Below are 56,900 nucleotides of genomic sequence, written 5' to 3'. Positions count from 1 at the left end.
ACAAAACCTGCCGCGCGCGTGGGCAGGACAGCCCATTGCTCTGGCGCGTTCAACCGCGATCCATGAATCGCAGAGCCTGTTCTTTGAAATGCAGCTGGGGCGCAGTGAGGCCTTCCTCAAACATCTCCTCCCTGCGGTGCATGCCCGTTTTGGCAGCCAGGCGGCGTTCAGCGAAGAGAACTTTATTGCCTGGAACCAGCGCGTGAAGCCTGGTTATATCCGCGTCGATGCGGACGAAGTAAGCTATCCGGCACACGTGGTGCTGCGCTATGAGATTGAACGTGCGCTGATCAACGGCGAGATCGAGGTGGACGATATTCCCGCCCTGTGGGATGAGAAAATGCAGGCCTGGCTCGGGTTATCCACCAAAGACAACTACCGCAACGGCTGCATGCAGGATATCCACTGGACCGACGGCGGTTTTGGTTACTTCCCGTCGTATACGCTGGGGGCCATGTATGCCGCGCAGCTGTTCCATGCTGCGAAAACGGCGCTTCCGGGTCTGCAGGCATCGATCGCTGAAGGTGATTTTTCGGCGCTGTTTGACTGGCTGCGCCAGAACATCTGGCAGCACGGCAGCCGCTTCAGCACGTCGCAATTAATCACCCAGGCAACGGGGGAAGATCTGAATATCCGTTACTTCCGCGAACATCTGACCTCACGTTACTTGTAATCTGTTTGGCAGGGGTGAGGGACCTCCAGTAAATTTTTTAAGCAGAAGCGATACACATTTTCGAAGCGTAATGATTGCCCCGCAGCGATGCCCTGGTCCGGCTGTAAATCGCTGAGGCGTTTGCCTTCCGGCCGGGGCGAGGCGCATGGATGCGCCGAGAGGGCGGGCTTTACAGGGACGTTACCTCCGCCCGTCCCCGATAAGCCGGAAGGAATAAGCCGAAGGTACCGCGCAGCGGCGATTTACCGCCGGGAGCCCGGGTTGCCAGGGCGGCGGCGATTGAGCCGCCATGGCACGTTCACAGGTTATGCCCCTACAGAGTAGCAAGGAACATAAAGTGAACGGAATGACCTCCACAGCCGTATGTCCCCCCTCACCCCAGCCCTCTCCCTCAAGGGAGAGGGAGTCGTTCGTGCAGAACCCCGGCAATGTACATATGGTTACACACCGATACCAATCACTCACGGAAACCTCGAATTTACAGGGATATAGTTATTTCAACGGCCCCGCAGTGGGGTTAAATGAAAAACCAAATTCGAGGGTATGAGAATGAATAAAGTATTAGCTCTGGTTGTTGCCGCTGCTATGGGTCTGTCTTCTGCTGCATTTGCTGCTGACACTACCGCAACTGCTGCACCGGCTGCCGCACCTGCTGCAACCACCACCGCTGCCCCAGCAAAAGCGGTTCACCATAAGAAACATCACAAAGCTGCAGCGAAAAAAGAAGCCGCTGCACCTGCAACCGCAGCACCAACCGAGCAGAAAGCTCAGGCTGCCAAAAAGCACCACCACAAAAAAGCCGCTAAACCGGCTGTAGAGCAGAAAGCACAGGCTGCTAAAAAGCATCACCACAAAAAAGCCGCTAAACCGGCTGTAGAGCAGAAAGCTCAGGCTGCTAAAAAGCATCACAAAAAAGCAGTAAAACACGAAGCTGCTAAACCAGCTGCACAGCCAGCTGCGTAAGAGTACAAGCTAAACCGTGCCCTTCGGGGCACGTTGGTAAACCGGCGCCGAACCGGAACAGGTTCCGCGCCGTTTTTTTTATCCGGAGGGCGTATGCTGCGACGCTATCGGTTTGAGCTGATTCTGATCCTGCTTATTTTATGCGCGCTCATCGCCAGCCATTTTTATCTTTCCTGATTGTAGCACGCTGATTTTACTCCCACTTAAGCGCTGTCCCGTCTATAGTATTTTCATAGGGTTCACTTTTAATAATCATAATTACCCCCACCAGAGTGTGATATGCGTAAATCTGTTGTGTTGTTACTGGGAACGTTTGGTCTTTTTTCTGGATTTTCACATGCGGATGATGGCGGTGATGACACCATTAGCGCGAAAGAGCTAAAGACGCTTTTTTTCGGTCATGACGATCGCACGCGCGTCGCCGATCCCACTCAGGCTCCCTGGGATGCTATAGGTCAACTGGAAACCGCCAGCGGTAACTTATGTACTGCGACGTTGATCACCCCGCAGCTTGCCCTGACGGCAGGCCACTGTCTGTTAACCCCACCAAACGGCAAGCCGGATAAAGCGGTTGCCCTGCGGTTTGTGTCGCAAAAAGGGACCTGGCGCTATGAAATCCACGGCATTGAAGGTCGGGTTGATCCCTCTCTTGGCAAACGCCTGAAACCGGATGGTGACGGCTGGATCGTGCCGCCGGGGGCTGCCTCATGGGACTTTGGCCTGATCGTTTTACGCTACCCGCCTTCAGGCATTACGCCACTGCCGTTATTTGAGGGCGACAAAGCCGCACTCACCGCCGCGCTGAAAGCCGCCGACCGGAAGGTGACGCAATCGGGCTATCCTGTCGATCATCTGGATACGCTTTATACGCATACCGACTGTATTGTGACGGGCTGGGCGCAAACCAGCGTACTCTCCCATCAGTGCGATACGTTACCGGGCGATAGCGGCTCACCGCTGATGCTGAAAACAGATAACGGCTGGCAGCTGATCGGTGTGCAGAGCTCTGCCCCGGCGGCGAAAGACCGCTGGCGCGCCGATAACCGGGCCTTGTCCGTGACCGGTTTTCGCGACAAGCTGGAAGCGCTGGCGCAGCAGTAAATCAGCAGCGTCTGACCTTACGTAACGCTCTGATTGACTCAATCGGCATCGGCTGGCTGAACCAAAAACCCTGCAGTTGATCGCAGCCAGCCAGCCGCAGCAGTTTCATTTGCTTCTCGGTTTCCACCCCTTCTGCCACCACCGCCATGCCCAGCGCATTGGCGATCCGCACCGTGCCGCTCACCAGCGCGGCCGCCTGTTCATCGTGGTCCACCAGCCCGGCCAGGGATTTATCGATCTTGATAGTGTCGAAGTTAAAACGCCGCAAATAGCCAATGCTGGAATAACCGGTACCAAAATCATCCAGCGCCACCGCGGTGCCCAGCGCTTTAAGATTGGCTATCGCCATGCGGGCGCGCTCCGGGTTTTCCAGCACATAGGACTCCGTGACCTCCAGCTGCAGTCGGTTAGCAGGGAAATGAGTGGTCTCCAGCACGCTGGCCACTTTGTCTTCGAAGGCGGGATCGCGGAATTGCGCGGGAGAAATGTTAACGGAAAGCGTTAAGTCACCGTACGGCTGGAGATCCTGACAGGCGCGCTGCAACACAAACTGGCCCAGCTTGTAAATCAGACCGCTGGTCTCCGCAATGGCGATGAAGGTATCCGGGCCCAGCGGCCCGTCCGGGCGACGTGGCCAGCGGACCAGCGCTTCGACGCTGCTCATTTTCTGGCTGCGGGCGTCAATAATCGGCTGATACCAGACCTCAAACTCATCGCGCTCCAGACCGTTACGGATCTGATTTTCAATCGCCAGCTTGCGCTCCCGGGCACTGTTCAGCTCGGCGTCGTAGTGGGTGATACGCCCTTTCCCGCTCATTTTGGCATGGTACATGGCAATATCGGCGCGGCGAAACAGCTCGGAGCTGGTACATTCAATCAGGGTTCCGCTGGCGATACCGATACTGGCCCCGATATGGATGGTGCGTTCCCCCAGTTGAACCGGGGTGGTGAGAAAATCCAGCACCGAAACGGCAAAGGCGGTGGCCTGTGTTTCTGCCTCATCACCGCCGATGGTCATGGCAAACTCATCCCCGCCCATACGCGCCAGCATTCCCCCTGGCGGCACGCGTTCACTCAGCGTTTTCGCAATCGCCACGATGAGATCGTCTCCCACGCTGTGTCCGTAGATATCATTCACGTCTTTAAAACCATCCAGATCGATAAACACCACGCTTTTGACGTCGATATCCCCGCGTAGACTCACCCGATCCAGCGCTTCGATGAGCGCTCGTCGGTTCGGCAGATGGCTTAGCCAGTCCGTTCTCGCCACCAGACGCGCCTGGCTTTCTCCTCGCGCAAGCTTGTACAGCCCCACGCTGCTCACCAGAATAAAGAGCAGGATCAGGGCCGATGCCAGCACAACAATCTGCGTGATATCAGAGGATGCCGCCCGGGCGGCCTGCGCCCCCGGAAGCCGTGCCTGCCAGTTAAGATAGCCCAGCAGCTCCCCTGCCGAACTGCGCAGCGGCATACTCATTTCGTTAATTTTTTCCGGCGTAAAGTGCAGGTTATCGATCTGAAAGGTCGCCCCCAGGTCGGCTAAGATTCTGGCGTTCAGATGACGGGTGATCACCAGATAGCGGCGCGTTTCGTCGGTCACCTGTAATCTTCCGACCATCGGGCGAATCAGCCCAATGCCCACAAAGGCGACGCCGCTGCGTGTTTTGCTGATCCCGGCATAGATATTTTTATCGCTTGATAAGGCGCGCGCGTGCTGAGCAATCAGGGCTTTCAGCCCCTTACCGAAAAAATCGAGATTCGTCTCCTGAAAAGGCTGACTTTGAAACGATCCCCAGATGACATTGAAATGCTCATCAAGCACGAAGGTGCCATCATAGAGGTTGTTGATTTTAAAGCCCGCGCCCCAGGTGTTATACAGCCAGTCGGTATCGAGCGTGGGACGGTAGACCTCCCGCACCGCATCGTCCCAGACGGCGTTATCCAGCACCAGCGAGGAGACGCGGTTAACCGATGTCTGAATGGCCCCCTGCACGGAAAGCGCCGTGCGGTGTTCATCAATTTCATTGGTTTTGGTGCTGATAAGATGCAGGGAAAGATAGAGGAGTGCGACGACGGAGATGATTAAGCCGATGCCCGCCATAAAGACCATGGCAAACAACGTTCTCGCGGTGGGAATATTGCGCCAGCTTAATGTGCGATACATCAGCCATCCTCTTTAAGGTTTTGCTTTTCTAAGCGTAATACAGGCAGCGAATTTCGCTGCCTGTAAAGGATGGCTTTATGAACGTCAGGCAAGTTTTATCATAATCATACCTGCAAGTAGCAAGATGAGTCCCATCCAGCCCTTGTTATTTAAACGCTGACCGAAAAGCACCCAGCCTGCAGCCAGCGTCGCGGCGATACCAAAACCGCCCCACAACGCATAGGCGACCGAAAGATCGATTCCTTTTACCGCCTGGGACAGCGCGCTGAACGCCCCCAGAACCGCGGCAATCGACATCAGGCCGTAGAATTTACGGCGAAAACCATCGGAGAATTTCAGCAGAACGTTCGCCAGAATTTCCAGCACGATGGCGAACCCCAGCCAGGCCGCATGAACCCACTCAAACTGTTGCATGGTTCTGCTCCTTCTGCACTTTAGACGGCTTACGGGTACCTGATTTAATCAGCACAATACCCGCGACCAGCGTCGTTAACCCGGCGACCTTCATTGTTGTTAATGTTTCGTCAAATATCAGCACGCTGAACAGCGTAATCAACAAAATACCGATCCCTTCCCACAGGGCATACGCGACGCCCAGCGCAATTTTTTTCACCGCGAACGAGAGGAAAATATACGAAAGCGAAATCATCACCAGCATCAAAATAAAACCGGTGTTGCCATCGCTGACGCTAGCCCACTTCATCGACAGCGTGCCGGTAATTTCAGCGATAATAGCCAGGGCTAATAAAATCCAGTAAAACATGTTTTTCTCCTGCTTGAGAATATAATCCATCGTGGCCCGCTGCGTGCAGCAAACCCAAAAATACGAATTGAAATCAGTCAGCTAAGCGCTTAGCGCCAGCTCAGGCAGAAGAAATGACTATAGTGCGGTGCGCCAGTGTTGCTCACCAGAAAGCAGGCAGAAAGAGGTGGAGTATACAGCAGTATTGTTTGAAGAGTACGTCCTGAACATATTGTCCATAAAATTACAATTATCCGCGTTGTTGCTTCTCGTCTTTGCGGATGAAAATTGTCCTCGGTAGTTAAACACACCGAATTTGTACCATAAGCCAGGATTTTACTCAAAGCCTTTGCAATTCTTTACCCACTCCGTTTGATTTTGGTTAGTTTATTGCAATGCCTTTCACCTTTATTATAAATATAAAGAAAATTTCGGAGTCACCATGGCTAAACCCATCATTACCCTGAACGGGTTAAAAATTGTCATCATGCTGGGCATGCTGGTGATCATATTGACAGGCGTGCGCTTTGCCGCCGACATTATTGTGCCCTTTATTCTGGCCCTGTTTATTGCGGTGATCCTCAACCCGCTGGTTCAGCGCATGACGCGGCTACGCATTCCACGCGTGCTGGCTATCACGCTGCTTATCAGCATCATTATTGTGGCGATGGTCTTGCTGGTGGCGTATCTGGGGACCTCGCTCAATGAACTGGCGCGAACGCTGCCGAAATACCGCTCTTCGCTGGCAATACCGCTGCTGCAGCTGGAGCCCTGGCTGCAACGCGCGGGTATCGAAGTCTCGGTTGAAGAACTGCTGAAATATATCGACCCCAATGCGGCGATGACGATCGTCACCAGCCTGCTGGCTCAGCTTTCCAATGCCATGACCTCCATTTTCCTGCTGTTTTTAACGGTGGTGTTTATGCTGCTGGAGGTGCCGCAGCTTCCTGCAAAGCTGCAGCAGATAATGGTCCGTCCGGTCGAAGGAATGGGGGCGATTCAACGCGCGCTGGACAGCGTCTCCCGCTATCTGGTGCTGAAAACGGCCATTAGCCTGGTGACAGGCGTTGTCGTCTGGGTGATGCTTCTGGCGCTGGACGTCCGCTTTGCATTCGTCTGGGGGTTACTGGCGTTTGCGCTTAACTACATTCCCAACATCGGCTCCGTGCTGGCGGCGATCCCCCCTATTCTTCAGGTGCTGGTTTTCAGCGGGCTTTATGACGCGCTGATCCTGCTGGCCGGATACCTGGTCATCAATCTGGTGTTCGGTAACATACTGGAACCCCGCATGATGGGCCGGGGCCTGGGACTGTCCACGCTGGTGGTCTTTTTGTCCCTGATATTCTGGGGCTGGCTGCTCGGGCCCGTTGGGATGCTGCTCTCCGTTCCGCTCACCATCATCGTCAAGATTGGTCTGGAGCAGACGGCGGGCGGGCAAAGTATCGCCGTGCTGCTGAGCGATATGAGCCATCACTAGCCGTCATTCCGCCATCGACAGGAGGGGCTTGCGGGTCCTTCCACCTTCACGATAAGCGCTGAGCGCCCTTCGCCACTCCGCCAGCGGGTACACCGTAACGTCGCTGTACTCACTGTCGGGCAACCTCAGCCAGATGCGATCGAACTCCGCGCGCCACGCCTCAACGCTGAGCGCATCCAGACCGTTTCGGATATGGAACCACGCCACGCGCGGCGCAGGCCGCCGCTGTGTGAAGGTTTGCCCGGAGAGCAGCCCGTAGCAGACAAACATGCCCTGCTCGGGCATCACGCTGAGGATCGTTTCCGCAAGCGGCCCGCCGGTGGCATCGTAGACGATATCGCTACGGGCGGCGACGGTGCCGATTCTGTTTGCGTCATGCTGTGCGACAGGCGTGATGCCCATCGCCTCCAGCCGTTCAGCATGCACGGCAGAGCGGTGAATGCCATACACCGCTTCCGCCCCCGCCTGACGCGCCCACTGCCCCAGCAGAATGGCGCAATCCGATCCGGCAGCCGTGAGCAAGACCCGCTTTCCACGCGGCGGGTAGCGGATCAGCATCATCTGCGCCGCCAGCGGGTTAATATAGGCCCGCGCGGCCAGATGTGCGTCGACGGTGTCCGGAACGGGTATCGCATACTCTGCCGGGCAATCCACATAGCGCTGCCAGGTGCCCTGACCGCGCAGCGGCAGGACGCGCTGCCCCACCAGATGCTTAAACGAGGCGGGCGCCTCGGTGACAACACCGACACCTTCATACCCCGCGACCGCCGGTAACGGGGTTCTGTGACGATAGGCACCGGTGATGGGGATAAGATCGGACGCGTTGACCGGAGAAAACAGCATCCGCACGCGGAGCTGTCCCGGCGCAAGCGCGCCCGGCGGCGCGGTTTCAGGTTGCAGAACAGATTCTGGATCGCCAAACCGGCGATACCAGAGGGCCAGATTTTCCATTACGATCTCAAGGCTGATAGCGGAACTACTCGCGCCAGCCCATCGCCGGTGCGACATGTTTGAGAATAGACTCAATCACGTGCGCATTATAATCCACACCCAGCTGGTTCGGCACGGTCAGTAAGAGCGTGTCCGCCTCGGCAATCGCCTCGTCCTTTTTCAGCTGTTCAACCAGCTTGTCCGGCTCCGCGGCATAGCTGCGCCCGAAGATGGCGCGCGTTTTCTCATCAAGATAACCCACGCTATCGCTGTCGTTGCGGCTGGCCCCGAAATACATCCGGTCACGGTCGTCCATCAGCGCAAAAATACTGCGGCTGACCGACACCCGCGGCTCGCGCGTGTGCCCTGCCTCTTTCCAGGCCTGACGGTACGCGCGGATCTGTTTTGCCTGCTGAATATGGAACGGCTCACCGGTTTCATCGTCCTTCAGGGTTGAGCTTTGCAGGTTCATTCCCAGCTTTGCGGCCCATACGGCCGTCGCATTTGAACCGGCGCCCCACCAGATACGCTCGCGCAGCCCTTCAGAATACGGCTCCAGGCGCAGCAGCCCCGGAGGATTCGGGAACATTGGCTGCGGGTTCGGTTTGGCAAACCCTTCCCCGCGCAGCACCTCAAGCAGCACCTCGGTATGACGACGCGCCATATCCGACTCGTTTTCCCCTTCCTGCGGGACATAGCCGAAATGACGCCAGCCATCGATGACCTGCTCCGGCGAGCCACGGCTGATGCCAAGCTGCAGGCGACCGCCGGAAATCAGATCCGCCGCGCCCGCATCTTCGGCCATGTACATCGGATTTTCATAGCGCATATCGATCACGCCGGTACCGATTTCGATGGTCTTCGTTTTTGCGCCAATGGCGGCCAGCAGAGGGAACGGCGAGCTAAGCTGTCGGGCAAAGTGGTGCACGCGGAAATACGCGCCGTCTGCACCCAGCTCTTCAGCCGCCACGGCTAAATCGATGGACTGCAGCAGCGTGTCTGCCGCCGAGCGCGTGCCGGACTGCGGTGAAGGCGTCCAGTGGCCAAAGGATAAAAACCCGATCTTTTTCATAACCATGTGTCCTGATAATGCGTTGCGTTCTGTCCACTTTACGCATTACCCGGTAAGAATAAATGCCGTTTATTTAACGGAATGATTCAAATAAATTGACAGAATTGAGCAGGGCGTCATTACGCGCCATAATGGGATATAATATCCCCCACTTTTTTCATGGCAGGTAAAACCGGCAATGGCTCTGATCCCTAAAAACTACGCGCGGCTGGAAAGCGGCTATCGCGAAAAAGCATTAAAAATCTATCCATGGGTGTGTGGACGCTGCTCGCGCGAGTTTGTCTATTCCAATCTGCGTGAACTCACGGTTCACCATATCGATCACGACCATACCAATAACCCGGAAGATGGCAGCAACTGGGAGCTGTTGTGCCTGTTTTGCCACGATCACGAGCATTCGAAATACACCGAAGCGGATCAGTACGGCACCACCGTGGTCGCCGGGGAAGACGCGCAAAAAGACGTGGGCGTCGCCACGTTTAACCCGTTTGCCGATTTAAAGGCGATGATGGATAAGAAGAAGTAATCCTCTTCCCCTCACTCACATCGTGCTCTGCGAATTTAAAATGTCCAGGTGAAAGCGGCGGTTGCAGACCCCTCATTGCGCCGCATCACGATCGGGCTGTCATTCGCACGATCGCTAAGCCAGGTATAGTCCGCGCTCAGGACCGTCCCCCAGTGAGCATCGAACTGATGGCTCCAGGTCAGGCTGGTGTCGACGCCATAAAATCCACCCGGCGCTGAATAGCGGCGATATCCGGTGCGGCGGCTCTGCTGCTCGCTGACCCCATACCACGTATTCAGATAACGGCTGTCGCCAAACAGGGCCGCAGACTGCAAGGCGACCGTGTCCTGGTTATTTTGTACCGGGATCAGCGTAATGGAGGCCTGATAGCTTGCCCCCTGACTGTCGGTTAACGGCAGCGTCGTTTTGCCTTCCATGCTCAACCATGGCGCGGCCTGCCAGCCGACGGCAAGGCCGGTATTCAGGGTGGCATTAATGTCCCCCATCCCTTTCAGGTTGTTTGCACCCTCACGCCAGCCAGAATTTTTATCAGCCCTTCCGGGGTCGTAGCCCAGCGTATGTTCGAAATACCAACCGCTGTCGTTTTGCAGGTCATATCCCACCCCTTTTTGTGCATCAACAAAGAAAGCGCCTTTGCGTCCCTGCAGCACAGGAACCACCTGCCACACCTGCTTGTCTGAGCCTGAGTAACGCGGGGCATATTGCCCTCCCAGCCCGACGGTTAAGGAATCGGACGCGGTGCCATCATCCGCCTGCGCGGTGGATGCCACGACCATCAGAAGCGGGACGGACATATACAGGACTTTTTTTATCGCTATCATACTGCTCTCCTTACAGACGCTGGCGTCTCCTGAGACAGGGACAGCCATACAATGTTGGCGCAGTATGATTTGGCTGAATCAATGAATCGTCGGGATAGTGTTAAGAAATGGTCAAGGTGAACGGATGTTATCCAGAAGAGTGCTGATTATTGAAGATGACGCCGACGCGGCTGGCGTGCTCGAAGCCTATTTACGGCGTGAAAATTACGACGTGACCATTACCGGGGACGGTCTTTCCGGCCTGGATATGGCGCAGCGGTGGAAGCCCGACCTCATCCTGCTGGATGTAATGCTGCCGGGACTTAACGGCACCGAGGTGCTGGCGGGCCTGCGTCGTAAAAGCGATGTGCCGGTGATCATGGTCACGGCCATGGGGGATACTCCCGATCGCATTGGCGCCCTGCGTTACGGTGCCGATGATTACGTTGTGAAGCCTTATCATCCGGGCGAAGTGGTGGCGCGGGTGCAGGCGGTGCTGCGGCGCAGCAGTAAAAAAGAGACAGAGGAAAAGATCCTTCGCTGGCAAACGCTGGCGGTGGATGTCGCCGCCATTGTGGCGTGCGTGGACAACGGCGACGACGCGCCTGTGATGCTCGATCTTACGCCAACGGAATTCTCGCTTCTGGCAACGCTGCTGCGCTCGCCTGCGCACCCGTTCTCCCGCCAGTATTTACTGGAACACTGTTTGCCGGAAAGCGAGGCGCTGGAGCGCGTGGTGGACACCCATATTTATAACCTGCGTAAAAAACTCGAAGCGGTGGGTATTTCCGGCGTGCTGATCAACGTGCGCGGCGTGGGTTACAGGTTCAGACAGCCATGATAAAAAACCGACACGCCTCTCTGTGGCGCTGGATTTGCGCACGCATTTTAGCGCTGGCCATCGGCAGCGTGATCGTCATTGCCACCTGCATGTGGCTGCGCTATGCGGTCCAGAACTACTGGATCATGGGCAGGATGCCGCCAGCGGTCCGGCAGGAGTTTCTTACGCTCAGCCAGAACCCGCAGGCCAATCCGGCCCGCTTCCACTCGATTGTGGACACCTGGTGGGGCCTGAGCTATTCCACGCCGTCCATCGCCTCAGCCGACTGGGTCACGGTGGCCCTGCTGGTGCTGGTGATGATCCCGTTTATTGTGGTGATGGGGCTCAAACACGCCCGCCCGCTGGCACTGCAGTTCAGCCGACTTCGCGATGCGGCAAAGGATGTCGCCGAAGGTCAGTTTGGCCGTCAGGCAGAGCTGATCAAAGATGCACCGGCAGAAATGGTCAGCTTTGCGACCGACTTTAACTCTATGACGGGACAACTTGCCCGCTATGAGAAAGAGCTCCGCGCCTCGCACGTCGCGATGGCGCATGAGCTGCGCTCGCCCCTGACGGCCGCCATCGGGCGTCTGCAGGGCATGTTAGACGGCGTGTTTGATGCCAGCCCGGCGCAGCTGGGCATGGTGATGAAACAGCTCCAGCACCTCAACCGCCTCACCGATGAACTCCACCTTCTCTCTTTGGCAGACGCGGGTAACCTTGTGCTGGAGGACCAGCCGTTCTGTCTGGATGAGCTGATTCAGGAGCGGGCTGCCTGGATCATGCCCCAGGCGGATGCGCATCATTTCAGGATAACGCTGCGTAACCCGCACACCAGCCCCTTCCGGGGCGATGCGTTCCGTATGGGGCAGGTCGTTACCATCCTCATGGAAAATGCGCTACGTTACAGACGCGAAGGCGGTCACCTTGAGGTGGCACTGCATTACGCCAGCGGGCATTACATCCTCGAATTCACCGATGACGGGCCGGGCGTGTCGCCCCAGTTCTTACCGGAAATGTTTAAACGCTTTAGCCGCGAGGAGCAGTCCCGCGCGCGGCATTCCGGCGGCAGCGGCCTTGGTTTGTCCATCGCCCGGGCGATTTGCCAGGCGCATGGGGGTGAGATTAGCGCATCATTACCGGAAACCGGCGGCCTCGCGGTGCGCATTTTGTTGCCCTGGTATCCCTCCGATAATGAAAATCTCCACTCTTGATAAAGCCTTGACAGAACATCGAATCTTTCTCGACGTAGCGCGCATTTAATAACGCCATTCCCTTTATGGAGCGGCGTTATGTCAGACGAATTTTTTCTCTCCCTCCGCCACTGCCTGCATCATTTGTACGGCGTGGCGCGTACCCTTTCCTGGCTGCATTTTCTTCCCCTGGCCCTGCTTGCGCTGGCGATTTTTCCGCTGACCGGCTGCGGTGATAAACACGAAAATAAGCCCAACCCTGTGCGAACGGTACGCTACGTCGTCGTTGGCACCGCCCACTCCCTTCCCACGCTGGAAAGAACCGGTGAGATCCATGCCCACGATGAAACGACCCTGAGCTTTCGTACCGGGGGGCGGATACTGACGCGTAGCGTCGATATTGGTGACAGTGTCACCGCCGGACAGCTGCTGGCCACGCTTGACAATACGACCGGGCAAAACCAGCTCGACGGCGCTGAGGCCGATTATGAAGGCGCCAAAGCCTCAGCGCAGGTCGCCGCGCTTAACGTCAGTCGCATGCAAAAGCTCATGCCAACGGGTGCGATAGCCCGCACGCAGCTCGACAGCGCCCGTGCGGACTGGCTTGTCGCCCGCGCGCGCTTAAAAAGCAGCGAGGCCGCGTGGCGAAATGCCCGCGAAAGCCTCGGCTGGACGCGCCTGAACGCGCCACAAGCGGGCGTCATTACGGCCGTGAACGCCTCTGCGGGACAGGTGGTCAGCGACGGTCAGTCCGTGCTGACGCTGGCAACCGGGGAAGTCCGCGACGTGGTGTTTGATATTGCCGCGCCCGATACGATCCCGCCTCTGGATAAGGCGGTTTTGCAGGTTTCCCTGCTCAGCGCCCCGTCGGTACAGGCGTCTGCCCTACTGCGGGATATCACCCCGCAGGCCGATCCTCAGACCCGCACCTGGCGCGCCAGGGCCACCCTGCAAAACCCGCCGGCGGCCATGGCGCTGGGTGCCAGCGTTACCGTCACGTTGCCATCGTCAGCCCCGCACGGGTACACCCTTCCCGCGTCCGCGCTGACCCGAGCCGGCGACAAACCGGCGGTTTTTGTGATTACCCCGCAGTCGCGGGCGCAACTGCGCGTGGTGGTGCCCGCCAGCTATACGGCCACCTCCGTCATGATTGCCTCCGGCCTTGAGCCCGGCGACAGGGTGATTACAGCGGGCGTGAGCACATTACGATCCGGCGAGCCGGTGATTGCCGAAGAGATTCAGCCATGAACACAGGATCGGAAACCAAATTTAACCTCTCCGCCTGGGCGCTGAAGAACCAGCAGATGGTCAGCTTTTTCATGCTGCTGGTGATTGCGATGGGCGTGTTCTGCTATGAAAAGCTGCCGCGTAACGAAGATCCGGCATTCACCATTAAAACGGCCGTCGTCTCCGCGCAGTGGCCGGGAGCATCCGTGGCGGATACCACCCGCCTGCTGACCGATACGCTTGAAAAAAAGCTGCAGGAAACGCCCTGGCTGGACTATCTCGAAAGTGAAACCCGGGCCGGACGCACCGTTATCCACGTCAACCTCCGTGACGATACGCCCCCGCAAAGCGTGCCGGACATCTGGTATCAGGTTCGCAAAAAAATGCAGGACATCGCGCCGTCCCTGCCTGAAGGGGTGCAGGGTCCTGCCGTGGATGACGAGTTTGACGACACGTTCGGCACAATTTACGCCTTTATTCCCGAGGGTTTCACCCTGCGGGAGGTGCGGGTTCGCGCAGAGACAATACGGCGCGAGCTGATGTCCCTGCCGGATATGGGTAAAACCACCCTGCTGGGCGAACAGCAGGAGCAGTGGGTTCTCGCCTTTTCTCCGGCGCGCCTGGCCGGTATGGGGCTGGATATTCAGGCGGTCGCCGACGCCCTCCGGGCGCAAAACGCCGTTGTCCCGGCAGGAACGATGCGTACCGGGCAGGAGAACATGGCGATAAAGGTCAGCGGGGCGCTCACGACCGAAGAGAGTTTACGCGCCGTCACGCTGCACGTTAACAATCGCTATATTCCGCTGACCGACATTGCCACCGTCACCCGGGAAAACGCCGAGCCACCGGCCCCGGCCTACCGGGTGAACGGCAAACCGGCTATCGGGCTGGCGGTCTCGATGGCGCCGACAGGCAACATGCTGCGTTTCGGTGCTGCGCTGAATGCAAAAATGGCGACCCTCAGCGCCGGGCTGCCGCACGGTATCGAGATGGTGAAAGTCGCCGATCAGTCAGCGGTGGTGAGTGATGCGGTAAGCGGGTTTATCCGGGTGCTTATCGAAGCTGTTGTTATCGTGCTGGCGGTCTCATTTGTCTCGCTGGGTTTACGGGCCGGACTGGTGGTGGCGACGGCCATCCCGCTGGTGCTCGCCATGACGTTTGCCGGCATGATGCTCGCAGGCATCGGCCTTCAGCGTATCTCGCTCGGGGCGCTGATCATTGCCCTGGGCCTGCTGGTGGATGACGCCATGATCGCCGTCGAAACGATGGTCTCCCGGCTGGAAGCCGGGGATTCCCGTCGGCATGCGGCCACCCATGCATTCAAAACGACGGCCTTCCCGATGCTCACCGGTACCCTGGTGATGATTGCCGGCTTTATTCCCGTTGGTTTTGCGGCCTCCAGCGCCGGTGAATACTGCTTTTCCCTGTTTGCGGTGGTGCTCATCGCCCTGCTCTGTTCCTGGGCTGTCGCGATCCTGTTTTCGCCGTTGACGGGGACGTGGCTGCTGCCGGAAAAAGTCAGACATCACGCGGCGGGCCCCGGAAAGATCGCGCGCGGGTACGGACGGCTTTTACGCCTGGCACTGCGTCACCGGGTCGCTACCGTGCTGCTCGCCCTTTCCGCGCTGGGGCTGTCAGCGTACGGCACGACGTTTATGCAGGGCGAGTTTTTCCCTGCCTCCGACAGGCCTGAACTGCTGGTCAGCCTGACGCTTCCGGCCAACGCCTCGCAGCCGGAAACCCTCAGAGAGGTGGAAAGGCTGGAAAAAGCGCTGGCCGACAACGGCAATATCGATCGCTTTTCGACCTACGTTGGCTCAGGCGCCATCCGTTTTTACCTGCCGATGGACGTGCTGCTGGAAAATGAGAATATCGCCCAGATGGTTGTGGTGGCTAAAGACCTTGAGGCGCGGGATCGTCTGCATGCGCAGCTCAACAGGATCCTGGCGACGCAGTTTAGCGACATCATCACGCGGGTGTCGCCCCTTGAGCTGGGGCCGCCCGTCGGCTGGCCAATCAAATACCGGGTGAGCGGGCCCGATTATCTGCAGGTCCGGGCGTTTGCGAACCGTCTCACGGACGCGATTGGGCAGTCCCCGTACTCACGCGACGTTAACCAGACGGCCGGAGAGCCGGAGAGGGTCATCACCCTTGAGGTGAATCAGACGGCGGCCAGGGCGGCGGGAATATCGTCAGAAAGCCTCGCCCGCACGCTGAACACCGTCTGGTCCGGCAGCGTTGTCACGTCCATAAGAGATAACGACCGCCTTGTCGACGTGGTGCTCCGGGCCACAGACAATGCGCGCCACAGCACCGCCACCCTCTCCTCACTCACGATTCAGGGGAACGACGGTAAAAAAATTCCGCTCAGCGCCGTCGCGACGCCGGTCTGGGGCGTGGACGATCCGGTCATCTGGCGTCGCCAGCGCGTGCCCTTTATCACGGTGCAAACGGATCTTGCCCCGGGGCTGAAGGCTGAAGCGGTATCCGCGGCGCTGCGTCCGGCGGTGGATAAACTGCGCGCGAGCCTGCCGGCAGGTTACAGCATTGAAGAAGGCGGCGCGGTTGCCGAATCGGATAAGGGGAACAGCTCCGTCTTTACCGTTCTTCCGGTAACGCTGGTCATCATGCTGTTGCTGCTGATGCTTCAGCTGCGGCAATATTCCCGGATGCTGCTGGCCCTCCTGATGGCCCCGTTTGGTTTACCGGGGATCGTGCTGGCTATGCTGCCCGGCGGAACGCCGATGGGGTTTGTCGCGCTGCTGGGCGTTATCGCCCTGGCGGGGATGATCGTGCGGAACGCGGTGATATTGATTAGCGAGGTTGACAGCAATCTTGCTCAGGGGATGACAAACGATGCCGCGATTATGGCGGCTGCGGAACACCGGGCCAGACCCATCTGTCTGACCGCCTGTGCCGCCATTCTGGGCATGATCCCCATTTCTCACCAGGTCTTCTGGGGTCCAATGGCCTATGCCATCATCGGCGGGCTGCTGGTTGCGACGCTGGTGACGCTGACCGTGTTACCCGCGTCGTTTAGCCTGCTGTTACAGTGGGGCGCTCAGCGCAAAGCCACAGAAGATGAACTGCGCTGAGGCTCCACCGTTTCCCGGCTGATTACGCGGCGGTCAACGCAAAACGGTCTTTCAGGACATGGCGGATTTCATCCTCCGCCAGCTGCCGCGCTTCAGTGCCGTTCGCGGTGATGGTTTTCAGCATATCGCCCAGTAAAATCTGACGTCCTTCCGGGCTGTGCTGTACCACCACCCGCTTCTGCACAAAGATCGCATCCGGGTGCGTGGAGTTAAGGTAGTTGGCCGGGACGAAATCAATCCATTCCTGAGGCGTGAGATCAAAGCCGTATTGCCGGGCCCACTCCCCCTCCACCTTCGCCTCAAGCAGATATTCGCCCTCCGCACTGCGGCTTAGCCGAAACGTGTCGAAATCCTGCGTGATATCCACATCAAGCGTGTCCAGCGCCATCGGCGCACGAATGCCGTAGCTGCCGAACCCGAGGTCGCAAAGCCACTGTCGGCTCTCCACCTCGGCAATCAACGCCATATGGGTTTTCGGCCGCCGCGCGGGGTAGAACATCGGGCGCGCCGCCACGAAACGGTAAGGTATCCCTAACGCCGCCAGCGCCATGGCAAAAAGCCCGTTTACCTCATAGCAGTAGCCGCCGCGCCCCTGCGTTAACACCTTATCAGCAATGTCGTCTGGCGCCAGCGAGACAATTTTACCCGCCTGCACGTCCAGATTTTCAAAGGGAACGGAAAAGAGCTGATGACGCATCAGCGCATGCAGGGTGGCCGTATCGGCAGCCACTGGTCCGGTGTAGTTTATGCGTTTGAAATAGGTGGAAATGTTAAAATTATCGCTATGCATAATGCCTCCTTGTCCTGAACATGCCGGACACTATAGATGGCGCGCATCATTGGCTGTATAGTCAGTTTTATCGAAAATTAGCCTGAACAGATACCCATGTCTGCCCCGTCCCAGTCGTCCCCACACTATCGCCGAATTGCCGAGATGCTGCGCCTCACGCTGACGTCTGGCGCGCTGCGCGCCGGTGACAGGATGATCTCCGCGCGTAAACTGGCCGAGCGCGAGCACGTTAGCCTTCCGACGGCGCTGGAGGCCCTTCGCTGCCTCGAGGCTGAAGGGCTGATCGTTGCGCGCCCGCGTTCAGGTTACTACATCCGCCAGACCAGCCTGTCACCGCGCGTGGAGCCCGCGCGCTCCTCACCCGGTCCGGTCCCCGTCACCCTATCCGCCGTGGCCCGGTCGCTGTTCAGCAGTGCAGAAGCCCGGCTGATCCCGCTGGGCGCCGCCCTGCCCGATCCCGCGTGGCTGCCAGGAGACGCGCTGCAGCGGGCGTTGCACTCCGCGGGCCGTCGTCTGGACGCGCATGGACAGAGCTACAGCCTGCCCCCGGGAAGAGCAGACCTACGAAGTAAGATTGCCGCGCGTTCTGCGCAATGGGGAGCCCGGTTCGGCGCGGACGATCTCATTATCACCTCGGGCGCGACGCAGGCGCTGCGCCTGGCACTTCGGGCCGTGTGTCAGCCAGGTGATGTGGTGGCAATTGAGCAGCCCGCCTACTTTGGCACGCTCCTGCTGCTGGAGGATTTAGGCCTGAAGGCCTTAGCGATCCCCACCGACCCTGTGGAAGGCCTGCTGCTGGAGCCGCTGGCTGACGCCATTCGCTGCCATCGCCCCGCTGCCGTCCTGGCCTCACCCACCGTGCAAAACCCGTTGGGTGCCAGCATGCCCGTCGCACGCAAGCAGGAACTGGTTGCCCTGCTTGAAGAGGCAGAAATTCCGTTGATTGAGGACGATGTTTACGGAGATCTGGTCGGTGAGGGGCAACGTCCTCCGGCCTGCAAGGCGTTCGACCAGAGCGGGAATGTGATTTACTGCAGCTCCCTGTCTAAAACGCTTGCGCCGGGGTGGCGAATCGGCTGGATTGCCGCCGGACGCTATTACACGCAGGTCTTGCAGGCCCGCATGGCCGGAGACTGGGCAGGTGCACCGCTGCTGGAAGCCGCGACGAGCGAGATGCTGGCAAGCGGCGACTACGACCGTCACCTGCGGCGGCTAAAGCGGCGGATCGCAGAGGGAATAGCCGCCGTCGTGGCGCAGGTCGGGGCGAGCTTTCCGCCTGGTACCCGCGTAAACGTGCCCGCTGCCGGTTTCCTGCTGTGGGTCGAACTTCCTCCGCAGGTCAACGCGCTGGAGGTGCATGGTCGCGCGCTGGCGCGGGGTATTGGCGTCAGCCCCGGTCCCCTGTTTTCTCCTGGCGCAGAACTCACGCACTTTCTGCGGCTAAACTGTGCAAACGAACCGACGCCCCGCCTGCTCAATGCCGTAGGGCAGATTGGGGCACTATGCCATGAACTGGCCGTTTTCACACCAGACTCTCCAGCCACTCGGTAAATACCCGCACTTTGCGGGAGAGGTGACGGTGTGGGTAGAGCAGTGACAGCTTGCGGTCCGGCGAGCGATAGGCTGGCAAGACCTCAACCAGCAGGCCGCGGTCAATGTAAGGCTGGAGAAAGAGATTCATCCCCTGCATTAACCCCAGCCCGGCCAGGCCTGCCGCGATGTAGGCCTCGGAGTTATCCACCACAAGCTTACCGGGCAACGTCATCTCCGCGACGCCTTCTGGCGTGGTAAACGTCCACGGATGAATATGTCTGCTGCTGGTATTAATCCAGTTGATGGCCTGATGTTTACGTAAATCATCCGGCGTTTCTGGCGTACCGTGTTTTGCCAGCCAGGCCGGGCTGGCGCAGGTCGTGATTTTGATGTTCCCGATTTTACGCGCGATATAATCACCGTCGTCCAGCTCTCCCACCCGCAGCACGCAGTCCAGGCCATCCCGCAGCATATCCCGACGGCGGTCAGAGCTGCTCAGAATGATGTCGATCTCAGGATGCTGACGATAAAAATCAGGCAGATTGGGTATCACCCGCAGCGTGGCAAAAGAGACCGGCATATCCACACGCAGCTGACCGTGTATTGCCCGGTCCGTACCAAACGACTCCAGCAATTCGTCCGCCTGCGCCAGCAGGGGTTTACTCTGGCGATAGAATGCCTCCCCATCCGGCGTCAGGCTAATCCGACGCGTTGTGCGCTGCAGGAGCCGCGTGCCGCTGTGTTGCTCCAGAAGCTGTAACGATTTGGTGACTGCCGGACGATGGATCTGCAGATTCTCCGCCGCCTGGGTAAGACTACCTGACTCGACAATTTCAATAAAAATTCGAATAGATTCAAAGAGGTTTATTTGCATAAAGGATTTCAAACCGCGAACGGGATATTGTTATTGATTTTATAACAGTGATGAATCTTTTAGGCTATTTTTCCTAACAATATTGCCCCCTACACTCTCCTCCATTCAAACGTAAGGGAGAGTCTGCTATGAAAAATAACCGTATCTGTCAGATCCTGGGTATCGAAAAGCCTGTTATTCAGGGGCCGTTATCCTGGCTTACCGATGCCCGTTTAGTTGCCGCGGTCAGCAATGCCGGCGGGCTCGGCGTGCTGGGACCCAATGCAGGCTTAACCGCCGACACCGCGGTCTCCACGCCGGAGGAGACCGCCGAAAAAATGCGTGAAGAAATTCGTAAAACCAAACGGCTGACCGAAAAACCGTTTGGCGTGAACCTGATCCCCACCGCCGTTAATGACGTCTGGACTGGACCAATTCTTAAGGTGGTAAAAGAGGAAGGCGTCAGGGCCGTGGTGTATACAGGCTATGGGGAAGGCAGCATTATTCCCGCGCTGTTCAGTGAGTTAAAAGAGGCAGGGATCGCTATTATCTACCGCGACATCAATCCCACGCCGGAAAACACCCGTCTCGCAGAAGATCTGGGGGCAGACATTATCGTCGCCACCGGTTTTGATGAGGGCGGAACGTTACCCGCAACGGCGCTTGGCACCTTTTCCATCGTGCCGCTTATTGCCGATGCCGTGAAGCACATCCCGGTGATGGCCGCGGGCGGTATTACCGATAATCGCACCGCCAGAGCAGCGCATGCGTTAGGTGCGGAAGGCGTGTTTGCCGGATCGGTCTTTATCAGTACCGAAGAAAGCCGCGTGCCGCAGGGGGTCAAAGAGAAAATTGTTGCCGCCAACGGCCTGGACTTACTCCTTTTTCGCACCGTGCCCCATTACTACCGCGCGCTTCCCGGCAAGCTGGCGGAAAAACTGGCATCGATGGATAAAGCAGGCGCAAGCAACGAAGCGCTGGGCAAGGCGATGGGAGGATTACGGGGCCTGCGTCTGGGCATGCTGGAAAATAACACCGATGAAGGCTATATCGCGCTCGGCACGGGGATTGGGAATATCCGCAGCGTGAAAAGCGTGGCCGAGATCGTCAATCTGTTAGCGGTTGAGTAAGCCCTCGGCGTCCTGATGGTTATCAGGACGCCCTGTGTTCTCAGGGAATAATCCGCGCGGCTCTCAGCTGCGCAAACAGGCGGAAAAACATCTCATCGGTCGCCTGCATTTGCGTAAAGCCCGCCCTGCGCAGCTTGCTCCCGTCACCGAACATGTCGTAATCCCAGCTAAAGACAAAATCGGCAAACCGCCCGTCGCTTAGCTGCAAAATATCCGCTTCCACCAGCCGCTCTTCGGCAAGCTCGCGCCATACGCCGCGATAGTCGTTAAACAGCTGATGAAATGACAACCTCACCGGCGGCGCAGAGTCCAGTTCAAACCAGCGTGCGATGCGCGGCCACAGCTCGCTCCAGCGCCAGATATCGCCATTGTTTACGTTGAAGGCCTGATTCTGTGCCGCAGGTGACGTGGCGGCCCACCGCGTTGCCTCGGCCAGCAGCCCGGCGTCGGTATGGTCAACAATGCTGCGCCAGGTCTGTTCTGAACCGGGAAAACGCAGCGGTAAACCCAGCGCCTTACACAGGGAGGCGTACAGAGCGATGCTCAGCGCAAGGTTCATGACATTGCCCGGCACCGCGCTCCCCACCACGCCCGGCCTGATGGCATTCCAGTGCCAGCCTTTTCCCCGCTGAAACTGGCTGAGCCACGTGAGCTGCGCGGCGTTAAATTCGGCACCCGCTACGCCGGGATCGCTTTCCCGCGCCGGGGTTTTAAACGGCCCCAGATGCGCACCATAGACTTTATACCCCTGCATCAGGCTTACCGTCTGCAAAGGTGCCGTTTTTTCGAGGGTGCTGACCAGATTACGCAGCATGGTGACGTTCGGCTCAACCATGTCTGCCCAGTTCGCCGCGTTCGCCCAGGCGCTGTAAAAGATGTGGGTGACACCGTTCAGGGCGTGCAGCGCCCGTGCAGTGTCCTGCGCATCCAGTAAATCGACGTTCACCACGGGGATGCCGTCAGGGTGGGTTACCGCGTGGCGACTGAGGCCGATCACCTCCCACTGATGGTGCAGGAGCGTGTTGACCAGCTGTCTGCCGACTATGCCGCTGGCGCCCGCGACCAGGGCGACGTTGTGTTGCTGCATCTTGTTCATGGTGTTTCTCCGGAAAGGGTGACAGACGCAGTGTGATATATTATTTTTTCTGGAGATATCCCCTGAAACCGATGGCACTTATAAGCAGAATCATTAAATGAATAATAAGCTCAATGCCATTTCTACCTTTCTGCGCGTCGCTGAAGCGGGCTCGTTTTCTGCGGCCGCCCGTCAGACCGGTATTAAGCAGTCCGCCGTCAGTCAACAGATCGCGGCGCTTGAGGAATCACTGGGTGTGGTACTGCTGCACCGTACGACGCGTAAGATGAAGCTGACCGAACAGGGTGAACGTTACCGGCGTGATATGCAGCTTGTGCTGGACGCCATGGGGGAAGCGGAGAGGCGTTTACATCCTGCCGATCATAGCGTTCAGGGGCGCGTCCATGTCCAGTTACCGAGCGGCCTGGGGCAGATTTTTTTGCCGCATCTGCTGGCGCTGCAGCGTCTGCATCCCGAGCTGCAGCTGATGCTTTCCCTGGATGACCGCCTTGCCGATCTGGTGACGGAGGGCGTGGATGTCGCGATACGGCTGAGCAGTGAGCCCCCGCAGGCGCATGCGGCGCGCGTGCTGGGGCGTATTGAAACCAGGCTGTTTGCCGCCCCCGGCTTTCAGGCGGTACGCGCCGTCAGCGAGCTGGCGACGCTGCCACACGTGCGGTTCAGCGGCATTCCGCTGGGTGCTCCCCTGCGCCTGATGTCTGACGAGGAGACGGTCGAGGTCAACGTGAATACTGTTTTCCGTGCCAACACCAGCGACGCGCTGCTGCAGGCGCTTGAGTCCGGCATTGGTATCGGCGGCATGCAGCAGCCGCTCGTGACACGCGCGCTGCAAACCGGCACGCTGGTATCGGTGCTGCCCGACTGGCGGTTACCCGATCGCTTCCTCTATGCCGTCTATCCTGACGCCCGCTTTATTCCGCAGCGCGTCAGAAAGGTCGTCAGCGTGATTGAGCAGTTACTGCCTGAAATAATAAAGAAAAACTGATTGTTTCCGCCGTAAATCACGTGCATTTTTTAATCGCAAAGAATAGAGTGTTTTTACCGTATTCCCTCTTTCTGGAGCACGTATGCCGGATTACTGTTTTTTCCAAAAAGGCCCGAACCTCATTGCGATTGAGAGCGCAAACACCGATGCGGCCGCTCAGCTCATCGCTCAGGGGTTTGAAAAACAGTTTGAGGAGATCGGCGCTGCGGATAAAAAAGGGGCGCTTACCCGCCTTGCGGATATCCGTAAAAACAATGAGATCGATCGCCATAACTTCCTGGCCGGAGCGGGCGAAATGCCGCTGATCGGCGTGCTGGCGGCTGCGGCAACCTGGGTGATGCAAAAGAAATAACGCAACGAGCCTCTACTTCGCCACCGGCAAATCGGCGTACCGCGTCGTATAGGCCGGTGACAACATCTCTCGCTTCATTGCCCACGGTTTCTCAATCCCCTGCCCGGCGAACCATATCTTCCCTTTGCCGGAATGATTTACGCTGTCGATCATCTCCATCAGCGCCGCGCTGTTGGCGCGCAGACGATTATCGTCAAACAAATTAAGCTGGGCGACGCCGCTGCTGAAAAAATCCGCCAGCATGACCCCGGCCTTCATATAGCGATACCCGTCGAGCCATATCCGCCCCAGCGCCTCCGTGGCGGCGCGGATGATATCGCGCGAGTCATTGGTGGGCGTCATCAGGGTGACAGAAGCCTGATTGCCGTAATAAATTTCGTTGTCAGCGTGCGGGCTGGTGCGCACAAACACGCTGATAAAACGACAGTATTGATGCTCGCCGCGCAGTTTCTCTGCGGCGCGCTCCGCGTAGGCGCAAATCGCCTGATGCATCTCTTCATATTGGGTAATGCGGTGTCCAAACGAACGGCTACAGATGATTTGCTGCTTCGTGGGGGTGTACTCTTCCAGGTCAAGGCAGGGCTCGCCGCGAAGCTCACGCGCCGTGCGTTCCAGTACCACGTTGAAATGTTTGCGAATGACCCACGAGGAGGCCTCCGCCAGCTCCAGCGCCGTGGTAATCCCCATTGCGTTCAGTTTTTTCGTGATGCGCCGCCCTACCCCCCACACCTCCTCTACCGGCACCTTTGCCAGCAGTTTACGCTGCCGCTCCCGGCCTGAGAGATCGACCACGCCGCCGGTGCCAGCCCATCGCTTCGCCGCATAGTTGGCCAGCTTCGCCAGCGTTTTGGTCGGGGCAATGCCGACGCCAACGGTTAAGCCCGTATTTTTATAGACCTGCGTGCGCATCTGGTGTCCGAACGCTTCCAGTGCAAGGCGGTTACCGATCCCTGAAACGTTCACGAACGCCTCGTCGATCGAGTAAATTTCTATGGCCGGAGCCAGATCCGTCAGCGTCTGCATCACCCGACTGCTGAGATCGGCATACAGCGCATAGTTCGAACTAAAGACGTAAACCCGCGACGGATAGCCCTTCTCTTTGAATTTAAAATAGGGCTCCCCCATTTTTATGCCGAACAGCTTTGCCTCCGGCGACAGTGAAATAATGCAGCCGTCGTTATTGGACACCACCACGATGGGCTTCCCCTGCAGATCGGGGCGAAATACCTTCTCGCAGGAGGCATAGAAGCTATTCACATCAACCAGCGCGAACATGTTTATGCGTTTTAAGCGTGTGGGTGACGACGCCGAAGATCTGCAGCTCCTCTTCGGACTGAAAGGTAATCGGCTGATAGCAGGCATTATGCGGCAGAAGTCTCAGAACCGGGCGAGTCTGTAGCTCTTTCACCGTAAACTCACCGGCGACCGACGCCACGACGATGTCCCCATGTTCGGCATTTAACGAACGATCGACCACCAGCAGATCGCCGTCACCGATCCCCGCGCCAATCATGGAGTCTCCACTCACCTTGATAAAATAGGTCGCACTGGGGTGTCTCACTGCCAACCGGTTAAGATCGAGACGATCTTCCACATAGTCCTGCGCCGGACTGGGGAAGCCACAGGCTACACGCTCTGCAAACAACGGTAATTCAATAGATTGGTTTGGATGATAAGAAAAGAGAGTGTCCATAATGCCTTTCTCGCCAGATACTGTATATAAATACAGTATTACGGATTATGGCCAGGGATCAAGGTCATTTCCGGAGGCGAACCCAAACGCGTTGAAGTATCAGAAGATTTAAAACGCGCAAAGCCCGCAAGCATACTTACGGCTTTGCGCCTGTGACGATCAGTCCATCAGCGTATTCAATGTTTCCAGTGCGTCAGGCGGCAGCTGCAGTTCCCCCGCCGCGAGGTTTTGCCGCAGATGCGCCACGGAAGAGGTGCCCGGGATCAGCAGGATATTTGGGGAACGCTGCAGCAGCCATGCCAGCGCAACCTGCATTGGCGTGGCACCCAGTGAATCCGCAACTGCCTTCAGCCCGGACGATTGCAGTGGCGTAAAGCCGCCCAGCGGGAAGAACGGCACATATGCAACCCCCTGCTGCGCGAGCAGATCCACCAGCGCATCGTCGCCCCGGTTCACAATGTTGTACATGTTCTGCACGCACACCACCGGCACCAGCTTCTGCGCTTCCGCGACCTGGGTGGCCGTGACGTTGCTCAGGCCAATATGCCGCACCAGCCCCTGCTGCTGTAATTCGGCCAGGGTGGAAAGCGGTTCAGCAATCGATCCTTCCGCCGGCCCGTGTGCGCTAAACATGATCCGCAGGTTCACCACGTCCAGCACGTCCAGCTGCAGATTACGCAGGTTGTCATGCACCGCCTGCGTCAGTTCCTGCGCGGAAAAGGCCGGCAGCCAGGCGCCTTTGTCGTCGCGACGGGCGCCAATCTTGGTGACGAGCGTCAGATCGTCCCGGTACGGGTGAAGCGCCTCGCGGATCAGCTGGTTAGTGACATGAGGACCATAAAAATCACTGGTATCAATGTGGTTCACCCCCGCCGCCACCGCTTCGCGCAGCACGTCCAGCGCGGCCTGCTTATCCTTCGGCGGCCCAAAGACGCCAGGCCCGGCCAGCTGCATCGCGCCGTAGCCCAGCCGTTTCACCGTCCGCGTCCCGAGCGCGTACGTCCCGCTTTTATCAATGCTGCTCATGTTGACCTTCCTCATAAAAATGATCCGGATTTACAACAGGTTCCCTCAGGGAGCCTTTAGTTAAGCGCGAGTTAATTAAAGTTTACATTCTCTACGACGATAGTAATGAAGTAACCCTGCATCTTCTCTAACGGACGACCGCTATGCTGAAAAATCTGCACGTGATTACCGGTATTATCTTTGCCCTCACCATATTCTGTCTGCTGCAAGTTGTCACGGGAGGGTTGTTCTACTCTGCCGTCAGTAACGATCGCCATAACTTCCAGAACTCCGGCGTGCTCAATGCCCAGCAGGAAAGCCTGAGCGACAGCGTGAACACGCTGGTGAAAACGCGCGTCACCGTCACCCGCGTGGCGATCCGCTATCTGAAAAACCAGCGTGACCCGGCTTCCCTGGCGGCGATCAATAAGCTGCTTGGCACCGCAGGCGACTCGCTGGCAAAAGCCGAAGCCTATAACAAAGAGTGGCAGAAACTGCCGCAGGTTAAGGGCCAGGAGGCGGCATTGACCGACGAGATGCAGAAATCATGGAACCAGATGCACGAAGTGATGCGCTTATCGATTGAGTATCTGCGTGCCGACAACTATCAGGCCTATGGCGATCTGGACGCGCAGCAGGCGCAGGACGACATGGAAGCGGTCTATAACCGCTGGCGCGCCGAAAACAACACCCTGCTGAAGGCCGCAACCGAAGAGAACCAGAGCAGCTTCACGCAGATGCAGTGGACCCTGGCGGCAATTCTGCTGGCCGTTATCGCGGTTCTGGTGGTCATCTGGCAGGGTTTACAGCACCTGCTTTTAAAACCACTCCACTCCATTATGAACCATATTCGCGCCATTGCAGGGGGCGACCTGACGCAGGATATCGCAATATCTGGCCGCAACGAGATGGGTCAGCTGGCCGCTGGCCTGCATGAGATGCAGCAGTCGCTGGTGACCACCGTCAGCGCCGTGCGCGGAAGCACCGATTCCATCTACACCGGCGCAGGCGAAATTGCCGCAGGAAGCAACGATCTGTCCGCCCGCACCGAGCAGCAGGCCGCCTCGCTGGAAGAGACCGCCGCCAGCATGGAAGAGCTGACCGCAACGGTTAAACAGAACTCCGATAACGCCCGTCAGGCCACGCTGCTGGCGAAAAACGCCTCTGAAACGGCCGCGCGCGGCGGTCACGTCGTGGATAACGTGGTTCGCACCATGAACGAAATCGCCGACAGTTCGCAGCAAATTGCGCATATTACCAGCGTGATCGACAGCATCGCGTTCCAGACCAACATTCTGGCGCTTAACGCCGCGGTGGAAGCCGCTCGCGCCGGGGAACAGGGGCGTGGCTTTGCGGTTGTCGCGGGCGAGGTCCGTACGCTGGCGAGCCGCAGCGCGCAGGCGGCGAAAGAGATCAAAGGGCTTATCGAGAACTCCGTCAGCCGGGTGAATACCGGCTCTGAGCAGGTGAGCGAGGCCGGCACCACCATGAAGGAGATCGTCGCCGCCGTTACCCGCGTGACCGATATCATGGGCGAGATTTCCTCTGCCTCTGACGAGCAGAGCCGCGGTATTGAGCAGGTGAGTCTGGCCGTTTCGCAGATGGACAGCGTGACGCAGCAAAACGCCGCGCTGGTGCAGGAGTCCGCCACGGCGGCTGCGGCACTGGAAGATCAGTCCGAGCAGCTGCGCCAGGCGGTAGCGGCGTTTCGTCTGAACGGCAAAGAAAAAGCGGTCGCTCCACGCCCGGCCAATCTGAAAACGCCACAGCTGCTGCGCCCGGCAACGACAACCCCCTCCACCGACAGCAACTGGGAAACGTTCTGAGTCTCAGGCGGGCGAGAATATCGCCCGCTAGCGGCTGCGCTTGGCGTGCCGCTCCCAGTTTTCCTGTTTTGCTTCATCGGATTTTCGCAGTGAAACATAGCATGCCCCGCTGCCGCCGTGATGCGGCAGCGCCACGCAGAAGGCCTGCACTTCCTCGAACTCGGTCAACCAGCGCGCCAGGTAGCTGCGCACCACATTCGGATGCGAGTTCTGCTCCCGCCCTTTCCCGTGAATAATAATCAGGTTACGTAACCCGTCACGTCTGGCCTGGCAGATAAAAGAAAACAGCATCTGACGGCAGCGTTCGGCAGGCTGACGCAGGAGGTTTAAGCTGGCCTGGCGGGCATATTTACCCGAGCGCAGCTTATCGATAACGCCCTGCTGCACCCCTTCGCGCTGGAACGCCAGCGGTTCTTCCAGGGGAAGAAGGTCAAGAAAATCGAGCGTCAGGAAGTTATCCAGCTGTTCATTATCCACCTCCTCGCGCACCCGGGTATTGCGGCTGGGCTGCCAGTGAATATCCGGGCCACGCTTCAGCGGCTGGACATCTTCCATGGCGTCAAGAAAAAAGGATTTGTCGTCAGGGTTCATGGATATCCTCCGGCTACAACTGAGGACGGTACTATACCTGCGCCCGAGACAGGCCTCAATCACCGTTACAGGCCGTCGTGCGCAACAAATATTAACCTGATGAATATATATAGTATTTATAAAATAAACTTAAATATGACTTAACTAAAATTTCAGCAAAGATGAAATAAGTGATTTGTGTTAAATTTTCGTAAAATCAAACACTCAATATCCTTTCATTTTACGGGAAAGGTGTTATACCTAAATATACCTGCTTCATGGATATAATACTCAGGATTGGCGAAAGGACGCACTACTGTGTGTACTGGAGGGTCTGTCAGATGTCGGACAGACCCTGTTTTTTATGGTCGGCTTTTCACGCCACGACTATTTTCCTCGCTTCCCTTCTGAACTGTGTAATTAATGATTCGGCAAGGGGCGTCTGACGTGAATCACGGCGCTGAATTAAATAATATGCTGCTTTTGGAAGCGACTCGACAACCGACAGCATGACCAGGCGGTGCGCCAGCAGCGGGTCACACCCTAGCTCCTGCGGCAATATGCTTAGAAAATCACTTTGCGCAACCAGGCTAATACAGGAGGAAAAGGTTTCACAGACCACACCAATTCGCGGTATTTGCGAACGATCGCTAAATACCTCTTCTAATTGCTTGTAATAGCTTCCCCGCGGCGTCGGCATTGTCCAGTTATAATGCAGAAGTTCATTAATCGACGTTGCTCCCGTAGCCGGATGCCCTTCCCGACAAAATACCGCAAACGGTTTTTCGAAAAGTTTTTCAAACGTAAATTCCTGGTCGTAAGGCCCCTGATAATAGGTATTGATGGTGAAATCCAGTTCGCCCTGGCGTAATTCATTGATCATCGATACCAGCTGCCCTTCCATAATCCGCACCTTGACCTGCGGATGCTGCGCGTGAAAGCGGGTAATGACGGCGGGCATAAGCGTGCGTGAAACGCTGGCCCCCATCCCGATGTTGATCTGCCCGGCCAACTCCCCCTGCCGCTGACGAATGTCATCCTGCGCCGCGCGCAACTCTTCCAGGATCAACCTGGCGCGCTGGTAAAAACCCTCACCGCATTCCGTCAACGCGACGCCCTTACTCCTGCGCACGAAAAGCTGCGCCGCCATGCCCTCCTCCAGCTCTTTGATGGATTTGGTCAGCGCCGGCTGGGAAAGATTCAGCGTTCTGCTGGCACCGCGAATGCTGCCCTGACGCGCAACCTCAACAAACGCCCGGATTTGATGAAATTTAATCTGGAATGTCATAGCCCGACCGATAACCGTTGTTTATCAGAGTAAAGAAACTGTCATCTACTTTAATGGAAAGGGATGTGCGAGGGTAATTCCTGAACGGTTAAAACTGTGAAAAATCGGTTAGTGATAAGTAAAAACTATCACAGCGTGAAGCAGTTCACATATTTTAATGATGACAGGAACAGATATGGACACACTGGCGCAGTACATCCAGACGTTAACCCCGCAACTGAGCGCATGGCGTCGTGATTTTCACCATTTCGCGGAATCCGGCTGGGTAGAGTTTCGTACCGCCGCGAAAGTCGCGGAAATCCTGGACTCGCTGGGTTACGAACTGGCGATGGGGCGCGACGTGGTCGATGCCGAAAGCCGTATGGGGCTGCCCGATGCCGCTACCCTGGCGCATGAGTTTGCCCGCGCGCGGACGCAGGGCGCGCCTGAGAAATGGCTGGCGCCGTTTGAAGGCGGCTTTACCGGCATTGTGGCGACCCTGAATACCGGCCGCCCTGGCCCAACCCTGGCGTTTCGCGTGGACATGGACGCCCTTGATTTAAGCGAAGCGCTCGACGACAGCCATCGCCCGTCCCGCGACGGGTTTGCCTCCTGCAACGCGGGAATGATGCACGCCTGCGCGCACGACGGCCACACCACCATTGGTCTGGGGCTGGCGCAGGTGCTTAAGCAGAATGAAGCCCGGCTGAACGGCACCATCAAGCTGATCTTCCAGCCCGCCGAAGAAGGTACGCGCGGCGCGCGCGCCATGGTTGCCGCCGGGGCGCTGGACGACGTGGACTATTTCACCGCCATCCATATTGGTACCGGCGTGCCTGCCGGAACGGTGATCTGCGGCAGCGATAACTTTATGGCCACCACCAAGTTCGACGTGAACTTTACCGGCGTGGCCGCACACGCGGGCGGTAAGCCGGAGGACGGTCGTAACGCCCTGCTCGCCGCCGCGCAGGCCGCCCTCGCCCTGCACAGCATCGCCCCGCACAGCGAAGGTGCCTCCCGGGTAAACGTCGGCGTGATGCAGGCGGGCAGCGGACGCAACGTGGTGCCCGCCAATGCTCTGATCAAAGTTGAAACCCGCGGCGAAACCGAAGTGATTAATCAGTACGTCTTTGAACGCGCGCAGGCAGTGGTTACCGGCGCGGCGGCCCTCTACGGCGTGAACGCCGAGATGCGCCTGATGGGGGCTGCCACCTCCAGCGCACCGACGCCGGCCTGGGTGGATTATCTGCGCGAGCAGGCGAGCCAGGTTTCCGGGGTTGTCCATGCCATCGATAAGGTGAAAGCCCCGGCAGGCTCCGAAGACGCCACGCTGATGATGGCCCGCGTGCAGCAGAACGGCGGCATGGCGTCCTATATGGTGTTTGGCACGGAGTTGAGCGCCGGACATCACAACGAAAAATTCGACTTTGATGAGCAGGTCATGCCTGTCGCCATCGAAACGCTGGCGCGAACTGCGCTCAATTTCCCGTGGACGCGAGGTGTGTAATGCAGGAGAACTACGCTTTTATTGCCGATGCGATCGACACGCGATGTCGGACGTTAACCGATATTGCCGACGCGATTTGGGATCGTCCCGAGACCCGCTTTGAAGAGTTCTGGTCCGCCGAACGGCTGGCCAGCGAGCTGGAAGCAGAAGGCTTCACGCTGATCCGCGAGGCAGGCGGCATCCCCAACGCGTTTATCGCCAGCTTCGGCAGCGGGAAACCGGTTATCGCCCTGCTGGGCGAGTACGACGCGCTGGCCGGGTTAAGCCAGCAGGCACACTGCGCGACCGCGCAGACTGCCACGCCGGGAGCCAACGGCCATGGCTGCGGGCATAACCTCTTAGGCACCGCGGCGCTTGCGGGCGCAGTGGCGGTGAAAAGCTGGCTGGAGCAGCACGGCGGCAGCGGAACGGTGCGTTTTTACGGCTGTCCCGGCGAAGAAGGCGGCTCCGGGAAAACCTTTATGGTGCGCGAAGGGCTGTTTGATGACGTCGATGCCGCCGTCACCTGGCACCCGGAAGCCTTTGCCGGGATGTTTAACGTCAGCACGCTGGCGAATATTCAGGCCGCCTGGCGTTTTCACGGCGTGGCGGCACATGCGGCCAACTCCCCTCATCTGGGACGCAGCGCGCTGGACGCCGTGACGCTGATGACCACCGGCACCAACTTCCTTAACGAACACATTATCGAGAAAGCACGCGTCCATTACGCCATTACCGATACCGGCGGGATTTCGCCCAACGTGGTGCAGGCGCAGGCCGAGGTGCTATACCTGATCCGCGCCCCGGAGATGGCGGATGCGCAGCAGATCTACGAGCGCATCGAGAAAATCGCCCAGGGCGCGGCGCTGATGACCGAAACCACCGTCGAATGCCGCTTTGATAAAGCCTGCTCCAGCTATCTGCCGAACCGCACGCTTGAGGCGGCGATGTATCGCGCCCTGCAGCACTACGGCACGCCGGAGTGGACCGACGAGGAGCGCGAGTTTGCCCGCAAGATCCGCGCCACGCTGACGCCGAACGATCTGCAAAACAGCCTGAAAAATATTGCCGCCACGGGTGGCGAAGCGGGTAAAGCCTTTGCCCGTCGTCATCAGGCGACGCTGCTGGTGGATGAAGTCGCGCCCTACGCTATTACCGACAACGTGCTGGCGGGCTCAACGGACGTGGGCGACGTCAGCTGGAAAATGCCGGTCGCCCAGTGCTTCAGCCCCTGCTTTACCGTCGGCACGCCGCTGCACACCTGGCAGCTGGTGTCCCAGGGGCGTACTTCCATTGCTCACAAAGGCATGCTGCTGGCCGGAAAAGTGATGGGTGCGACCGCGCTCAATCTGCTGCTGGACGCAGCGCTGCTGAACAAATGCCGTGAAGAGTTCGAACAACAATTACAAGAAAAACCGTACGCGTGTCCGATCCCACAGGGCGTGACACCGTCACCTTTAAAATAAAAAAACACAACAACACAACACTCCCGAGGAACGCCCATGAGTATGTCATCCATACCTTCGCATTCCCCATCCGGTAAGCTCTATGGCTGGGTTGAAAGGATCGGCAATAAAGTGCCGCACCCTTTCCTGCTGTTTATCTATCTGATCGTGATTTTGATGGTCGCCACCGCCGTGCTCTCCGCCTTTGACGTGAGCGTGCGCAGCCCGGCTGACGGCAGCCTGGTGGCGGTGAAAAACCTGCTCAGCGTTGACGGACTGCACTGGTTTTTACCTAACGTCATCAAAAACTTCAGCGGTTTCGCCCCGCTGGGCGCCATTCTGGCGCTTGTGCTGGGTGCCGGGCTGGCAGAACGCGTTGGCCTGCTGCCCGCATTAATGGTGAAGATGGCTTCCCACGTCAGCGCGCGGTACGCGAGCTACATGGTGCTGTTTATCGCCTTCTTCAGCCATATCTCCTCCGACGCCGCGCTGGTGATCATGCCGCCGATGGGAGCGCTGATTTTCCTCGCCGTCGGTCGTCATCCCGTGGCGGGCCTGCTGTCGGCGATTGCGGGGGTGGGCTGCGGATTCACCGCTAACCTGCTTATCGTCACCACCGACGTGTTGCTCTCGGGCATCAGCACGGAGGCGGCAAAGACCATTGATGCGGCTATGCACGTCAGCGTGATCGACAACTGGTACTTTATGGCAAGCTCGGTCATTGTCCTGACGATTGTCGGCGGGCTGATTACCGATAAGATCGTCGAGCCGCGCCTGGGCAAATGGGAAGGCCGTAGCGATGAAAAGCTGGAGACCCTGAGCAAAGAGCAGCGCTTCGGCCTGCGCGTGGCTGGCGTGGTCTCGCTGGCCTTTATCGCGCTGGTGGCGCTGATGGTGGTCCCGGAAAACGGCATATTGCGCGATCCGGTTAAACATACGGTCCTGCCGTCACCGTTTATTCAGGGCATTGTGCCGCTGATTATCCTCTTCTTCTTTGTCGTTTCGCTCGCCTACGGTATCGCTACCGGCAAAATCCGCCGTCAGGGCGATTTGCCGCAGCTGATGATCGAGCCGATGAAGGAGATGGCGGGCTTTATCGTGATGGTGTTCCCGCTGGCGCAGTTTGTGGCGATGTTTAACTGGAGCAACATGGGCAAGTTTATGGCCGTGGGCCTGACCGACGCGCTGGAGGCTGCCGGATTAAGCGGCGTACCGGCGTTTGTCGGCCTGGCGCTGCTGTCATCCCTGCTGTGCATGTTTATCGCCAGCGGCTCCGCCATCTGGTCGATTCTGGCCCCGATCTTCGTACCGATGTTTATGATGCTGGGGTTCCACCCGGCTTTCGCGCAGATCCTGTTCCGCATCGCGGACTCTTCGGTTATTCCGCTGGCGCCAGTCTCGCCGTTTGTTCCGCTGTTTTTAGGCTTCCTGCAGCGCTATAAACCCGAGGCCAAACTGGGTACCTACTATTCGCTGGTTTTACCCTACCCGCTTATCTTTTTAGGGGTATGGCTGGTGATGCTGGTGGCATGGTATCTTGTCGGCCTGCCGATTGGACCGGGGATTTACCCGAGGCTGAACTAAAGGAATGAGGATGCTGAGATTACTCGAAGACAAGATTGCGACGCCGCTCGGCCCGCTGTGGGTGATCGCGGACGAGCAGTTCTGCCTGCGCGCCGTCGAATGGGAAGAGCACAGCGACCGCATGGAAGAACTGCTTGCGATTCACTACCGCTCACAGGGATATGAACGTATCCGCGCCACCAATCCGGGCGGGCTGAGCGACAAGCTTGCGGCGTACTTCGAAGGCGATCTCAGCATCATCGATACTCTGCCGACCGCCACGGCGGGCACGCCTTTTCAGCGCGAAGTGTGGCAGGCGCTACGTTCGATTCCATGCGGGCAGGTCATGCATTACGGCCAGCTTGCGGAGCAGCTAGGCCGCGCAGGAGCAGCACGCGCGGTGGGTGCCGCGAACGGCTCTAACCCGGTGAGCATCGTGGTACCCTGCCATCGCGTCATTGGCCGTAACGGTACCATGACAGGCTATGCCGGTGGCGTGCAGCGAAAAGAGTGGCTGCTGCGTCATGAAGGGTATCTCTTGCTCTAGTTCCCAGGCTTTTTGTGCTTAATTTTCTACCGGTTAGGGTAAAAATCCATAATCAAGCTGTGGAATTTCAAGAAGATGGCGACACGTTGCCGTCTCTTGTCCTTATTGAGGGTTTGTCAGGCTTACGTACTTACCAAAAAGATGTTAAAATTGACCAATATCAATTAAGGCTTGAGCAAACCTATGATCCCGGAAAAGCGAATTATACGACGCATTCAGTCTGGCGGTTGTGCTATCCATTGCCAGGATTGCAGCATCAGCCAGCTCTGTATCCCGTTTACCCTGAATGAGCATGAACTCGATCAGCTTGATAATATCATCGAGCGCAAAAAGCCTATTCAGAAAGGGCAGACGCTGTTTAAAGCGGGAGACGAACTGAAATCGCTCTATGCTATCCGTTCTGGCACCATCAAGAGCTACACCATCACCGAACAGGGTGACGAGCAGATCACCGGCTTCCATCTGGCGGGCGACCTGGTGGGCTTTGATGCCATCGGCACGGGCCATCACCCGAGCTTTGCTCAGGCACTCGAAACCTCAATGGTTTGCGAAATCCCGTTTGAAACCCTGGACGATCTCTCCGGCAAGATGCCTAACCTGCGTCAGCAGATGATGCGTCTGATGAGCGGTGAGATCAAAGGCGATCAGGACATGATCCTGCTGCTTTCCAAAAAGAATGCAGAAGAGCGCCTGGCCGCGTTTATCTACAACCTCTCCCGCCGCTTCGCCGAGCGTGGCTTCTCGCCGCGTGAATTCCGTCTGACGATGACGCGTGGCGATATCGGTAACTACCTGGGTCTGACCGTGGAAACCATCAGCCGTCTGCTGGGTCGTTTCCAGAAGAGCGGGATGCTGGCCGTTAAAGGTAAATACATCACTATCGAAAACGGTGAAGCGCTGGCCGTTCTTGCCGGGCACGCCCGCAACGTGGCATAACTTTCCACCTGTTGATGACCAGACTGATAAATTCTTGTGATTTATTGGTCTGGTATAATCACTTTCGTTTCAAGATATTTTCACCGTAGTACGTCCCCACACAGCGCCCGAAAGGTTCTCGTTGAGGTTATGAATTGAGAGAAAGTTTGTTTTTCGTTTCAGTCGTGATCGCCTCAGTGACCTTTATCTTCATCTGGATCATGCTTGTCGGCCCAATGAAGGGGGAGGAAAAAACCTACGTTCAGGACTCCACGACCTTTGCGATAGCGGTGATGGTGCTGCTGTTTATTGCGTTTATCGCGGTGACGACCACAGTGCTTTTCCTCTGATAAATTTTCATGAATTATTGATCTGGCAAAACCTCCCCTCTGTTTCATTCAGGATATATAGGTTACTCTTTTAATTACAGACTGTGGTGACAGTAGTAAGGAGACCTGTATGGCCAAGTATCAAAACATGCTGGTAGCTATCGATCCGAATCAGGACGATCAGCCGGCATTACGACGTGCTGTGTATTTACATCAACGGATTGGTGGCAAAATCAAAGCGTTTTTGCCGATCTATGACTTCTCGTATGAGATGACCACCCTTCTGTCGCCTGACGAGCGCACCGCTATGCGTCAGGGCGTCATCAGCCAGCGTACCGCGTGGATCCGTGAACAGGCGAAGTATTACCTGGAAGCGGGTGTGCCCATTGATATTAAAGTGGTCTGGCATAACCGACCTTTCGAAGCCATCATCCAGGAGATTGTCGCCGGTGGGCACGACCTGCTGCTGAAGATGGCGCACCAGCACGACAAGCTGGAATCCGTGATCTTCACCCCGACCGACTGGCACTTGCTGCGTAAATGCCCTTGCCCGGTCTGGATGGTGAAAGACCAGCCGTGGCCTGAAGGCGGAAAAGCCGTTGTGGCGGTAAACCTCGCGAGCGAAGAGGATTACCACAATTCGCTGAACGAGAAGCTGGTGAAGGAGACCCTCCAGCTTGCCGATCAGGTGAATCATACCGAAGTGCATCTGGTGGGCGCCTATCCGGTCACCCCGATTAACATTGCCATTGAGCTGCCTGAATTTGACCCGAGCGTGTACAACGACGCGATCCGCGGTCAGCACCTGCTGGCCATGAAAGCGCTGCGCCAGAAATTCAGCATTGATGAGAAAATGACCCACGTGGAAAAAGGACTGCCTGAAGAGGTGATCCCGGACCTGGCGGAACACCTGCAGGCGGGGATTGTGGTGCTGGGCACCATTGGCCGGACCGGTATTTCTGCCGCCTTCCTCGGCAATACCGCCGAACAGGTAATCGACCATCTGCGCTGCGACCTGCTGGTCATTAAGCCGGATGAGTACCAGACGCCGGTTGAGCTGGACGATCCGGAAGACGATTAACCAGCAAGATGAAAAAAAACCGTCGGGGAACCGGCGGTTTTTTTTTGCCGGGTGGCGGCTTCGCCTTACCCGGCCTACGGGTTTGGTAGGCCCGGTAAGCTTGCACCACCGGGCTTTACCCTGTCAGAGTGATTTCAGAATCGCATCCACGCTGGCTTTGGCATCGCCAAACAGCATGTGGGTGTTCTCTTTGAAGAACAGCGGGTTCTGAACCCCGGCATAGCCGGTATTCATGGAGCGTTTAAACACAATCACGTTCTGCGCCTTCCACACTTCCAGAACCGGCATACCGGCGATTGGGCTACCCGGATCGTCCTGTGCAGCAGGGTTAACGGTATCGTTGGCGCCAATGACCAGCACGGTGTCGGTGTCGGCGAAATCATCGTTGATCTCGTCCATTTCCAGCACGATGTCGTAAGGCACTTTCGCTTCCGCCAGCAGCACGTTCATATGGCCAGGCAGACGCCCTGCCACCGGGTGAATACCAAAGCGAACCTTAATACCCCGCGCGCGCAGCTTCTCGGTGATTTCCGCCACCGGATACTGCGCCTGCGCCACCGCCATGCCGTAGCCCGGAGTGATGATCACGGAATGCGAGTTTTTCAGCATGTCTGCAGTATCTTCCGCAGAAATTTCACGGTGTTCCCCCACTTCTTCATCCGCACTGGAAGAAGACCCATCGGTCCCGAAACCACCGGCGATAACGCTGATGAACGAACGGTTCATCGCCTTACACATGATGTAAGACAGGATCGCACCGGAAGAACCCACCAGCGCACCGGTGACGATCAGCAGGTCGTTGCTCAGCATAAAGCCTGCCGCCGCTGCCGCCCAACCGGAGTAGGAGTTCAGCATCGAGACAACCACCGGCATATCCGCACCGCCGATGGACGCCACCAGGTGCCAGCCGAACGCCAGCGCGATGATGGTCATCACCAGCAACGCCAGCACCTGCAGACCGACGCTTTCGGTACGCACGAAGACCACCAGCAGTACAAACGACACGACCAGCGCCGCCAGGTTCAGCTTATGACGGTTTGGCAGCATCAGCGGTTTAGAGGAGATCTTCCCGCGCAGTTTGCCGAACGCGACAATAGAACCGGTGAAGGTCACCGCACCGATGAAGATACCGAGGAACACTTCCGTCAGGTGGATGTTCACCAGAATCGGTTCCAGGCCCGGTTCGTGATACAGGTAGCTGTTGAAGCCCACCAGCACCGCCGCCAGACCCACGAAGCTGTGCAGAATAGCGACCAGCTCCGGCATCTCGGTCATTTCAACGCGTTTCGCGAGGCGAATACCAATCGCGCCGCCGATGATCATCGCTACCAGGATCCACGCCACGTTGCCGGTATCCGGCCCGAAGATGGTGGCAATCAGCGCAATCGCCATCCCGGCGATACCAAAGTTATTCCCCTGCTGAGACGTTTCGTGTTTGGAAAGCCCCGCCAGACTGAAAATAAACAGGATTGCAGCAACAATGTATGCGGCTGTCACTAATCCTCCAGACATATGCTACCCCTTAGCCTTTACGAAACATTTTCAGCATGCGCTGAGTCACGGTGAAACCACCGAAAATATTGATACTGGCGATCAGCACCGCGATAAAGCTCAGGAAGCTGATCCAGCCGCCGTGACCAATCTGCAGTAACGCCCCCACTACGATGATCCCGGAGATGGCGTTAGTTACCGACATCAGCGGCGTGTGCAGCGCATGGGAGACGTTCCACACCACGTAGTAGCCTACGACGCAGGAGAGCGCGAAGACGGTAAAGTGGCCGAGGAACTCTTTCGGCGCGACATCAGCCAGCCAGCCGAACAGAATAATCACCAGCGCCATGATCGCGTATTTACGCCACGGAGAAGCCGGTTTGGCGGGCTCTTTAGGCGCGGGCGCCGCTTTCGCTGCAGCCTGAGGCTGAGCAGAAACCTGAATAGGCGGCGCAGGCCAGGTAATTTCACCTTCACGGACCACGGTGACGCCGCGCACCACCACATCGTCAAAATCGACGGTGATGTTGCCGTCTTTCTCTTTGCAAAGCAGCTTCAGCAGGTTGACGAGGTTCGTGCCGTACAGCTGAGAAGACTGCGTTGGCAGACGGCCCGGCAGATCGGTATAGCCGATCACCTTCACGCCGTTCGCGGTCGTGGTCACCTGATTCGGTACGGTATATTCACAGTTACCGCCGTTTTGGGCGGCCAGGTCGACAATCACGCTGCCCGATTTCATGGAGTCAACCATCTCACGGGTAATCAGCTTCGGCGCCGGTTTGCCCGGGATAAGCGCGGTGGTGACAATGATGTCGACATCTTTCGCCTGCGCGGCGAAGAGTTCCATTTCGGCTTTGATAAAGGCTTCGGACATCACCTTCGCGTAACCGTCGCCGCTGCCTGCCTCTTCCTTAAAGTCCAGTTCAAGGAATTCGGCCCCCATACTCTGAACCTGTTCCTTTACTTCAGGACGGGTGTCAAAGGCGCGTACGATAGCGCCCAGGCTGTTTGCCGCACCGATGGCGGCAAGGCCCGCTACGCCCGCACCAATCACCATCACTTTCGCCGGAGGGACTTTACCCGCGGCGGTGATTTGACCGGTAAAGAAGCGACCAAATTCGTGGGCCGCTTCAACAATGGCGCGGTAGCCGGCAATGTTTGCCATGGAGCTTAAGGCATCCAGCGACTGCGCGCGCGAAATGCGCGGCACGGAGTCCATCGCCATCACGGTCACGCCACGGGCCGCCAGCTTCTCCATCAGCTCCGGGTTTTGCGCAGGCCAGATGAAGCTCACCAGGGTCGTCCCCGGATTCAGCAGCGCAATTTCACTCTCTTCCGGTGCGTTGACCTTCAGAATTACCGGCGACTGCCAGACGTCAGCACCGTCGACCACTTCTGCGCCAGCCTGGATAAAGGCCTCGTCATCGAAACTCGCCAGTTTGCCTGCGCCGCTTTCGACCGCGACCGTAAAACCCAGTTTAAGCAGTTGCTCCACCGTTTTCGGTGTTGCCGCTACGCGGGTTTCATTGGCTAACCGTTCTTTTGGTACCCCAATACGCATAGTTTTCCCTTCCATCGGTTTTTGATGATGGTTTATCGATAAATGCCCGCGGTTTGTATCAATTTTCGCCATCGCGCGAGCGACGAGATATGATTAACCCCGGAAAATAAAACAGTAACAAACTGTCTATAACCTACTGAAAATAGCGCCCGTGATCTACCGCCAGAAAACACTATTTCTTACTTTATCTGTGAAAAATAAGCGATCGGCGTCACTGACAGTGATATTTACCTTAAATTCATCGCCAGAACCGATAAATCGCGCAAACGAAGCGGTAAAAACATGATATAGCGCCATAAGAGAACAACTTGTTAACATTAAATTAACTTGTAAAAGTCATATGCTTTATCAGTTTTACTTGTCAAACGCGTGTTTTTTCAACATATCACTAAATGTTATCGAATAAGGTGATTCAGTAAGCACGGGCAGTGAAAAATGGCGCAGACAGCGACGGGTTTTAAATGCAATAATCGGGACCGTCTCAAATTAACAACAATACCAGTACATGGTTTGCGCAAGGCGAAGGATCATTTTTATGAAGCTTAAGAACACACTCCTGGCGTCCGCACTTCTTTCCGCGACCGCCCTGTCTGCGAATGCCGCAACAGAGTTAACGCCGGAGCAAGCGGCAGCGTTAAAACCTTTTGACCATACGGTCATTGTGGGTCGTTATAATTCTATTGGCGACGCCGTCGCCGCGGCATCAAAAGCTGCTGATAAAAACGGGGCTGCCTCGTTTTATGTCGTTGACCAGTCCGATTACGGCAACAGCGGTAACCAGCGCGTGACCATTGCGCTGTTCAAAGACAATGCGCCAAAAGCTGACGCACCGAAAAACCGCGTGATCAACGGTGTTGTTGAACTGCCGAAAGATCAGGCGATTGAGCTGGAACCTTACGACACCGTCACTGTTCAGGGCTTCTATCGCAGCCAGCCTGAAGTGAACGATGCCATCACCAAAGCCGCGAAAGAGAAAGGGGCCTACTCGTTCTTCATCGTGCGTCAGGTCGATGCTAACCAGGGTGGCAACCAGCGTATTACCGCGTTCATCTATAAAAAAGATGCGAAAAAACGTGTTCTGCAGAGCCCGGATGCCATCCCGGCGAATTCAGAAGCAGGTCGCGCGGCAATAGCAAAAGGCGGCGAAGAAGCGAAGAAAGTTGAAATTCCAGGCGTAGCAACGACGGCTGCCCCAAGCGCTGAAGTGGGCCGTTTCTTCGAAACGCAGTCCACAAAAGGTGGCCGCTATTCCGTTACGCTGCCGGACGGTACCAAAATTGAAGAGCTGAACAACGCCACTGCAGCGCAGATGGTGCCGTTCGACAGCATTAAGTTTACCGGCAACTACGGCAACATGACGGAAGTCTCTTACCAGGTCGCGAAGCGTGCGGCGAAGAAAGGGGCGAAGTACTACCACATCACCCGCCAGTGGCAGGAACGTGGTAACAACGTGACCATCAGCGCCGATCTGTACAAGTAACAAAATCGTTTACGAAAGGCGGCGCAATGCCGCCTTTTTTGTTACTTTTTTTGAATTTCTGCCACACGTCATTGCATGCTTTCGTTACACTCCGTAAAATCCCGCGCCTTAGTGTGATCCACCATTTTTATGCGCCTGAGCGAAATAATTATTCTGGATTTTGACCTTTCATAACAGGAAGCCAATGGAAAAGAAACTTGGCCTGAGTGCTCTGACTGCACTCGTTTTAAGCTCAATGCTGGGTGCAGGCGTATTCAGTTTGCCGCAAAATATGGCGGCCGTCGCGAGCCCTTCCGCGCTCATCATTGGCTGGGGCATTACCGGTGTCGGAATACTGCTGCTGGCCTTCGCCATGCTGCTCCTCACTCGCATTCGCCCGGATCTGGACGGCGGCATTTTCACCTATGCACGTGAAGGTTTCGGCGAGCTGATTGGCTTCTGTTCCGCATGGGGATACTGGCTGTGTGCCGTTATCGCCAACGTCTCCTATCTGGTGATCGTCTTCTCGGCGCTCAGTTTCTTTACCGATACGCCAGAGCTGCGTCTCTTTGGCGACGGGAATACCTGGCAGTCTATTGTGGGCGCCTCGGTGCTGCTGTGGTTCGTCCACTGGCTGGTATTACGCGGCGTACAAACGGCCGCCAGCATCAATCTGGTGGCGACGCTGGCGAAACTGGTTCCGCTCGGCCTGTTTATTGTTCTGGCCTTTATTGCGTTCCGTATGGACGTATTCAAGCTCGATTTCAGCGGCGTTGCGCTGGGCGTTCCCGTCTGGGAGCAGGTGAAAAACACGATGCTGATTACCCTGTGGGTGTTCATCGGTGTGGAAGGTGCGGTCGTGGTTTCTGCCCGTGCACGGAATAAACGCGATGTGGGCCGCGCCACGCTGCTGGCCGTACTGGCCGCGCTCGGGGTCTATCTGCTGGTGACGTTGCTGTCGCTGGGCGTGGTGGCGCGTCCTGAGCTGGCGGAAATGCGTAACCCGTCAATGGCAGGCCTGATGGTGAAAATGCTCGGTCCCTGGGGCGATGTGGTGATTGCCGCAGGACTGATCGTCTCCGTCTGCGGCGCTTACCTGAGCTGGACCATCATGGCGGCTGAAGTGCCGTTCCTGGCCGCGACGCACAAGGCGTTTCCACGCCTGTTCGCCCGTCAAAACAAAAACAGCGCGCCGTCGGCGTCACTCTGGCTGACCAACATCAGCGTTCAGGTCTGCCTGGTGCTGATCTGGCTCACAGGTTCAGACTATAACACGCTGCTGACCATCGCCTCGGAGATGATTCTGGTACCCTATTTCTTAGTGGGTGCGTATCTGTTAAAAATTGCCACACGCCCGGCGCATTATGTCGTGGGTGTCGGAGCCTGTATTTACGGCCTGTGGTTGTTGTATGCTTCCGGACCTATGCATCTGCTGCTGTCGGTAGTGCTGTACGCACCGGGTCTGCTGGTGTTTATCTACGCCCGCCGCACGCATCAGCTGGAGCATGCGCTGAAACGCCGTGAGATGGCATTAATTGGACTGCTACTGGTTGCTGCCCTGCCGGCAACCTGGATGTTAATGGGATAGCATCGCCTTTCCCATTGTTGAACTGTAAAGGAGAATACGATGGGAAATGCACCGCTTCGCCCAATACTGATTACCGGTGGAGGCCGCCGTATCGGCCTCGCTCTTGCCCATCACTTTCTCAACCTTCGCCATCCTGTCATTGTCAGCTACCGTACGGAATACCCGTCGATTGAAGGGTTACGCAAAGCCGGAGCGGTCTGCATTCAGGCTGATTTTTCAACCGATGAAGGCATTCTGGCTTTCGCGGAAGAGGTGAAGTCCACCACGACGGGGCTGCGCGCCGTGATCCATAACGCCAGCGCATGGCGTGCCGAAAAACCCGGTACGTCACTCAGCGAAACGCTCTCCGCCATGTTGCAGATCCACGTTAATACCCCTTATCTGCTCAACCACGCCCTGCAGGATCTGCTGCGCGGCCATGGGCATGCTGCGGGCGACATCATTCACTTCACTGATTATGTGGTGGAGCGCGGAAGCGACAAGCACATCGCCTACGCGGCCAGCAAAGCCGCGCTGGATAATATGACGCGCTCGTTTGCCCGCAAGCTTGCGCCCGAGGTGAAGGTGAACGCCATCGCCCCGGCGATGATTTTGTTTAACGAAAACGATGATGCGGAGTATCGCCAGCAGGCGCTGAATAAGTCGCTTATGAAAATCGCTCCTGGCGAGAAAGAGGTCATCGACCTCGTGGATTACCTGCTCACCAGCTGCTATGTCACCGGCAGAACCTTTGCCGTGGACGGCGGCCGCCCGCTGCGCTAGTGAAAACGAATAACAACCAGAATTACGGAACCGGCGTTAATTTTGAAAGATTAATGGAAGGTTAAGGTTCCGCGGTGTATGTTGGCTTTTTTCACGAAAACAGACGCTGTATGAATAAGATTGTTTATGTTGAAGACGAACCCGAAGTCGGGCAGTTGATCGCCGCCTATCTGGGTAAACATGATATGGACGTCATTGTTGAACCTCGCGGCGATCGTGCCGAAGAGGTGGTCGTCCGTGAAAACCCCGATCTGGTGCTACTGGATATCATGTTGCCAGGCAAAGACGGCATGACGCTCTGCCGTGACCTGCGCGCCAGGTGGGAGGGCCCTATCGTCCTGCTCACCTCGCTGGACAGCGATATGAACCATATCTTGTCGCTGGAGATGGGTGCCAATGACTACATTCTGAAAACCACACCGCCTGCCGTCCTGCTTGCACGTCTGCGCCTCCATTTGCGCCAGCACGCCAGCATCGAACGTGAAGCGCCCGCGGCGTCTCTGACGCCGCACAAAGCGATGCGCTTCGGTACGCTGTCTATTGACCCCATTAACCGTCAGGTGCTGCTCTCTGGCGAGCTTATCGCCCTCTCCACCGCGGATTTTGACCTGCTGTGGGAGCTGGCAACGCACGCCGGGCAAATCATGGACCGCGACGCGCTGCTGAAAAACCTGCGTGGCGTGAGCTATGACGGAATGGACCGCAGCGTTGACGTGGCGATTTCGCGTCTGCGCAAAAAGCTGCAGGATAACGCTACCGAGCCCTACCGCATTAAAACCGTGCGTAATAAGGGTTACCTGTTTGCCCCCCACGCCTGGGAAACCTGATTCCGTTAACCGGTTAGCATAACATGCGCGAAATGAAGGTATTACACAGTGATTCCCTCTCTTTCGCGCCTTTATTTATCCGTTTGCGCAACAATTAACTTGCTAAGCACGCGAACTATCCCATAATTAAACCTTCTACTGTCCTTTCTTCAGCTGGCACTGACCCGGCTACAACGCTTTCTCACCGTGAAGCTCTCACGAAACCTCTCCCATAAAATCTTGATATGAGGATTTAAGCCCATGAAATATGTATAGCTACAGTCAGGTTGAAGCCATCAAAACCAATCTTGAATGGATTGTTAATCAGGCAGCGCTTAGCCATGCCTCTCCCTCACGCGCCGATCGGAAAGCGCTCTTTGATCTCCTTGAACTCATCCAGTCTTACGAAATACTTCTGGATTTGATTAACGAATTTGGAACCGATGTGATTGATGTGCACATTGCGGAAGGACTGGCAGTAACGGAAACACTCATCGCCAAGGTAAAAAACAGCGCGAAAGCCATGTAACACGCTTCACAGACATGAAAATATCGGCGGGTTTCATGTATATTCTGCACAAAGCGTTTCTTCGGTGAGATCCAATGAAAAAGCTGTTTGTGCAGTTTTAGTGTGCAGAAAATTCGCAACTCATTGAAATGGCTTTATTTGTCATGGTATCAGTGAGTTAGCCAGAAACGTTTAACGGACATATACGGACATGCACGGTCTTTTTGATGCCCCTATCGGTGTCCCTTCTTTCAAAATGCCCCCAAATTTGCCCCCAATATTCCCCTGTTTTGCGAAGCTCCTTCCGGGTTCGCAACACTCTGCTTTACGTCTCTCTATCTGATCAGCATGGTCGCCACGAATTCGTTTGTAAGACTTAACCAGCGCACCTCTTTTTCTCCCTGCCCTATACTTTCAGTCTGATATCTGGCTGGAGGTTTCTATGTGTGGACGCTTTGCACAAGCCCAAACCCGTGAAGAATATCTGGCATACCTCGCAGATGAAGCCGATCGAGACATCGCATTCGACCCTGAGCCGATTGGACGTTACAACGTGGCTCCAGGCACGAAGGTCCTGTTGCTAAGCGAACGAAACGAGCAGTTACATCTTGATCCTGTATTATGGGGTTATGCCCCGGGATGGTGGGATAAAGCCCCCCTGATTAATGCGCGCGTCGAAACGGCGGCCACCAGCAGAATGTTTAAACCTCTATGGCAACATGGCCGCGCGATCTGCTTCGCCGATGGATGGTTCGAGTGGAAAAAAGAAGGTGACAATAAACAGCCCTACTTCATTCACCGTGCCAATGGCCAACCAATATTTATGGCAGCGATCGGCAGCACACCATTTGAGCGTGGTGATGAAGCTGAGGGTTTTCTTATAGTGACATCGGCAGCGGATAAAGGTCTGGTCGACATTCACGACCGCCGGCCACTTGTTTTGTCACCAGAAGCGGCACGTGAGTGGATGCGGCAGGATATTGGTGGGAAAGAAGCTGAAGAGATCGCAGCCGACGGCACTGTGCCAGCTGAGATGTTTATCTGGCATGCAGTGGCCCGTGATGTTGGAAATGTAAAAAATCAGGGGAGAAAATTGATAGAACAAACAAATATATAATCTGCCGTACTTTTGATGCGCACTTTATATTTGGTTAAATATTATCTTATCTTAAGAAAGGAATATATTTGCAGCCATCGAACCACTAAGTCCATTTATACGATAGAATTCAACACGAACACCTGGCTTTAACGTTTGGCTTTCACTATTACTTAATGCAGAAACATGTAAAAAAACATCTTTTCTGCCATCAGATGGGATAATCAATCCCTTTCCGCTCTTGAAGTCAAAACTTTTGACAATTCCTGTCATTTTACGAGACAAATATTTTCCTAATGGTAATCCAGATTTGACTATACAGGATTAGTTAATAATAGCTAATCCTATTTTAACGGCCTTCTGGAAGGCTAAAATAAAATTTGCTTAATCATTCAACACGTGCCTTAATGGTTTGGCTGATTCGTTGCGATGATGAATCTAACTTTTCCAAAAGCCGTTCTCATAACCAGGTGTTATCTCTGATACCTCCTCCTCTTGAGTCCATACATATACCAGCATACGTTTCTTATCATGAGCTTGCTTGTCAGTTTGAAATGTTCAAACGGAGTTTGTATGTCATCTAAAATCATAGGTCTTGTTAAGTGGTTTAACGAAGATAAGGGGTTTGGTTTTATCTCCCCACTCGATGGAAGTAAAGATGTTCTTGTTCACACTTCTTCCCTGCTGGGAGAAACATTTGATACTCTATTTGAAGGACAAAAAGTCAAATTCGCTATCATAGCTGGAACTAAAGGTCCAGTCGCTGCCAATGTAACACTTTGCGATAGATAGTTTTTAGATGGTTTACTTAAGCCAGCATGGCTTTATCAGTGAAAGGTGATTGTTCGGTTACGCACATCATTACAACAGGCCAGCATATTTACTTACCATAAAGTTTGCTGACCGATGTGATGAAATGCAGGACTGCTGCATGAACAGTCTCAAAGCAGAAGCTAACTGCTTATAAAATATTAAAGTGCGTAAGAGGTTAGGCAGCCTCTAAAAGCATCACTTCTTATTTTTTTAATTTTTTTAGAAGCGCTGGGGAGATTTGAATAAAGCACAGCAGTATGGGCACACCAATTGAGCCCCCTTTTGTACACGATTGTAACTATGTTCGGAATCTTTTGAGCAGTTTGGACAAGGACATTTTACTAAATAATTTCGGCGGAATTGAGTGTTTTTACGTGCTAACATAGACTTCTCCAGTTCAAATGGACCGTTACAGTACACGTTAAGTCAGTATAATGCTTGTTTTAATTTCGATAGAGGCAAAAAAAATGAACAAACAGCCCCCTTTCGAACACCTGCAGGGGCTAAAAGCCATCAAAATACATGGTGATATATGAAAAAAGTAATCATTTTTTTTAATGGTAAGCCAAGTAAAGTTATCACTGTGCTTAAAGGTGTGACATCAATACGCGAAGAATATCCTAATGGAGAAGTGATAAACCTTCAGATAATGTCAGCAGGTTTTCCCTCTTTAACAGGTGACCATGAAGTGGTCTATGTGGCATCAGATCGAGAGCTTACCTCTCAGGAAATATTAGATGCGGCGCAGAAGTATCTTTGACGCAAGGGATTCAACGCCAACGTTCATGAAATAATTATTATAACTACGTTTAATTATTATAGCCTGCTTAACGCAGGCTTTTTTTTACCCCCACACAAACATTTATAATTAAGATATGTACATCCAACACCATGGCAATATGACTTTATTGCTGAAGAAACCATAAGGCTTCCATGAAAATTCTATATTACACAGTATTAATAGTTATTGAAGCCCCATTCTCAGATAATAATATCAATCCTCTTATCTTAGGTCTCTTGCATGACCGAAACTATTCAAGTAAGTCAAACCGAGGCGTTAAACTTCCATCCCATGCATTCATTGGTTCAGAGGGTCAGGCAGTTTTAGAGTGGGAGTCTGAAAAAGATGGAGCAGAAAAACTAAAAAAAAGACTCTACCAGATGCTGCATGGAATTACACGTTTAGAAGAGTCTCCCACAGCAATTTTTCTAATGATTTGCCCAGAAGATAAAACCTTAACCTTTGTTTCAAGACTTAAAGTAAAAAAATGAACATCGATATTTTAACCTTCACCATCTGAAAATACCGTGACCGTGAAAACTGCGAAAGAAAATCATGAGGCACATCAGTAAATTTTGTATCATTTGCTAAGCATTGCTGTTACATTCGGTTTTATGATGAATCCTCCTCAGCGGCAGGGCTAACTAACCTGATGATTTGTATATCAAGCGGCTCATCGTGAATTTCTGAAGCAGCGAGTCACGAGTGGTTAGCTCAATGACTCACCGGGAGGCACCCGGCATCATATCCATAAGCCCCTGTATAATTGCAGGGGCTTATTTACATTACAAAAGCATAGTAGTAGACATATTACTCTTAATACTCATAGCCGATAATTAGGTTCGAATGAATATACCGTTTAAAGAATCATCTAACTTTTATTAGGTCTGAATACCTCGTAGTATATCGTGGAGATAACATATCCCGTTTCATCTGCCATTGCTGCTGTATACCCTGCCCGGCAAAATAAAGCGTTCCCTTTCCATCTTTCGCGTTCAGATAATCCAGAACTTCCATCAACCTATCGCTACCAGCGCGCGGCGCGTTCTCGTCGAACAAGTTGAGCTGGGCCACACCATGGCTAAAGAAGTCACCCAGCATAATGCCGGCTTTCTGGTAACGGTGTCCGTCTTTCCAGATTTTGTCCAGGCACTTTACCGCGGCGTTAATGATGTCGCGTGAATCCTGAGTGGGGGTAAGAAGCTTCATGGACGCACTGTTACCGTAATACGGCTCGTTAAGCGCAAAGGGAGAGGTTTTCACGAACGCAGAGATAAACCGGCAATACTGGTGCTCACCACGAAGCTTTTCAGCACCACGGGCCGCATAGCTGCAGATGGCCTGACGCATCTGCTCATATTCTGTGACGCGTTCACCAAAAGACCGGCTGCAGACGATTTCCTGCTTAGCTGGTGCAAACTCCTCCAGCTCGAGGCATGGCTCGCCGCGCAGCTCCCTGACCGTTCGCTCGAGTACCACGTTAAAGTGCTTGCGGATAATCCAGGTGCTTTGTTCTGAGAGGTCAAAAGCCGTTTTGATGCCCATGGCGTTAAGCTTCTTACTGATGCGCCTGCCGACGCCCCAGACGTCCTCCACCGGAACCAGAGCAAGCAGTCGGCGCTGGCGATCGAGATTGGACAGGTCCACTACCCCGCCTGTTTGCCGCTGCCATTTTTTGGCTGCGTGGTTTGCCAGCTTAGCGAGTGTTTTAGTCTGCGCTATACCAACACCGACTGTCAGGTGCGTGCGCTTCAGAACCGTCGCACGGATCTCTTTGCCGAACTCCGTAAGGTCCCGGCAGTTGCGAACACCATTAAGATCGCAAAAAGCCTCGTCAATGCTGTAAATTTCGACGCGGGGGCTCATTTCCTCCAACGTTGTCATCACCCGGTTGGACATGTCAGCATAGAGCTCGTAATTACTGCTGAAGCAAACAACACCAGAGCGCCGGAATAGATCCTTTTGCTTAAAGAATGGCTCTCCCATGGTAATTCCAGCCGCCTTGGCCTCGGCGCTGCGCGCGATTACGCAGCCGTCATTATTCGAGAGAACAACCACTGGCCGCCCTTTCAAATCGGGCCGAAACACCGTCTCGCATGATGCGTAGAAAGAATTTACATCACAGAGCGCAAACATATTCAGCTCGCAGATTTAACGATGAAAGTCACTACACCGAACACATCGAGTGTGTCCTCGTTGCCGACGATAATCGGCGAGTAAGCGCTGTTCATTGGAATGAGCTGAACTGTCGGGCGCAGCTGCAGGCGTTTAACTGTAAACTCCCCTTCCACCGCTGCGATGACAATATCACCATGCTCAGCAGTGCGCGAACTGTCCACAACCAGCAGGTCACCATCACTGATCCCTGCTTCGATCATAGAGTCGCCGGCAGCCTTAACGAAATATGTTGAGCTCGGATGAGCGACAAGTAACTCATTGAGATCGATGCGCTGTTCAACGTAATCAGCTGCGGGGCTTGGGAAACCACACTGTACTAAGTCACTGAAAAGCGGGAGAGCGATAATTTCTCGCAATTCTGTTGGCCTGATAAATTCCATTGCACACACCTCATATACTGTTTTTATATACAGTAGTTTTATTTATAAGTGTCCGCAAGATACAGGCCCTATCGTCACTGCTTAAAGCTTCGCCGTTTCGTTTCTAAGTTTCTCTGGCGCTTCGAATTATGGCTTTTGTAAATTTTTTGGTTATGTTTCTATGTGAACAGATTTAAGTCGCCGCGCATTCTTACATTCGATAGGTGGCGGTTTTCTCAGCTTCCAGACTGCAACGCTTTGACCTGTTTCTTTAAATCTTCAATTTGGTCCATTAAAGCCAGAATGGCTTCATGATGAAGGGCTGCAGCCACACCGTAGGTATCAGGGCTTAAAACCTTCTCTACGACCGTACCATCATCCAGAGTACGGTCACCACCCTCGAAAACGAATTCAGGAAATACATCCTGCACTTCCTGGGCAATAAACCCAATCCCTGGGGCCACGCCATCCAGACGCTGCCAGGTTACGCCGCGAAGCTTAACCATTTTTCCTAACGGGTCCTCGATGCGTTTGATGTCGAACTTAAGTCTACCATCTGAGTTAGGAACCCATGACCCAGGAGCAGTTGCTGAACCATTGCCAGAAAAAATGTACGATGCCCCCCTCACATAGTTGCCAGAGCCGTCTAAAAGAGCTATGTCAAGCTGACCATATCCATTAGAGTCACCCCATTTATATCTACCTGACAATCCTGTAAGAACCCGTGTGACACCGTTAACTATATAATTTGATGAGAACGCACTACCTGACACTTCAGTACCTGAGGCTGGATCTGAGACGGATTTATTAATTGCATAAACATTTCCAGACACTGAAATCTGAGTGGAAATATCACCACCAGTTTTGCCATTCACAGTGACAAATCTCGAATCATCTCCGGCGGCGACCGTTCCCGCCGCTGATCCAACGTTCCTGGTAGCGCTGTTTCCTAAACCGAGGTTTGTGCGAGCGCCTGATGCGGTTGTCGATCCGGTACCGCCCTGGTTAACAGGTACGGCCCCTCCGCTCTTGGTTGCCATATTGTCAGACAGATATTTCCATGATGGGCCGGTGAAGGTGGTGCCGTCTGGCAACTTCACTGTGATGTTTCCGGCGGCGCTGTAAACCTGCTGCCAGTTCTGTTTGTCGTAATTCAGTCCACGCAGAGCTTCTGCACTTTGTGCCACCAGCGCAGCAGTTACCATGTTCAGCGCAACGCGGGGAACAGCTGACCAGGCCGCGCCGGCCTTAGTAGGCCCGGTAAAGTTACTAACCAGAGTCACCTGGGTATTACCGTCAACCGTTTTTACTGGCAGCGTATAATCAACACCGCCCACAGTCGAAACAATGAAATCACCTGCGGCGAGTTCGGTTGCGAATGAGGTTCCGGAACCGCCAACAATAGCGGACCCGTTTGTCAGGGTAATGGTTCCTGCCGACATAATGGACTCCTGAATTCAGATAATAAAAAACCCGCCGGAGCGGGTTGTCAGTAAATTGCATCAATAACGGGAATGGATAGACTTGTCAGCCTTCGTCCTACGACGCTGTATTTCGATGTCCACGATGCAGCATTTCTTCCCCTCCCGGCACGCACCAGATTGCCGCTGCGGATCAGGCCCGCCCATTTCAAATAGTCCCAGCCGGTGTAAACCTCGCTGTTATAGCCATAGCGGCCAAGCAAAATCATGCCCTCGCCAATATCGGTATTTGACCATGATGGTGTATAGGTCTGGTTCCGGTACACAAATGGCCTGCGCGTGGTGGAGAACACACAGACACCTTCCTTAATAATATTTAGCCCCCTCCCAGGCGTCGGGCTTACGCCACTGGCAAAAATTGCGATTTGCATGGTGACCGTAGCATCCTGATCGAGGCCGGAGTGGTCTTTTGTTGCAATAATATTCGAGCCGTCGAATTCGATGGTGACGTTATCAGCACTCCATTTGGCGAACACCATATAACGATCGCGGGAGATGTTTGTCGTTGGGGTAGCCCAGCTTCCGGTGAAGGTGACGGTACCGCGCCAGACGCAGTATCCCGACATCGTGGCATCAGTGATTGAGAGGAAATCCGTGCTGTCCTTAATCAGCAACCCCCTACCTGGAGAGGTCGGTAGAATTTGCCAGATTGATGAGGCAAAAGTACGAGAGCTCCCAAGGCCATCACTCCGCCAGTTGTTCATGGTCATGGTATTGCCGTTTACGGTAAAACCATCCAGCATGACAATGGTTGGAATCAGATTGGTGCCCACCCAAAATCTGTCGACAGTATTGCGCGGAATAAGGACGATCTGACTTCCATCAACTCGCTGGTTAATTGTGAACTGGTTCCCCGAAACGGCATCACTAACATTCTGGCAAAACGAAGGGCAGCGGAGCCCGGCTGTTATTTCCATTGCCGGTCCTCCGTCGTTATAAGGTATTCGTAATCCTCTTGGCATTATGGCCACTCCCCAAGAATCATCATATCACCACCGCCGAGGTCGACTTTTACTCCCTTCCCGTCAATGGTGACGCCGTTACCGTTACCGGTGAACGCGAAGTTGCCGCTGGTAGCGTAAAGCGCCCCATGAAGCTCACAATTCCCGCCCTTATCAATATTCCACCCGGCACCACCAGGACCAGCCACATAGTTTGATGAGCGTATGTAATTACCTATCTTCGCGTTAGTAATGCTGCCATCCTGTATAAACGCTGAGCTGACAAATACCTGGCCATTAACCACAGCGAACGGCGAATACTGGGTATCACCACTGCCACTCATCAGCACGAACTGGTTAGCGTTAAATCCAACCCTGGTTACTACCGGTTTTCCTGCCTCAGCCAGGACGGCAATCGACATCCCGGCGTTGTACATCACGCCATTAATCCTGACACCCGTTTTCAGCGTATAAATAGCTGATGCGCCGGTGGCGTCCACGACTGCAGTCAGCTTGTCTTCAAGAGCTGCAGTCACATCGTTAAACTGCGCCTGCACCTGAGTGGACATCTCCGCCATTGCCTGGCTCACGTCAGCAATGGTCGTTTTGACAACCAGGATATCGGCACGCACTTCCCCATATTGTGCCCACTGGTGCTCGACTGTTCCGTGGTTCGCCAGGGCGTTCTGAAGAATTCCCTCGAGGTTGGTATCAATGTCACCAGTGAGGCGCTCCCCATCAGCAGATGTAAGAAAATCGTCTGCGATATCACCCAGATAATCATCGGCGTTATCGTTAGACATCCCCCTGATCCATTCTGTATACCCGGACTCGTTACCCGTTCTGTCAACCAGCTGCGCGCGGTACCAGAATTCCTGCCCAGCTTTAAGGCCGAGCTGAGTGTATTCCGCAGATGGATAAGGCACGTCTGTGAGCAGGAGAGGATCCGAAAAGTCACTGTTGGCTGTGTACTGAATTTCCGTTTTAAGCGTATCGCCGGTGTTTGCCGGGAAGCCCCAGTTAAGACGAATGCCCCAGTTAATGCCCATGGCCGTGACTCCTACTGGCTTAGGTGGGTTTCCTACTTTGCCGGTCAGCGTCTTCTCTTCCGAATATCCCCATCCTGAGGAAATTTCAGAGGCATTGATGGCGCGCACGCGCACCAGGTAGCGCCCGGCATAAATCCCCGGGACGTCGAATGACGTGGTGGAGCTGCGCGGCACATTAACCCAGTTCCCGTCGTTGCGGCGCCACTGCGCCTCATAGGCGATGGCATTTTGTGCCTGGTCCCAGCTCACTCGCATGGTTTCGACGCTGATATTCTGCTGAACCACCGAAAACGAGCCGATCACGATATTGGCTGGCTGCAACTGGTTACCTGGAGGAATGACACTCACCGGCCGCTGATCAATGATGGCACCCGTATCAATTCGGGCATATTTATCCGGATCATGATTTGCTCCGGTGATGGTATATGTCCCGTCATTGTTATCGGTGACACTAATTACCCTGTACTGCTGTGCATAGAGTTCATCAGATTCAATAACCCATACAGCTTCAGCCTGCGGAAATTCGCTAAAGTCAGTTGTCACGGTGACCATTTCGCCGGACAGGGACTGAATCGTCCGGGATTGGGTAATACCCGACGGCAGGTTTACCATTATCCTGTCACCGGCCTTAGCACTTGGCACCCGGTCAAGTTTGAGAACACGACCATTAACCGCAGATAATCGACCGCCTAAATCTTTCCCAGACAGATTTCGGTCGGAAACAGCAATTATATAGCCAGGCTGAGGGATATTGCCGTCCAGACCAACGTCGAACGTTACAATCCTATCTTTATTGTTGGTCAGGATCCCCCAGCGCCCTTTTCTGTTAGCCTCAGACTGCCGGGTGCAACCGATGGCGGTGATCTCAAGCTGGTTGAAACCATAGCGCGCCACCAGCGCCTGCTCGAAGACGGGCTCCATTGCATCAGCATATCCATTTGCCGGATCTGACCAGGAAACAAGAGCGTTCGTGTAGCGACTTTTGGTTGCACTGCTGGAATATACGAATTTGCCGTCAACAACGTTTGCATGCGTGTAGGTAAAATCGACATCTCTGGGCATGTCTGCAAGTGCAACAATCTGGCCGTCGCCCCAGTAGGTCATCCCACGGAAGATTGCAGCAAAATCACGCAGGACGGTGTAAGCGTCATTCCGATCCTGAATGTAAACGTTGCAGGTGTAACGCGGTTCAGTTCCGCTAGCACCCTTTCCATCCGGTACCGGTTGATCACAATACTGAGCGACCTGATAAAGCGTCCATTTGTCGATATTTGCTGCCGTTAGCCGATTACCAAGACCGAAGCGATCAGTGACCACTAGATCGTAAAATACCCATGCAGGGTTATCCGTCCATGCCCACTTAAATGCGCCCGTCCAGGTGCCGCTGTACGTTCGTGTTTCCGGGTCATAGGTATCGGGCACACGAATAACACGTCCGCGAGGCTCGCAGGAAATTTGCGGAATTGAGCCATTGAACTGGCTCGAATCAAATTCGATGTACAGTAGCGCGGTGTTCGGATATCGCAGTTTGGCGTCGATTACTTCTGTGAAGCTTTGCAGCGTCATCGTGTCGCCAATCTTCGCGCTATTGGCATCGGCTGTAATCTTGCGCAGCCTGATGGTCCAGGTGCTGCCCGCCTGAGGTAAATCAATACGGTGGCTGCGTTCATAGCCAGAGGTGGTTTTCCCGGTCACGCTGGTATTTAGCACTGTCTGCCAGGTGCCACCATCTGTCTGCAGGTCAATTGCGTAGTTAACCGAATAGCCAACCAGATCACCATCGTCCTCCTGTTTGAAGAGAGAAGCCCATTTTAGACGCAGGCGAACAGCTGAAAGCTGCGTATTGGTGAACGTGCGCGTCCATGCAGTGGTGCTGGAAACTTCGGAACCTACATTGATTTCATTTTCGGTACCCGGGATCCCTTGAATGTATTTTTGCGCCTGAGTTCCAGAACGAAACTCCCACGCCACACCGCTGAAGTTCTGCGAACCATCTGCGTTCTCAAGTGCAGTGCCATCGAGATAAATATCGCGCGCAGTCAGGCCACCAGCAAACTCCCCCTCTCCCAGCGCCAGAAGGATTTTTGCCTTGGCTACTGACAGTAGATCGTCTGGCTGTTCTGTAGGAGTCCTTGAGCTTGAACTGCCGCCCTTGCGGCCTTTTATAGCGATTGCAGTTGCCATATTACGCCCATAAAAAAAGCCACCCAGAGGTGGCTTATTGAAATGTGTTTAATCTAGTAGAATTCAACTTTCGTATTCGCTGTCATTAGTACTGGCTTCGGCACAGGATTCCCTGCGCTCTGCATTGTTACTTTACATATTTCAGGAACAAGCTTTTCGCTATAATGACAAGTATTCGTTGCTGTATAACCGTCCGAGTAAACTGATGTGTTTATAATTTTATAATCAAGAGGCTTCCTGTCTTTATCAACATAAGATATTTCGTTTTTAGAGAGGACCTTTCCAGAACCATAAAACTCAGAACGTATCAAATTAGAATTATCATCATAAAAATGCTCAGATATTTTCTTACCTAAATAATAGGTATCTTTAATTAAGCCATTCGAGTAAAGACTATATCGCAACTCGTCACCATTTTCATTTTTACTCAAAATATTACATTTTTCATCGAGTTGTATAGAGAAAGGCTTACCATCTCTTTGGCCAACAAGACTTCCATTGCTATTTTTTAGATTTGTTTCATGACCAGACGAAACGTTATCAAGATCTAAGCTTTCGACACAACCATTCTTAGCTAGTCTGATGGCGATTTTA

Annotated in this window: 56 protein-coding genes (1 of these 56 running past the window's edge); 31 read left to right on the top strand and 25 right to left on the bottom strand. The window is 55.2% G+C overall.

Features of this window, described 5'->3' with window-relative positions; genetic code table 11:
- The 4 genes from AC0TOY_RS14465 to AC0TOY_RS14450 form a co-directional block, all read left to right on the top strand.
- On the top strand, positions 1-673 hold the end of the coding sequence (locus AC0TOY_RS14465; RefSeq protein ID WP_473721991.1) for a carboxypeptidase M32. It extends 815 nt beyond the left edge of the window; 673 of the gene's 1,488 nt are visible here — the last part of the coding sequence; the start codon falls outside the window, past its left edge; the stop codon is at positions 671-673.
- Between the two features lie 549 nt (positions 674-1,222).
- On the top strand, positions 1,223-1,636 hold the full coding sequence (asr, locus tag AC0TOY_RS14460; protein WP_032651095.1) for an acid resistance repetitive basic protein Asr: 414 nt from the start codon (positions 1,223-1,225) through the stop codon (positions 1,634-1,636).
- A gap of 93 nt (positions 1,637-1,729) precedes the next feature.
- Positions 1,730-1,813, top strand: coding sequence for a small membrane protein YdgU (ydgU, locus tag AC0TOY_RS14455; protein ID WP_021241182.1), 84 nt, complete (start codon positions 1,730-1,732; stop codon positions 1,811-1,813).
- Positions 1,814-1,915: 102 nt separating this feature from the next.
- Positions 1,916-2,737 carry a trypsin-like serine peptidase gene (locus tag AC0TOY_RS14450; protein ID WP_032651094.1) on the top strand — a complete coding sequence of 274 codons (822 nt, stop codon included), beginning with the start codon at positions 1,916-1,918 and terminating at the stop codon, positions 2,735-2,737.
- Position 2,738: 1 nt separating this feature from the next.
- On the opposite strand, the gene AC0TOY_RS14445 is transcribed toward AC0TOY_RS14450, so the two are convergent.
- The 4 genes from AC0TOY_RS14445 to AC0TOY_RS14430 all read right to left on the bottom strand — a co-directional run bounded on the left by AC0TOY_RS14445 (position 2,739) and on the right by AC0TOY_RS14430 (position 5,952).
- A complete protein-coding gene (locus AC0TOY_RS14445; RefSeq protein WP_473721990.1) occupies positions 2,739-4,901 on the bottom strand; it encodes a bifunctional diguanylate cyclase/phosphodiesterase in 2,163 nt (720 codons plus the stop codon).
- Between the two features lie 84 nt (positions 4,902-4,985).
- On the bottom strand, positions 4,986-5,315 hold the full coding sequence (gene mdtI / locus AC0TOY_RS14440) for a multidrug/spermidine efflux SMR transporter subunit MdtI (RefSeq protein ID WP_045910373.1): 330 nt from the start codon (positions 5,313-5,315) through the stop codon (positions 4,986-4,988).
- Complete coding sequence (mdtJ, locus tag AC0TOY_RS14435) at positions 5,302-5,664, bottom strand: multidrug/spermidine efflux SMR transporter subunit MdtJ (protein WP_008502463.1); 363 nt, start codon at positions 5,662-5,664, stop codon at positions 5,302-5,304. The genes mdtI and mdtJ overlap by 14 nt, the downstream gene beginning before the upstream one ends.
- 117 nt (positions 5,665-5,781) lie before the next feature.
- Complete coding sequence (locus AC0TOY_RS14430) at positions 5,782-5,952, bottom strand: protein YdgV (RefSeq protein WP_085930315.1); 171 nt, start codon at positions 5,950-5,952, stop codon at positions 5,782-5,784.
- Between the two features lie 133 nt (positions 5,953-6,085).
- Between AC0TOY_RS14430 and AC0TOY_RS14425 the strand changes: the two genes are divergently transcribed.
- Positions 6,086-7,120 (top strand): AI-2E family transporter, encoded by a 1,035-nt coding sequence (locus AC0TOY_RS14425; RefSeq protein ID WP_032651092.1) that lies wholly within the window; start codon positions 6,086-6,088, stop codon positions 7,118-7,120.
- 3 nt (positions 7,121-7,123) lie between these two features.
- Here AC0TOY_RS14425 and AC0TOY_RS14420 read toward each other — a convergent pair whose 3' ends face one another.
- Positions 7,124-8,071 (bottom strand): zinc-dependent alcohol dehydrogenase family protein, encoded by a 948-nt coding sequence (locus AC0TOY_RS14420; protein ID WP_473721989.1) that lies wholly within the window; start codon positions 8,069-8,071, stop codon positions 7,124-7,126.
- A gap of 25 nt (positions 8,072-8,096) precedes the next feature.
- A complete protein-coding gene (locus AC0TOY_RS14415) occupies positions 8,097-9,122 on the bottom strand; it encodes an LLM class flavin-dependent oxidoreductase (RefSeq protein ID WP_032651088.1) in 1,026 nt (341 codons plus the stop codon).
- Positions 9,123-9,300: 178 nt separating this feature from the next.
- Here AC0TOY_RS14415 and yajD point away from each other — a divergent pair, with 178 nt between their 5' ends.
- Positions 9,301-9,648: an HNH nuclease YajD gene (yajD, locus tag AC0TOY_RS14410; protein ID WP_003857471.1), complete on the top strand. Its 348-nt coding sequence runs from the start codon at positions 9,301-9,303 to the stop codon at positions 9,646-9,648.
- A gap of 35 nt (positions 9,649-9,683) precedes the next feature.
- Here yajD and AC0TOY_RS14405 read toward each other — a convergent pair whose 3' ends face one another.
- Positions 9,684-10,469 (bottom strand): MipA/OmpV family protein, encoded by a 786-nt coding sequence (locus AC0TOY_RS14405; protein ID WP_473721988.1) that lies wholly within the window; start codon positions 10,467-10,469, stop codon positions 9,684-9,686.
- A 124-nt stretch (positions 10,470-10,593) separates the two neighbouring features.
- Here AC0TOY_RS14405 and AC0TOY_RS14400 point away from each other — a divergent pair, with 124 nt between their 5' ends.
- The 4 genes from AC0TOY_RS14400 to AC0TOY_RS14385 all read left to right on the top strand — a co-directional run bounded on the left by AC0TOY_RS14400 (position 10,594) and on the right by AC0TOY_RS14385 (position 16,783).
- Complete coding sequence (locus AC0TOY_RS14400) at positions 10,594-11,289, top strand: response regulator (protein ID WP_008500520.1); 696 nt, start codon at positions 10,594-10,596, stop codon at positions 11,287-11,289.
- Entirely contained in the window at positions 11,286-12,482 is a 1,197-nt protein-coding gene (locus tag AC0TOY_RS14395; protein WP_473721987.1) for a sensor histidine kinase, read from the top strand. Before AC0TOY_RS14400 ends, AC0TOY_RS14395 begins: the two co-directional genes overlap by 4 nt.
- Before the next feature lie 78 nt (positions 12,483-12,560).
- Positions 12,561-13,709 (top strand): efflux RND transporter periplasmic adaptor subunit, encoded by a 1,149-nt coding sequence (locus tag AC0TOY_RS14390; RefSeq protein ID WP_473721986.1) that lies wholly within the window; start codon positions 12,561-12,563, stop codon positions 13,707-13,709.
- On the top strand, positions 13,706-16,783 hold the full coding sequence (locus tag AC0TOY_RS14385; RefSeq protein WP_473721985.1) for an efflux RND transporter permease subunit: 3,078 nt from the start codon (positions 13,706-13,708) through the stop codon (positions 16,781-16,783). Before AC0TOY_RS14390 ends, AC0TOY_RS14385 begins: the two co-directional genes overlap by 4 nt.
- 22 nt (positions 16,784-16,805) lie before the next feature.
- Here the strand turns inward: AC0TOY_RS14385 and AC0TOY_RS14380 are convergent, their stop codons facing one another.
- On the bottom strand, positions 16,806-17,573 hold the full coding sequence (locus AC0TOY_RS14380) for an arylamine N-acetyltransferase family protein (RefSeq protein ID WP_248272148.1): 768 nt from the start codon (positions 17,571-17,573) through the stop codon (positions 16,806-16,808).
- Positions 17,574-17,669: 96 nt separating this feature from the next.
- On the opposite strand from AC0TOY_RS14380, the gene AC0TOY_RS14375 reads away from it, so the two are divergent.
- Positions 17,670-19,124 carry an aminotransferase-like domain-containing protein gene (locus AC0TOY_RS14375; RefSeq protein ID WP_473721984.1) on the top strand — a complete coding sequence of 485 codons (1,455 nt, stop codon included), beginning with the start codon at positions 17,670-17,672 and terminating at the stop codon, positions 19,122-19,124.
- Here the strand turns inward: AC0TOY_RS14375 and AC0TOY_RS14370 are convergent.
- Positions 19,096-19,980: a LysR family transcriptional regulator gene (locus AC0TOY_RS14370; protein WP_290094847.1), complete on the bottom strand. Its 885-nt coding sequence runs from the start codon at positions 19,978-19,980 to the stop codon at positions 19,096-19,098. The genes AC0TOY_RS14375 and AC0TOY_RS14370 overlap by 29 nt on opposite strands.
- Positions 19,981-20,108: 128 nt before the next feature.
- Between AC0TOY_RS14370 and AC0TOY_RS14365 the strand changes: the two genes are divergently transcribed.
- Complete coding sequence (locus AC0TOY_RS14365) at positions 20,109-21,089, top strand: NAD(P)H-dependent flavin oxidoreductase (protein ID WP_473721983.1); 981 nt, start codon at positions 20,109-20,111, stop codon at positions 21,087-21,089.
- A 40-nt stretch (positions 21,090-21,129) separates the two neighbouring features.
- Here AC0TOY_RS14365 and AC0TOY_RS14360 read toward each other — a convergent pair whose 3' ends face one another.
- A complete protein-coding gene (locus AC0TOY_RS14360) occupies positions 21,130-22,185 on the bottom strand; it encodes an SDR family oxidoreductase (protein ID WP_473721982.1) in 1,056 nt (351 codons plus the stop codon).
- 97 nt (positions 22,186-22,282) lie between these two features.
- Between AC0TOY_RS14360 and AC0TOY_RS14355 the strand changes: the two genes are divergently transcribed.
- Entirely contained in the window at positions 22,283-23,170 is an 888-nt protein-coding gene (locus AC0TOY_RS14355) for a LysR family transcriptional regulator (protein WP_473721981.1), read from the top strand.
- A gap of 82 nt (positions 23,171-23,252) precedes the next feature.
- The gene (locus tag AC0TOY_RS14350; protein WP_248164238.1) at positions 23,253-23,522 is read left to right on the top strand and encodes a hypothetical protein; all 270 of its coding nucleotides are present in this window, start codon (positions 23,253-23,255) and stop codon (positions 23,520-23,522) included.
- Positions 23,523-23,534: 12 nt separating this feature from the next.
- Here the strand turns inward: AC0TOY_RS14350 and umuC are convergent, their stop codons facing one another.
- From umuC to AC0TOY_RS14335, 3 genes are all read right to left on the bottom strand, one after another.
- Complete coding sequence (umuC, locus tag AC0TOY_RS14345; protein ID WP_473721980.1) at positions 23,535-24,797, bottom strand: translesion error-prone DNA polymerase V subunit UmuC; 1,263 nt, start codon at positions 24,795-24,797, stop codon at positions 23,535-23,537.
- On the bottom strand, positions 24,781-25,215 hold the full coding sequence (umuD, locus tag AC0TOY_RS14340) for a translesion error-prone DNA polymerase V autoproteolytic subunit (protein ID WP_407859873.1): 435 nt from the start codon (positions 25,213-25,215) through the stop codon (positions 24,781-24,783). The genes umuC and umuD overlap by 17 nt, the downstream gene beginning before the upstream one ends.
- Positions 25,216-25,374: 159 nt before the next feature.
- The gene (locus tag AC0TOY_RS14335; protein ID WP_473721979.1) at positions 25,375-26,241 is read right to left on the bottom strand and encodes an aldo/keto reductase family oxidoreductase; all 867 of its coding nucleotides are present in this window, start codon (positions 26,239-26,241) and stop codon (positions 25,375-25,377) included.
- A gap of 143 nt (positions 26,242-26,384) precedes the next feature.
- Here AC0TOY_RS14335 and tcp point away from each other — a divergent pair, with 143 nt between their 5' ends.
- Positions 26,385-28,046: a methyl-accepting chemotaxis citrate transducer gene (tcp, locus tag AC0TOY_RS14330; RefSeq protein ID WP_090417214.1), complete on the top strand. Its 1,662-nt coding sequence runs from the start codon at positions 26,385-26,387 to the stop codon at positions 28,044-28,046.
- A 27-nt stretch (positions 28,047-28,073) separates the two neighbouring features.
- Here the strand turns inward: tcp and smrA are convergent, their stop codons facing one another.
- Both smrA and AC0TOY_RS14320 read right to left on the bottom strand, forming a co-directional pair.
- Complete coding sequence (smrA, locus tag AC0TOY_RS14325) at positions 28,074-28,637, bottom strand: DNA endonuclease SmrA (RefSeq protein WP_048991196.1); 564 nt, start codon at positions 28,635-28,637, stop codon at positions 28,074-28,076.
- A 355-nt stretch (positions 28,638-28,992) separates the two neighbouring features.
- Positions 28,993-29,904: a LysR family transcriptional regulator gene (locus AC0TOY_RS14320; protein ID WP_417927276.1), complete on the bottom strand. Its 912-nt coding sequence runs from the start codon at positions 29,902-29,904 to the stop codon at positions 28,993-28,995.
- Positions 29,905-30,079: 175 nt separating this feature from the next.
- Between AC0TOY_RS14320 and AC0TOY_RS14315 the strand changes: the two genes are divergently transcribed.
- From AC0TOY_RS14315 to uspE, 7 genes are all read left to right on the top strand, one after another.
- The gene (locus AC0TOY_RS14315; protein ID WP_216356897.1) at positions 30,080-31,390 is read left to right on the top strand and encodes a M20 family metallo-hydrolase; all 1,311 of its coding nucleotides are present in this window, start codon (positions 30,080-30,082) and stop codon (positions 31,388-31,390) included.
- Positions 31,390-32,835, top strand: a complete 1,446-nt coding sequence (locus AC0TOY_RS14310) for a M20 family metallopeptidase (protein ID WP_061715394.1) — start codon at positions 31,390-31,392, stop codon at positions 32,833-32,835. The genes AC0TOY_RS14315 and AC0TOY_RS14310 overlap by 1 nt, the downstream gene beginning before the upstream one ends.
- Positions 32,836-32,871: 36 nt before the next feature.
- Positions 32,872-34,398: a p-aminobenzoyl-glutamate transporter gene (gene abgT / locus AC0TOY_RS14305; protein WP_048991204.1), complete on the top strand. Its 1,527-nt coding sequence runs from the start codon at positions 32,872-32,874 to the stop codon at positions 34,396-34,398.
- Between the two features lie 10 nt (positions 34,399-34,408).
- Positions 34,409-34,924, top strand: coding sequence for a methylated-DNA--[protein]-cysteine S-methyltransferase (gene ogt, locus AC0TOY_RS14300; RefSeq protein WP_032651063.1), 516 nt, complete (start codon positions 34,409-34,411; stop codon positions 34,922-34,924).
- Between the two features lie 183 nt (positions 34,925-35,107).
- Positions 35,108-35,860: a fumarate/nitrate reduction transcriptional regulator Fnr gene (gene fnr, locus AC0TOY_RS14295; protein ID WP_006174991.1), complete on the top strand. Its 753-nt coding sequence runs from the start codon at positions 35,108-35,110 to the stop codon at positions 35,858-35,860.
- 146 nt (positions 35,861-36,006) lie between these two features.
- A complete protein-coding gene (locus AC0TOY_RS14290) occupies positions 36,007-36,189 on the top strand; it encodes a hypothetical protein (RefSeq protein ID WP_014883604.1) in 183 nt (60 codons plus the stop codon).
- Positions 36,190-36,298: 109 nt separating this feature from the next.
- On the top strand, positions 36,299-37,249 hold the full coding sequence (uspE, locus tag AC0TOY_RS14285; protein ID WP_024909171.1) for a universal stress protein UspE: 951 nt from the start codon (positions 36,299-36,301) through the stop codon (positions 37,247-37,249).
- Between the two features lie 123 nt (positions 37,250-37,372).
- Here uspE and pntB read toward each other — a convergent pair whose 3' ends face one another.
- Both pntB and pntA read right to left on the bottom strand, forming a co-directional pair.
- Entirely contained in the window at positions 37,373-38,761 is a 1,389-nt protein-coding gene (gene pntB / locus AC0TOY_RS14280) for a Re/Si-specific NAD(P)(+) transhydrogenase subunit beta (RefSeq protein WP_024909329.1), read from the bottom strand.
- 10 nt (positions 38,762-38,771) lie between these two features.
- Positions 38,772-40,301: a Re/Si-specific NAD(P)(+) transhydrogenase subunit alpha gene (gene pntA, locus AC0TOY_RS14275; protein WP_024909330.1), complete on the bottom strand. Its 1,530-nt coding sequence runs from the start codon at positions 40,299-40,301 to the stop codon at positions 38,772-38,774.
- A gap of 535 nt (positions 40,302-40,836) precedes the next feature.
- Between pntA and ydgH the strand changes: the two genes are divergently transcribed.
- The 6 genes from ydgH to AC0TOY_RS14245 all read left to right on the top strand — a co-directional run bounded on the left by ydgH (position 40,837) and on the right by AC0TOY_RS14245 (position 46,541).
- The gene (ydgH, locus tag AC0TOY_RS14270) at positions 40,837-41,781 is read left to right on the top strand and encodes a DUF1471 family protein YdgH (protein ID WP_024909331.1); all 945 of its coding nucleotides are present in this window, start codon (positions 40,837-40,839) and stop codon (positions 41,779-41,781) included.
- Positions 41,782-41,965: 184 nt separating this feature from the next.
- Positions 41,966-43,348, top strand: coding sequence for an amino acid permease (locus tag AC0TOY_RS14265; RefSeq protein ID WP_090417216.1), 1,383 nt, complete (start codon positions 41,966-41,968; stop codon positions 43,346-43,348).
- A 39-nt stretch (positions 43,349-43,387) separates the two neighbouring features.
- Positions 43,388-44,110, top strand: a complete 723-nt coding sequence (gene folM, locus AC0TOY_RS14260; RefSeq protein WP_061715397.1) for a dihydromonapterin reductase — start codon at positions 43,388-43,390, stop codon at positions 44,108-44,110.
- Positions 44,111-44,220: 110 nt separating this feature from the next.
- Positions 44,221-44,937 carry a two-component system response regulator RstA gene (gene rstA / locus AC0TOY_RS14255; protein WP_024909333.1) on the top strand — a complete coding sequence of 239 codons (717 nt, stop codon included), beginning with the start codon at positions 44,221-44,223 and terminating at the stop codon, positions 44,935-44,937.
- 247 nt (positions 44,938-45,184) lie between these two features.
- Positions 45,185-45,445: a hypothetical protein gene (locus AC0TOY_RS14250; RefSeq protein WP_024909334.1), complete on the top strand. Its 261-nt coding sequence runs from the start codon at positions 45,185-45,187 to the stop codon at positions 45,443-45,445.
- Positions 45,446-45,866: 421 nt separating this feature from the next.
- On the top strand, positions 45,867-46,541 hold the full coding sequence (locus AC0TOY_RS14245) for an SOS response-associated peptidase (protein WP_343582245.1): 675 nt from the start codon (positions 45,867-45,869) through the stop codon (positions 46,539-46,541).
- A 51-nt stretch (positions 46,542-46,592) separates the two neighbouring features.
- On the opposite strand, the gene cspF is transcribed toward AC0TOY_RS14245, so the two are convergent.
- On the bottom strand, positions 46,593-46,805 hold the full coding sequence (gene cspF / locus AC0TOY_RS14240) for a cold shock-like protein CspF (protein ID WP_343582244.1): 213 nt from the start codon (positions 46,803-46,805) through the stop codon (positions 46,593-46,595).
- 288 nt (positions 46,806-47,093) lie between these two features.
- Between cspF and AC0TOY_RS14235 the strand changes: the two genes are divergently transcribed.
- Entirely contained in the window at positions 47,094-47,312 is a 219-nt protein-coding gene (locus tag AC0TOY_RS14235; RefSeq protein ID WP_267214716.1) for a cold shock domain-containing protein, read from the top strand.
- A gap of 240 nt (positions 47,313-47,552) precedes the next feature.
- Here AC0TOY_RS14235 and AC0TOY_RS14230 read toward each other — a convergent pair whose 3' ends face one another.
- On the bottom strand, positions 47,553-47,717 hold the full coding sequence (locus AC0TOY_RS14230) for a YnfU family zinc-binding protein (protein WP_473721978.1): 165 nt from the start codon (positions 47,715-47,717) through the stop codon (positions 47,553-47,555).
- A 148-nt stretch (positions 47,718-47,865) separates the two neighbouring features.
- On the opposite strand from AC0TOY_RS14230, the gene AC0TOY_RS14225 reads away from it, so the two are divergent.
- Complete coding sequence (locus tag AC0TOY_RS14225; protein WP_025910815.1) at positions 47,866-48,093, top strand: hypothetical protein; 228 nt, start codon at positions 47,866-47,868, stop codon at positions 48,091-48,093.
- Positions 48,094-48,266: 173 nt separating this feature from the next.
- Complete coding sequence (locus AC0TOY_RS14220) at positions 48,267-48,605, top strand: hypothetical protein (protein ID WP_126328652.1); 339 nt, start codon at positions 48,267-48,269, stop codon at positions 48,603-48,605.
- A 376-nt stretch (positions 48,606-48,981) separates the two neighbouring features.
- On the opposite strand, the gene AC0TOY_RS14215 is transcribed toward AC0TOY_RS14220, so the two are convergent.
- The 6 genes from AC0TOY_RS14215 to AC0TOY_RS14190 all read right to left on the bottom strand — a co-directional run.
- The gene (locus AC0TOY_RS14215) at positions 48,982-50,250 is read right to left on the bottom strand and encodes a Y-family DNA polymerase (RefSeq protein WP_473721977.1); all 1,269 of its coding nucleotides are present in this window, start codon (positions 50,248-50,250) and stop codon (positions 48,982-48,984) included.
- 2 nt (positions 50,251-50,252) lie between these two features.
- A complete protein-coding gene (locus AC0TOY_RS14210; RefSeq protein ID WP_070533012.1) occupies positions 50,253-50,672 on the bottom strand; it encodes a translesion error-prone DNA polymerase V autoproteolytic subunit in 420 nt (139 codons plus the stop codon).
- Positions 50,673-50,887: 215 nt separating this feature from the next.
- Positions 50,888-52,093 (bottom strand): tail fiber domain-containing protein, encoded by a 1,206-nt coding sequence (locus AC0TOY_RS14205; RefSeq protein ID WP_473721976.1) that lies wholly within the window; start codon positions 52,091-52,093, stop codon positions 50,888-50,890.
- A 47-nt stretch (positions 52,094-52,140) separates the two neighbouring features.
- Positions 52,141-53,094, bottom strand: coding sequence for a DUF6453 family protein (locus tag AC0TOY_RS14200; RefSeq protein ID WP_473721975.1), 954 nt, complete (start codon positions 53,092-53,094; stop codon positions 52,141-52,143).
- Positions 53,094-56,306 carry a TipJ family phage tail tip protein gene (locus AC0TOY_RS14195; protein WP_473721974.1) on the bottom strand — a complete coding sequence of 1,071 codons (3,213 nt, stop codon included), beginning with the start codon at positions 56,304-56,306 and terminating at the stop codon, positions 53,094-53,096. The genes AC0TOY_RS14200 and AC0TOY_RS14195 overlap by 1 nt, the downstream gene beginning before the upstream one ends.
- 53 nt (positions 56,307-56,359) lie before the next feature.
- Positions 56,360-56,900: YnfC family lipoprotein (locus AC0TOY_RS14190; protein WP_473721973.1), on the bottom strand; the 541-nt coding region annotated here is incomplete at its 5' end.

It is taken from the genome of Enterobacter sp. PL_is379 (genome assembly GCF_055817355.1).
The sequence above is the reverse complement of the archived record's forward strand: the minus strand, read 5'-3'. Positions and strand labels throughout refer to the sequence as shown.

Coding starts and splice junctions, on each gene's coding strand:
- asr (WP_032651095.1), top strand. CDS start 1,223: ATGAATAAAGTATTAGCTCTGGTTGTTGCCGCTGCTATGGGTCTGTCT.
- ydgU (WP_021241182.1), top strand. CDS start 1,730: ATGCTGCGACGCTATCGGTTTGAGCTGATTCTGATCCTGCTTATTTTA.
- AC0TOY_RS14450 (WP_032651094.1), top strand. CDS start 1,916: ATGCGTAAATCTGTTGTGTTGTTACTGGGAACGTTTGGTCTTTTTTCT.
- AC0TOY_RS14445 (WP_473721990.1), bottom strand. CDS start 4,901: ATGTATCGCACATTAAGCTGGCGCAATATTCCCACCGCGAGAACGTTG.
- mdtI (WP_045910373.1), bottom strand. CDS start 5,315: ATGCAACAGTTTGAGTGGGTTCATGCGGCCTGGCTGGGGTTCGCCATC.
- mdtJ (WP_008502463.1), bottom strand. CDS start 5,664: ATGTTTTACTGGATTTTATTAGCCCTGGCTATTATCGCTGAAATTACC.
- AC0TOY_RS14425 (WP_032651092.1), top strand. CDS start 6,086: ATGGCTAAACCCATCATTACCCTGAACGGGTTAAAAATTGTCATCATG.
- AC0TOY_RS14420 (WP_473721989.1), bottom strand. CDS start 8,071: ATGGAAAATCTGGCCCTCTGGTATCGCCGGTTTGGCGATCCAGAATCT.
- AC0TOY_RS14415 (WP_032651088.1), bottom strand. CDS start 9,122: ATGAAAAAGATCGGGTTTTTATCCTTTGGCCACTGGACGCCTTCACCG.
- yajD (WP_003857471.1), top strand. CDS start 9,301: ATGGCTCTGATCCCTAAAAACTACGCGCGGCTGGAAAGCGGCTATCGC.
- AC0TOY_RS14405 (WP_473721988.1), bottom strand. CDS start 10,469: ATGATAGCGATAAAAAAAGTCCTGTATATGTCCGTCCCGCTTCTGATG.
- AC0TOY_RS14400 (WP_008500520.1), top strand. CDS start 10,594: ATGTTATCCAGAAGAGTGCTGATTATTGAAGATGACGCCGACGCGGCT.
- AC0TOY_RS14395 (WP_473721987.1), top strand. CDS start 11,286: ATGATAAAAAACCGACACGCCTCTCTGTGGCGCTGGATTTGCGCACGC.
- AC0TOY_RS14390 (WP_473721986.1), top strand. CDS start 12,561: ATGTCAGACGAATTTTTTCTCTCCCTCCGCCACTGCCTGCATCATTTG.
- AC0TOY_RS14385 (WP_473721985.1), top strand. CDS start 13,706: ATGAACACAGGATCGGAAACCAAATTTAACCTCTCCGCCTGGGCGCTG.
- AC0TOY_RS14380 (WP_248272148.1), bottom strand. CDS start 17,573: ATGCATAGCGATAATTTTAACATTTCCACCTATTTCAAACGCATAAAC.
- AC0TOY_RS14375 (WP_473721984.1), top strand. CDS start 17,670: ATGTCTGCCCCGTCCCAGTCGTCCCCACACTATCGCCGAATTGCCGAG.
- AC0TOY_RS14370 (WP_290094847.1), bottom strand. CDS start 19,980: ATGCAAATAAACCTCTTTGAATCTATTCGAATTTTTATTGAAATTGTC.
- AC0TOY_RS14365 (WP_473721983.1), top strand. CDS start 20,109: ATGAAAAATAACCGTATCTGTCAGATCCTGGGTATCGAAAAGCCTGTT.
- AC0TOY_RS14360 (WP_473721982.1), bottom strand. CDS start 22,185: ATGAACAAGATGCAGCAACACAACGTCGCCCTGGTCGCGGGCGCCAGC.
- AC0TOY_RS14355 (WP_473721981.1), top strand. CDS start 22,283: ATGAATAATAAGCTCAATGCCATTTCTACCTTTCTGCGCGTCGCTGAA.
- AC0TOY_RS14350 (WP_248164238.1), top strand. CDS start 23,253: ATGCCGGATTACTGTTTTTTCCAAAAAGGCCCGAACCTCATTGCGATT.
- umuC (WP_473721980.1), bottom strand. CDS start 24,797: ATGTTCGCGCTGGTTGATGTGAATAGCTTCTATGCCTCCTGCGAGAAG.
- umuD (WP_407859873.1), bottom strand. CDS start 25,215: ATGGACACTCTCTTTTCTTATCATCCAAACCAATCTATTGAATTACCG.
- AC0TOY_RS14335 (WP_473721979.1), bottom strand. CDS start 26,241: ATGAGCAGCATTGATAAAAGCGGGACGTACGCGCTCGGGACGCGGACG.
- tcp (WP_090417214.1), top strand. CDS start 26,385: ATGCTGAAAAATCTGCACGTGATTACCGGTATTATCTTTGCCCTCACC.
- smrA (WP_048991196.1), bottom strand. CDS start 28,637: ATGAACCCTGACGACAAATCCTTTTTTCTTGACGCCATGGAAGATGTC.
- AC0TOY_RS14320 (WP_417927276.1), bottom strand. CDS start 29,904: ATGACATTCCAGATTAAATTTCATCAAATCCGGGCGTTTGTTGAGGTT.
- AC0TOY_RS14315 (WP_216356897.1), top strand. CDS start 30,080: ATGGACACACTGGCGCAGTACATCCAGACGTTAACCCCGCAACTGAGC.
- AC0TOY_RS14310 (WP_061715394.1), top strand. CDS start 31,390: ATGCAGGAGAACTACGCTTTTATTGCCGATGCGATCGACACGCGATGT.
- abgT (WP_048991204.1), top strand. CDS start 32,872: ATGAGTATGTCATCCATACCTTCGCATTCCCCATCCGGTAAGCTCTAT.
- ogt (WP_032651063.1), top strand. CDS start 34,409: ATGCTGAGATTACTCGAAGACAAGATTGCGACGCCGCTCGGCCCGCTG.
- fnr (WP_006174991.1), top strand. CDS start 35,108: ATGATCCCGGAAAAGCGAATTATACGACGCATTCAGTCTGGCGGTTGT.
- uspE (WP_024909171.1), top strand. CDS start 36,299: ATGGCCAAGTATCAAAACATGCTGGTAGCTATCGATCCGAATCAGGAC.
- pntB (WP_024909329.1), bottom strand. CDS start 38,761: ATGTCTGGAGGATTAGTGACAGCCGCATACATTGTTGCTGCAATCCTG.
- pntA (WP_024909330.1), bottom strand. CDS start 40,301: ATGCGTATTGGGGTACCAAAAGAACGGTTAGCCAATGAAACCCGCGTA.
- ydgH (WP_024909331.1), top strand. CDS start 40,837: ATGAAGCTTAAGAACACACTCCTGGCGTCCGCACTTCTTTCCGCGACC.
- AC0TOY_RS14265 (WP_090417216.1), top strand. CDS start 41,966: ATGGAAAAGAAACTTGGCCTGAGTGCTCTGACTGCACTCGTTTTAAGC.
- folM (WP_061715397.1), top strand. CDS start 43,388: ATGGGAAATGCACCGCTTCGCCCAATACTGATTACCGGTGGAGGCCGC.
- rstA (WP_024909333.1), top strand. CDS start 44,221: ATGAATAAGATTGTTTATGTTGAAGACGAACCCGAAGTCGGGCAGTTG.
- AC0TOY_RS14250 (WP_024909334.1), top strand. CDS start 45,185: ATGTATAGCTACAGTCAGGTTGAAGCCATCAAAACCAATCTTGAATGG.
- AC0TOY_RS14245 (WP_343582245.1), top strand. CDS start 45,867: ATGTGTGGACGCTTTGCACAAGCCCAAACCCGTGAAGAATATCTGGCA.
- AC0TOY_RS14235 (WP_267214716.1), top strand. CDS start 47,094: ATGTCATCTAAAATCATAGGTCTTGTTAAGTGGTTTAACGAAGATAAG.
- AC0TOY_RS14230 (WP_473721978.1), bottom strand. CDS start 47,717: ATGTTAGCACGTAAAAACACTCAATTCCGCCGAAATTATTTAGTAAAA.
- AC0TOY_RS14225 (WP_025910815.1), top strand. CDS start 47,866: ATGAAAAAAGTAATCATTTTTTTTAATGGTAAGCCAAGTAAAGTTATC.
- AC0TOY_RS14220 (WP_126328652.1), top strand. CDS start 48,267: ATGAAAATTCTATATTACACAGTATTAATAGTTATTGAAGCCCCATTC.
- AC0TOY_RS14215 (WP_473721977.1), bottom strand. CDS start 50,250: ATGTTTGCGCTCTGTGATGTAAATTCTTTCTACGCATCATGCGAGACG.
- AC0TOY_RS14210 (WP_070533012.1), bottom strand. CDS start 50,672: ATGGAATTTATCAGGCCAACAGAATTGCGAGAAATTATCGCTCTCCCG.
- AC0TOY_RS14205 (WP_473721976.1), bottom strand. CDS start 52,093: ATGTCGGCAGGAACCATTACCCTGACAAACGGGTCCGCTATTGTTGGC.
- AC0TOY_RS14200 (WP_473721975.1), bottom strand. CDS start 53,094: ATGCCAAGAGGATTACGAATACCTTATAACGACGGAGGACCGGCAATG.
- AC0TOY_RS14195 (WP_473721974.1), bottom strand. CDS start 56,306: ATGGCAACTGCAATCGCTATAAAAGGCCGCAAGGGCGGCAGTTCAAGC.